At 63.3% G+C, this 57,671-nt stretch carries 46 protein-coding genes and 2 pseudogenes (1 of these 48 running past the window's edge); 20 read left to right on the top strand and 28 right to left on the bottom strand.

The annotated features are described in order from the left end of the window. Positions 1–431 carry the 5' end (the start) of an acyltransferase gene (locus HWV67_RS26505; RefSeq protein ID WP_175653413.1) on the bottom strand. Its footprint begins 457 nt before the window's first position, so the window shows 431 of its 888 coding nt (coding positions 1–431); it begins with the start codon at positions 429–431; the stop codon falls past the left edge of the window. 180 nt (positions 432–611) lie between these two features. On the opposite strand from HWV67_RS26505, the gene rloA2 reads away from it, so the two are divergent. From rloA2 to creD, 4 genes are all read left to right on the top strand, one after another. Beyond that, positions 612–1,109 carry a retropepsin-like aspartic peptidase RloA2 gene (rloA2, locus tag HWV67_RS26500; protein ID WP_175653597.1) on the top strand — a complete coding sequence of 166 codons (498 nt, stop codon included), beginning with the start codon at positions 612–614 and terminating at the stop codon, positions 1,107–1,109. Positions 1,110–1,179: 70 nt separating this feature from the next. Next, positions 1,180–1,866, top strand: a complete 687-nt coding sequence (gene creB / locus HWV67_RS26495; protein WP_175653412.1) for a two-component system response regulator CreB — start codon at positions 1,180–1,182, stop codon at positions 1,864–1,866. Beyond that, positions 1,866–3,299: a two-component system sensor histidine kinase CreC gene (creC, locus tag HWV67_RS26490; protein WP_175653411.1), complete on the top strand. Its 1,434-nt coding sequence runs from the start codon at positions 1,866–1,868 to the stop codon at positions 3,297–3,299. Before creB ends, creC begins: the two co-directional genes overlap by 1 nt. A gap of 84 nt (positions 3,300–3,383) precedes the next feature. After that, on the top strand, positions 3,384–4,718 hold the full coding sequence (creD, locus tag HWV67_RS26485) for a cell envelope integrity protein CreD (protein ID WP_175653410.1): 1,335 nt from the start codon (positions 3,384–3,386) through the stop codon (positions 4,716–4,718). Between the two features lie 262 nt (positions 4,719–4,980). Here creD and HWV67_RS26480 read toward each other — a convergent pair whose 3' ends face one another. The 5 genes from HWV67_RS26480 to aceE form a co-directional block, all read right to left on the bottom strand. After that, a complete protein-coding gene (locus HWV67_RS26480) occupies positions 4,981–5,613 on the bottom strand; it encodes a glutathione S-transferase N-terminal domain-containing protein (protein ID WP_110972444.1) in 633 nt (210 codons plus the stop codon). Positions 5,614–5,622: 9 nt separating this feature from the next. After that, positions 5,623–6,288, bottom strand: a complete 666-nt coding sequence (msrA, locus tag HWV67_RS26475; RefSeq protein WP_175653409.1) for a peptide-methionine (S)-S-oxide reductase MsrA — start codon at positions 6,286–6,288, stop codon at positions 5,623–5,625. A 90-nt stretch (positions 6,289–6,378) separates the two neighbouring features. Continuing rightward, positions 6,379–9,069 (bottom strand): putative bifunctional diguanylate cyclase/phosphodiesterase, encoded by a 2,691-nt coding sequence (locus HWV67_RS26470; protein WP_175653408.1) that lies wholly within the window; start codon positions 9,067–9,069, stop codon positions 6,379–6,381. A gap of 301 nt (positions 9,070–9,370) precedes the next feature. Continuing rightward, complete coding sequence (aceF, locus tag HWV67_RS26465) at positions 9,371–11,005, bottom strand: dihydrolipoyllysine-residue acetyltransferase (protein ID WP_175653407.1); 1,635 nt, start codon at positions 11,003–11,005, stop codon at positions 9,371–9,373. Between the two features lie 13 nt (positions 11,006–11,018). Then, complete coding sequence (gene aceE / locus HWV67_RS26460) at positions 11,019–13,664, bottom strand: pyruvate dehydrogenase (acetyl-transferring), homodimeric type (protein WP_095156217.1); 2,646 nt, start codon at positions 13,662–13,664, stop codon at positions 11,019–11,021. A gap of 383 nt (positions 13,665–14,047) precedes the next feature. Here aceE and glnE point away from each other — a divergent pair, with 383 nt between their 5' ends. From glnE to HWV67_RS26420, 8 genes are all read left to right on the top strand, one after another. After that, the gene (glnE, locus tag HWV67_RS26455) at positions 14,048–16,981 is read left to right on the top strand and encodes a bifunctional [glutamate--ammonia ligase]-adenylyl-L-tyrosine phosphorylase/[glutamate--ammonia-ligase] adenylyltransferase (RefSeq protein ID WP_175653406.1); all 2,934 of its coding nucleotides are present in this window, start codon (positions 14,048–14,050) and stop codon (positions 16,979–16,981) included. A gap of 133 nt (positions 16,982–17,114) precedes the next feature. Next, positions 17,115–18,164, top strand: a complete 1,050-nt coding sequence (gene waaF / locus HWV67_RS26450; RefSeq protein ID WP_110972449.1) for a lipopolysaccharide heptosyltransferase II — start codon at positions 17,115–17,117, stop codon at positions 18,162–18,164. Beyond that, complete coding sequence (waaC, locus tag HWV67_RS26445; RefSeq protein ID WP_110972450.1) at positions 18,165–19,226, top strand: lipopolysaccharide heptosyltransferase I; 1,062 nt, start codon at positions 18,165–18,167, stop codon at positions 19,224–19,226. Next, the gene (locus HWV67_RS26440; RefSeq protein WP_175653405.1) at positions 19,226–20,350 is read left to right on the top strand and encodes a glycosyltransferase family 4 protein; all 1,125 of its coding nucleotides are present in this window, start codon (positions 19,226–19,228) and stop codon (positions 20,348–20,350) included. Before waaC ends, HWV67_RS26440 begins: the two co-directional genes overlap by 1 nt. Then, positions 20,347–21,153 carry a lipopolysaccharide core heptose(I) kinase RfaP gene (rfaP, locus tag HWV67_RS26435; RefSeq protein WP_175653404.1) on the top strand — a complete coding sequence of 269 codons (807 nt, stop codon included), beginning with the start codon at positions 20,347–20,349 and terminating at the stop codon, positions 21,151–21,153. Before HWV67_RS26440 ends, rfaP begins: the two co-directional genes overlap by 4 nt. After that, on the top strand, positions 21,153–21,887 hold the full coding sequence (locus tag HWV67_RS26430; protein ID WP_175653403.1) for a lipopolysaccharide kinase InaA family protein: 735 nt from the start codon (positions 21,153–21,155) through the stop codon (positions 21,885–21,887). The genes rfaP and HWV67_RS26430 overlap by 1 nt, the downstream gene beginning before the upstream one ends. Continuing rightward, on the top strand, positions 21,884–22,636 hold the full coding sequence (locus HWV67_RS26425) for a lipopolysaccharide kinase InaA family protein (protein ID WP_175653402.1): 753 nt from the start codon (positions 21,884–21,886) through the stop codon (positions 22,634–22,636). Before HWV67_RS26430 ends, HWV67_RS26425 begins: the two co-directional genes overlap by 4 nt. Continuing rightward, positions 22,636–24,078, top strand: a complete 1,443-nt coding sequence (locus HWV67_RS26420; RefSeq protein WP_175653401.1) for a lipopolysaccharide kinase InaA family protein — start codon at positions 22,636–22,638, stop codon at positions 24,076–24,078. The genes HWV67_RS26425 and HWV67_RS26420 overlap by 1 nt, the downstream gene beginning before the upstream one ends. Positions 24,079–24,285: 207 nt before the next feature. Here the strand turns inward: HWV67_RS26420 and fdhA are convergent, their stop codons facing one another. The 7 genes from fdhA to glyA all read right to left on the bottom strand — a co-directional run bounded on the left by fdhA (position 24,286) and on the right by glyA (position 33,302). Beyond that, positions 24,286–25,485, bottom strand: coding sequence for a formaldehyde dehydrogenase, glutathione-independent (gene fdhA / locus HWV67_RS26415; RefSeq protein ID WP_095156226.1), 1,200 nt, complete (start codon positions 25,483–25,485; stop codon positions 24,286–24,288). A 306-nt stretch (positions 25,486–25,791) separates the two neighbouring features. Continuing rightward, positions 25,792–26,649: a formyltetrahydrofolate deformylase gene (purU, locus tag HWV67_RS26410; RefSeq protein WP_110972456.1), complete on the bottom strand. Its 858-nt coding sequence runs from the start codon at positions 26,647–26,649 to the stop codon at positions 25,792–25,794. 21 nt (positions 26,650–26,670) lie between these two features. Further along, positions 26,671–27,303 (bottom strand): sarcosine oxidase subunit gamma, encoded by a 633-nt coding sequence (locus HWV67_RS26405; RefSeq protein ID WP_110972457.1) that lies wholly within the window; start codon positions 27,301–27,303, stop codon positions 26,671–26,673. Between the two features lie 121 nt (positions 27,304–27,424). Continuing rightward, positions 27,425–30,442 carry a sarcosine oxidase subunit alpha gene (locus tag HWV67_RS26400; RefSeq protein ID WP_175653400.1) on the bottom strand — a complete coding sequence of 1,006 codons (3,018 nt, stop codon included), beginning with the start codon at positions 30,440–30,442 and terminating at the stop codon, positions 27,425–27,427. After that, entirely contained in the window at positions 30,439–30,768 is a 330-nt protein-coding gene (locus tag HWV67_RS26395) for a sarcosine oxidase subunit delta (RefSeq protein WP_095156230.1), read from the bottom strand. Before HWV67_RS26395 ends, HWV67_RS26400 begins: the two co-directional genes overlap by 4 nt. A 14-nt stretch (positions 30,769–30,782) precedes the next feature. Further along, complete coding sequence (locus HWV67_RS26390; RefSeq protein ID WP_110972459.1) at positions 30,783–32,033, bottom strand: sarcosine oxidase subunit beta family protein; 1,251 nt, start codon at positions 32,031–32,033, stop codon at positions 30,783–30,785. 15 nt (positions 32,034–32,048) lie between these two features. Next, a complete protein-coding gene (gene glyA / locus HWV67_RS26385; RefSeq protein ID WP_110972460.1) occupies positions 32,049–33,302 on the bottom strand; it encodes a serine hydroxymethyltransferase in 1,254 nt (417 codons plus the stop codon). A gap of 270 nt (positions 33,303–33,572) precedes the next feature. Between glyA and HWV67_RS26380 the strand changes: the two genes are divergently transcribed. Further along, positions 33,573–34,613, top strand: coding sequence for a threonine aldolase family protein (locus HWV67_RS26380; RefSeq protein ID WP_175653399.1), 1,041 nt, complete (start codon positions 33,573–33,575; stop codon positions 34,611–34,613). An 88-nt stretch (positions 34,614–34,701) separates the two neighbouring features. Here HWV67_RS26380 and HWV67_RS32310 read toward each other — a convergent pair whose 3' ends face one another. The 4 genes and pseudogenes from HWV67_RS32310 to HWV67_RS26365 all read right to left on the bottom strand — a co-directional run bounded on the left by HWV67_RS32310 (position 34,702) and on the right by HWV67_RS26365 (position 37,346). Further along, positions 34,702–35,430 (bottom strand): methyl-accepting chemotaxis protein, encoded by a 729-nt coding sequence (locus HWV67_RS32310; protein WP_371929349.1) that lies wholly within the window; start codon positions 35,428–35,430, stop codon positions 34,702–34,704. Positions 35,431–35,568: 138 nt separating this feature from the next. Further along, positions 35,569–36,594, bottom strand: a pseudogene (locus HWV67_RS32305) (HAMP domain-containing protein); the annotation flags it as partial. Between the two features lie 222 nt (positions 36,595–36,816). Next, a complete protein-coding gene (locus tag HWV67_RS26370; protein WP_095156235.1) occupies positions 36,817–37,119 on the bottom strand; it encodes a cell division protein ZapA in 303 nt (100 codons plus the stop codon). Then, entirely contained in the window at positions 37,116–37,346 is a 231-nt protein-coding gene (locus tag HWV67_RS26365; protein ID WP_095156236.1) for a hypothetical protein, read from the bottom strand. The genes HWV67_RS26370 and HWV67_RS26365 overlap by 4 nt, the downstream gene beginning before the upstream one ends. Positions 37,347–37,627: 281 nt before the next feature. Here HWV67_RS26365 and HWV67_RS32300 point away from each other — a divergent pair. The 3 genes and pseudogenes from HWV67_RS32300 to HWV67_RS26355 form a co-directional block, all read left to right on the top strand. Further along, positions 37,628–38,398: pseudogene (locus tag HWV67_RS32300) on the top strand (MCP four helix bundle domain-containing protein); the annotation flags it as partial. Further along, the gene (locus HWV67_RS32295; RefSeq protein WP_371864292.1) at positions 38,390–39,253 is read left to right on the top strand and encodes a methyl-accepting chemotaxis protein; all 864 of its coding nucleotides are present in this window, start codon (positions 38,390–38,392) and stop codon (positions 39,251–39,253) included. The pseudogene HWV67_RS32300 and the gene HWV67_RS32295, both read left to right, overlap by 9 nt. 324 nt (positions 39,254–39,577) lie before the next feature. After that, on the top strand, positions 39,578–40,453 hold the full coding sequence (locus HWV67_RS26355; protein ID WP_175653396.1) for a hypothetical protein: 876 nt from the start codon (positions 39,578–39,580) through the stop codon (positions 40,451–40,453). Between the two features lie 9 nt (positions 40,454–40,462). Here the strand turns inward: HWV67_RS26355 and gbcB are convergent, their stop codons facing one another. After that, positions 40,463–41,566, bottom strand: a complete 1,104-nt coding sequence (gene gbcB / locus HWV67_RS26350) for a glycine-betaine demethylase subunit GbcB (protein ID WP_175653395.1) — start codon at positions 41,564–41,566, stop codon at positions 40,463–40,465. 282 nt (positions 41,567–41,848) lie between these two features. On the opposite strand from gbcB, the gene gbcA reads away from it, so the two are divergent. Next, positions 41,849–43,138 carry a glycine-betaine demethylase subunit GbcA gene (gene gbcA / locus HWV67_RS26345; protein ID WP_110972466.1) on the top strand — a complete coding sequence of 430 codons (1,290 nt, stop codon included), beginning with the start codon at positions 41,849–41,851 and terminating at the stop codon, positions 43,136–43,138. 86 nt (positions 43,139–43,224) lie between these two features. On the opposite strand, the gene HWV67_RS26340 is transcribed toward gbcA, so the two are convergent. From HWV67_RS26340 to HWV67_RS26305, 8 genes are all read right to left on the bottom strand, one after another. Continuing rightward, positions 43,225–44,193 carry an RHS repeat-associated core domain-containing protein gene (locus HWV67_RS26340; protein WP_175653394.1) on the bottom strand — a complete coding sequence of 323 codons (969 nt, stop codon included), beginning with the start codon at positions 44,191–44,193 and terminating at the stop codon, positions 43,225–43,227. A 127-nt stretch (positions 44,194–44,320) separates the two neighbouring features. After that, positions 44,321–45,238 (bottom strand): RHS repeat-associated core domain-containing protein, encoded by a 918-nt coding sequence (locus HWV67_RS26335; RefSeq protein ID WP_175653393.1) that lies wholly within the window; start codon positions 45,236–45,238, stop codon positions 44,321–44,323. 830 nt (positions 45,239–46,068) lie between these two features. Further along, positions 46,069–46,839, bottom strand: a complete 771-nt coding sequence (gene etfB / locus HWV67_RS26330) for an electron transfer flavoprotein subunit beta (protein ID WP_175653392.1) — start codon at positions 46,837–46,839, stop codon at positions 46,069–46,071. A gap of 15 nt (positions 46,840–46,854) precedes the next feature. Next, complete coding sequence (gene etfA / locus HWV67_RS26325) at positions 46,855–48,078, bottom strand: electron transfer flavoprotein subunit alpha (RefSeq protein ID WP_175653391.1); 1,224 nt, start codon at positions 48,076–48,078, stop codon at positions 46,855–46,857. After that, the gene (gene dgcB / locus HWV67_RS26320) at positions 48,078–50,024 is read right to left on the bottom strand and encodes a dimethylglycine demethylation protein DgcB (RefSeq protein WP_175653390.1); all 1,947 of its coding nucleotides are present in this window, start codon (positions 50,022–50,024) and stop codon (positions 48,078–48,080) included. The genes etfA and dgcB overlap by 1 nt, the downstream gene beginning before the upstream one ends. Before the next feature lie 153 nt (positions 50,025–50,177). Then, positions 50,178–52,238, bottom strand: a complete 2,061-nt coding sequence (dgcA, locus tag HWV67_RS26315) for a dimethylglycine demethylation protein DgcA (protein ID WP_175653389.1) — start codon at positions 52,236–52,238, stop codon at positions 50,178–50,180. Positions 52,239–52,255: 17 nt separating this feature from the next. Then, on the bottom strand, positions 52,256–52,786 hold the full coding sequence (locus tag HWV67_RS26310; RefSeq protein ID WP_065760209.1) for a DUF5943 domain-containing protein: 531 nt from the start codon (positions 52,784–52,786) through the stop codon (positions 52,256–52,258). Positions 52,787–52,860: 74 nt separating this feature from the next. Then, positions 52,861–53,838 carry a dipeptidase gene (locus HWV67_RS26305; protein WP_175653388.1) on the bottom strand — a complete coding sequence of 326 codons (978 nt, stop codon included), beginning with the start codon at positions 53,836–53,838 and terminating at the stop codon, positions 52,861–52,863. Positions 53,839–54,085: 247 nt separating this feature from the next. Here HWV67_RS26305 and HWV67_RS26300 point away from each other — a divergent pair, with 247 nt between their 5' ends. The 3 genes from HWV67_RS26300 to HWV67_RS26290 all read left to right on the top strand — a co-directional run bounded on the left by HWV67_RS26300 (position 54,086) and on the right by HWV67_RS26290 (position 55,846). Beyond that, positions 54,086–54,835, top strand: coding sequence for a hypothetical protein (locus tag HWV67_RS26300; RefSeq protein WP_175653387.1), 750 nt, complete (start codon positions 54,086–54,088; stop codon positions 54,833–54,835). Positions 54,836–55,011: 176 nt separating this feature from the next. Continuing rightward, positions 55,012–55,419 (top strand): lysozyme inhibitor LprI family protein, encoded by a 408-nt coding sequence (locus tag HWV67_RS26295; protein WP_110972476.1) that lies wholly within the window; start codon positions 55,012–55,014, stop codon positions 55,417–55,419. Positions 55,420–55,426: 7 nt separating this feature from the next. Then, positions 55,427–55,846: a DUF3010 family protein gene (locus HWV67_RS26290; RefSeq protein ID WP_175653386.1), complete on the top strand. Its 420-nt coding sequence runs from the start codon at positions 55,427–55,429 to the stop codon at positions 55,844–55,846. Between the two features lie 61 nt (positions 55,847–55,907). Here the strand turns inward: HWV67_RS26290 and HWV67_RS26285 are convergent, their stop codons facing one another. Next, a complete protein-coding gene (locus HWV67_RS26285) occupies positions 55,908–57,098 on the bottom strand; it encodes a DUF6708 domain-containing protein (protein ID WP_175653385.1) in 1,191 nt (396 codons plus the stop codon). Next, on the bottom strand, positions 57,099–57,533 hold the full coding sequence (locus HWV67_RS26280; RefSeq protein ID WP_175653384.1) for a hypothetical protein: 435 nt from the start codon (positions 57,531–57,533) through the stop codon (positions 57,099–57,101). Positions 57,534–57,671: the final 138 nt, after the last annotated feature.

The following is a 57,671-nucleotide window of genomic DNA, read 5'->3' as shown; positions in this document are numbered from 1 at the left end:
AGAAAGGCCTTGCTGTAGCGCTTCATGAACGGGTAATCCAGCGCCCACCAGGCCAGGCCCAGCAACGGCACCCAGATCAGCTCCTTTTTCAGGAAGAACTTGAAGAACGGGATCTTGCGGTTCAGCACCTGGATCAGCGCCGGGATATCGACCCAGGTCTGGTGGTTGCTGACGCAGAGGTAAGAAGTGTCCAACCGCAGGTTGGCATTGCCGCGCACATTCCAGCGGGTGGGGATGCACAGGGCGAAGATCAGCTTGTCGACTTCGGCCCAGGTCTCGGCAAACCACATCACCGCCCGCGAGGCGCGATCACGGTAATGGCCAGGCAGGACCAGCTTGAGCAGCGCGCAAAACAGCAGCGGCCCGATCATGATCAGGGTGTTGAGCAACAGCAACAGGGTGACGAAACTGCCGGTAAGCAGGCGACGCATAAATCCACTCTTATTGTGGGAAAGACGGCCCGTCATGATAAGCAGCCTCGCCATGAACGCCAAACGCTGCCCGGCGAGTGTCGTGAACAAATGTTTCACGTTGTGTTCATTACCGTAGCTTGCCGAACCTAAAGCACAACGGCAGTCTAACTGTCGTCTCGTCCCAAGGAAGTCATGCCATTGAAACCACTGATCGCCCTGCTTGGCCTGCTGTCGCTGCCGGTGATGGCCGCCGAGCCGACCCTCTACGGTCGCTACGAATACATCGGCCTGCCGGAAATCGGCCAGACCCTCAAAGCCAAGATGGACACCGGCGCCCTCACTGCCTCGCTGTCCGCCAAGGACATCGAACAGTTCAGCCGTAACGGCGAGGACTGGGTGCGCTTCCGCCTGGCCACCAAGGATGCCGACAGCAAGGTCTTCGAACACAAGCTGGCGCGCATCAGCAAGATCAAGAACCGCGCCGACGAAGAAGACGAAGAAGGCACCGAGATCGCCCACCGTCCGGTCATCGACCTGGAGCTGTGCCTGGGTGATGTGAAGCGCACCGTTGAGGTCAACCTGACCGACCGCAGCAGCTTCAACTACCCGCTGCTGATCGGCGCCAAGGCCCTGCGCGAATTCGGCGCTGCGGTAAACCCGGCCCGCCGCTTCACCGCTGACAAGCCGGACTGCTGACGCAAAGCGGCAAAGTGGTGAGCCGCGCTTTACACTTGCCGCTTCCCACTTGCCGCCTGCAGTTGCCTCCATGCCCCACATCCTGATCGTTGAAGACGAAGCGGCCATCGCCGACACCCTGATCTACGCCTTGCAGGGCGAAGGCCACAGCACCGAGTGGGTGACCCTCGGCCAGGCCGCGCTGGAGCGACAGCGCCAGCAGCCGGCCGATCTGGTCATCCTCGATATCGGCCTGCCGGACATCAGCGGTTTCGAGACCTGCAAGCAACTGCGCCGCTTCAGTGAAGTGCCGGTCATGTTCCTAAGCGCCCGCGACGGCGAAATCGACCGGGTGGTGGGCCTGGAAATCGGCGCCGACGATTATGTGGTCAAGCCGTTCAGCCCGCGGGAAGTCGCCGCCCGGGTACGCGCCATCCTCAAGCGCATTACTCCCGTGGCCAGCACCGTCCCCGCCAGCGGTACCACGCCGTTCAACATCGACACCGTGCGCATGCAGATCCACTACCGCGAGCAACCGCTCAGCCTGACCCGCCACGAATTCCGCCTGTTGCAGTGCCTGCTGGAGCAGCCGCAGCGGGTCTTCAGCCGCGAGCAGTTGCTGGACGCCGTGGGCGTGGCAGCCGATGTCGGTTACGAGCGCACCATCGACAGCCATATCAAGAGCCTGCGCGCCAAGCTGCGCCTGGTCGCCGCCGAGGCCGAGCCAATCCAGACCCACCGCGGCCTGGGCTACAGCTACAACCCGGACCAAAGCTGATGCGCCTCGGTATTCGCATCTTCCTGGTGTATTTCCTGTTCGTCGGGCTGACCGCGTATTTCGTCCTCAACACGGTGCGCGAGCAGGTGCGCCCCGCTGTGCGTCAATCCTCCGAGGAAACTCTGGTGGACACCGCCAACCTGCTGGCGGAAATCCTCCGCGACCAGGTCAAGGCCGGCACCCTCGGCCAGAGCGCGCTGCCGCAGTTGCTCAAGGCCTACGGCCAGCGCCGCCCCAACGCGCAGATCTGGGGCCTGGCCAAGAACGAGGTGAACCACCGCATCTACGTCACCGACGCCAAGGGCATCGTTCTGCTGGATTCCAGCGGCGAGGCGCTGGGCCAGGATTACTCGCGCTGGAACGACGTCTACCTGACCCTGCGCGGCCAGTACGGCGCCCGCTCGACCCGCAGCGACCCGAACGATCCAGACTCCTCGGTGATGCACGTCGCCGCGCCGATCCTCGACAACGGCACGCTGATCGGCGTGGTCACCGTGGCCAAGCCCAACCGCTCGCTGCAACCCTACGTCGACCGCTCGGAACAGCACCTGATCACCCTCGGTATCGGCCTGATCGTGCTCGGCCTGCTGGTGGGCGCGGCGCTGTCGTGGTGGCTGACCCGCTCGCTGCGCCGGCTGACCCGCTACGCCCAGGCCGTCAGCGCCGGCGAGCGCGTGGCGCTGCCGCACTACCGGGGCGGCGAGCTGGCGCAACTGGCGGACGCGGTCGAGCGCATGCGCACCCAGCTCGAAGGCAAGGCCTACGTCGAGCGCTACGTGCACACCTTGACCCACGAACTGAAAAGCCCGCTGGCGGCGATCCGCGGCGCCAGCGAGCTGTTGCAGGGACCGATGCCGGAGGAGCAGCGCCAGCGCTTCAGCCAGAACATCGAGAGCGAAAGCGCGCGCATGCAGCAATTGATCGAGCGCCTGCTGGACCTGGCCCAGGTCGAGCAGCGTCAAGGCCTGGAGGACCAACAGCAAGTGGCGCTGGCAGAGATGGTCGACGCCCTGCTGCTGGCCCGCAGTGCCCGCATCGAAAGCGCCGGCCTGCAAGTACGTCAGCAAGTGCCGGTGACGGCGCGGCTGTACTGCGAGCCGTTTCTGATGCGTCAGGCGATCGGCAACCTGCTGGAAAACGCCCTGGACTTCACCCCGCCTGGCGGCCGGTTGGTGTTCGAACTGGAACACGATGCACAGCGCGTGGCCCTGAGCCTGTACAACCAGGGCGAGGCGATTCCCGATTACGCCCTGGGCCGTCTCTGCGAGCGCTTCTATTCACTGCCCCGGCCCGGCACCGGGCGCAAGAGCACCGGCCTTGGCCTGAACTTCGTCGAGGAAGTCATGCAACTGCACGGCGGCTCGCTGGAGATCGCCAACGTCGAAGACGGCGTGCGCGTGCGGTTGTGGCTGCCCGCCAATCGCCTGGGCTGAATCTCCACACAAACTCCACATTCACTCCCGCGTCGCTCCACACAGCGCTCGCAGACTGGGCTCCTTCTCAAGCGGAGCCCTTCCATGAACAAAACCCTGAGTATCAAACTCGGCATCATCGCCTTGCTGGTGATCGGACTGCTGATTCCCCTTCTGATGATCGGCGGCCTGATCAGCGAGCGGCAGTCCCTGCGCGACAGCGTGGTCGAGGACATCGGCCAGAGTTCAAGCCATGCCCAGCAAATCAGCGGTCCGATCCTCGTGGTGCCGTACCGCAAGACCGAGCGGATATGGAAAACCCAGGACGGCCGGACCTTCCAGGAAACCCGCGTGCGCACCCGCCACCTGGCCTTTTTGCCAGAGACCTTCGTCCTCGATGCCGATGCCAACACCGAGCTGCGCTCGCGGGGCATCTACGAGGCGCGGCTGTACCACGCCAACAGCCACGTCAGCGGCCAGTTCAAGGTGCCGGCCAACTGGGGCATCAAGGACGACCTCGACGACTACCGCTTCGAAACACCGTTTATCGCGGTGGGCATCAGCGATATCCGTGGCATCCAGAACGGCCTGCAACTGCAGCTCAACGGCCAGACCCTCGACTTCGCCGCCGGCAGTGGCGCGGACTGGCTCGGCAGCGGCGTGCGCGCCAGCGTGCCGGGGCTCGATAGCCAGAACGAAATGCGCCTGGACTACGCCTTCGACCTGAAGCTGCAAGGCACCGGGCAGTTGCATGTACTGCCAGTGGGCCGCAGCAGCAATGTGAGTCTGAGCGCCAACTGGCCCCACCCGGGCTTTATCGGCAATTACCTGCCCAACAGCCGCGAGATCACCGACAAGGGCTTCAACGCTCACTGGCAGACCTCGTTCTTCTCCACCAACATGGAAGACGCCCTCCAACGCTGCGTGACAACCGACCAGTGCACGGACTTCCAAAGCCGGCGTTTCGGCGTCAACTTTGTCGATCCGGTGGACCAGTACCTGAAAAGCGAGCGGGCGATCAAATACGCGCTGCTGTTCATCGCCCTGACCTTCGCCGGCTTCTTCCTCTTCGAAGTGCTGCGCAACCTCAGCGTCCACCCGATCCAGTACGCCTTGGTGGGCGTGGCCCTGGCGCTGTTCTACCTGTTGCTGCTGTCGTTGTCCGAGCACCTTGGCTTTGCCCTGGCGTATGGGTTGTCGGCGAGCGGCTGTGTGGCGTTGATCGGTTTCTATCTGTGCCATGTGCTGCACAGCCGGGCGCGCGGGATGGGCTTCGGCGCGGGGTTGGCGGTGCTGTACGCGATGCTTTACGGGCTGCTCAGCGCCGAGGATTACGCGCTATTGATGGGGGCGTTGCTGCTGTTCGCCTTGCTGGGTGTGTTCATGGTGCTGACGCGCCGGCTGGACTGGTATCGCGCGGGTCAGGGGGTGGCAGCATGAGTGGGTTGCGCGAGGAGCGGGTGTTCGCGAACGAATTAGCCAAGGGGATTGGCCACGTGTGGGTAGCGGAGGTGAAGGCCGGCTGGAGGAAGGTCGAGGACGGTAGCGAAATACTGATCGCGGTGGTGCCCGGATTGCGACCGCTTCGCGGTCGTTCGCGAGCAAGCTCGCTCCCACAATGACTTAAATCAATATCAAAGCCCTGTGGGAGCGAGCTTGTCGGGGCGTCGAACTGCCGCAAAGCGGCCCCGAAAATGCCGGATCAGGCCGCCGGCGGTGCCGTCAGCTTCATCGAAGGGCGCTGACTGACCTGCGCATACCACGCCGCCAGCTTCGGCTGCTGCTCACGCCAGCCGAAGTTCGGCATGCGCAAGTCGATATAGCCCAGCGCACAGGCCGCACCAATCGCCGCGACGTCGAACACCGAAGCCAGTTCAGCAATATGCTCGGCCTCGAAATCCGCCAGACCGCGGCGAATCTTCTCCTGCTGCGCCGTGAGCCACTCGTCCCACTGTTTCTCAGCAGGCCGCAGGAACTGCTCATAACGCGCCAGCACCGAGGCGTCCATGATCGCATCCGCCTGCGAAGCCAGGCTCAGGCGGCGCCAACGAGCGTCGCCCTCACGCGGGATCAGCGGGTTGCCGACGTGTTGCAGGTCGAGGTATTCAAGAATCACCCGGCTGTCATGCAGCACGGTGCCGTTGCCCAGCACCAGCGCCGGGATCTTGCCGACCGGGTTGTCGCGGTTCAAGCCGGCATCCGGGTTCACCGGGCTCATGTTGATGGTGTTCAGCGCGACCCGGTCGAACTGCCCGGTCTCGTGCAGGAACACCGTGACCTTGCGCACGAAGGGCGACAGCGGCGAGTGGTACAACGTCATGCTCGGCGTGGTCATGGCGTGTCCTCAGTTGCCTTGCAGGCTGGGCGGCAGGCAGACACCGGTACCGCCGATGCCGCAATAGCCCTCGGGGTTCTTCGCCAGGTACTGCTGGTGGTAAGCCTCGGCGAAATACACGGTCGGCGCCTGGGCAATCTCCGTGCTGATCTCGCCGTAACCGGCCTTGCTCAGCTCGGCCTGGTACTGCGCCTTGCTCGCCTCGGCTTCCGCCAGGTGCTGCGGGCTGGTGCAGTAGATCGCCGAGCGGTATTGGGTGCCGATATCGTTGCCCTGGCGCATGCCCTGGGTCGGGTTGTGCAGTTCCCAGAACATCTTCAGCAACTCGCCGTAACTGAGCTTGTCCTTGTCGAACACCACCAGCACCACTTCGGTGTGCCCGGTCAGGCCCGAGCAGACTTCTTCGTAGGTCGGGTTCGGTGTAAAGCCACCGGCATAACCGACCACGGTGCTGACCACGCCATCGCGCTGCCAGAAGCGACGCTCGGCACCCCAGAAGCAGCCCAGGCCGAAAATCGCGAAGTCGACATTCTCGAAGAACGGGCCGAGCAACGGCGTCTCTTTGAACACGAAATGCCGCTCAGGCAGGGACATCGGGGTTTCGCGGCCAGGCAGCGCCTGTTCAGCGGTAGGCAGGACGTTTTTGTTCACCAGGATTTCCGAACGCAGGACCATGGACCCATTCCTCTTGTCAGGTAGGAGACATCGCCGAGCGATGTCGTCTATTGGGATAGACCCGTAGTGTGCCCGAGTGTTGCGTGACTGTCAGGCCACCGGGCCACGCGGATAGCGCCTGAGCTTTTCAACCAGCTCATCGCCGGGGATCGGCTTGTCGAACAGGTAGCCCTGGCCGACATCGCAACGGTGACGACGCAGGAACGCCAGTTGCTCGGCGGTCTCGATACCTTCAGCGACCACCTTGAGCTTGAGGTTGTGGGCCATGGCCACCACCGCCGAGGTGATTTCCATGTCGTCCTGGTTGTCGGGGATTTCGTTGATGAAGCTGCGATCGATCTTGATGATGTCGATCGGGAATTTCTTCAGGTAGCTGAGCGAGGAATAACCGGTGCCGAAGTCGTCCATCGCCAGGGTCAGGCCCAGTTGCTTGAGCTGGTCGAGTTGGCGGCGGGTGTCTTCGGTGGCTTCCAGCAGCAGCCCTTCGGTCAGTTCCAGCTCCAGCAGGTGCGGCGGCAGCGCTTCTTCCTGGAGGATGTTGGCGATCGAGGCGACCAGATCCGGGTCGGAGAACTGCTTGGGCGACAGGTTGATCGCCACCTGCAAGTTGGGCATGCCCTCGGCGGCCAGTTGCTGGCTCATGCGGCACGACTGGCGCGCCACCCATTTGCCGATGGGGATGATCAGGCCGGTTTCCTCGGCCACGCTGATGAACTGGTCCGGGCGGATCATGCCCTTTTCCGGGTGGTTCCAGCGCAGCAGCGCTTCCAGGCCGAGCAGGCGGCCGGTACTCAGGCACAGCTTGGGCTGGTAGAACACCTGCAATTCGTTCTGCGCCAGGGCCCGGCGCAGGTTGTTCTCGACGAACAGCTTGTAGCTGGCCTCGGCATTCAGCGCTTCGGTGAACACCTGCACCTGATGCTTGCCGTTGGCCTTGGCCTTGTGCAGCGCGAGGCCGGCGTTCTTCATCAGGGTCTGCGGGTCGCGGCCGTGCAGCGGCGCGCACGCCAGGCCCACGGAGCCGGTGACGTTGATCAACTGGTTGTCGACGAACATCGGTTTGTCGAGGGTGTTGAGCAGCGATTGCGCGGTCTGCTGGCCGCTTTCCATGTCGGTGTTGTCCAGCAATACGGCGAACTCGTTACTGGCGAAACGCGCCAGGCTGCCACCGGGGCTGAGGCTGTTGCGCAGGCGCCGGGCGAGGCTCACCAGCAGCTTGTCGCCGGTCTGGTGACCGAGGCTGTCGTTGATCCGCTTGAAGTTGTCGATGTCCACCAGCAGCAGGCAGATCGGCGTGTCGCTGTCGCGGGCGAAACGCTCGTCGAGGCTGCGGATGAACGCTGGGCGATTGCCCAGGCCCGTCAGGTTGTCGGTGTAGGCCAGGCGCTCGATGCGCTGCTGGGCGAGCTTGTTCTGGGTGACGTCTTCGTAGATACCGATGTAGTGGGTCAACTCGCGGTTGTCGCCATACACCTTGGAAATAGACAGTTGGCCCCAGTACGGCTCGAGGTTCTTGCGCCGGCTCTTGAACTCGCCCTGCCAGCTATTGCCCATGGCCAGGCTGGAGTCGTCGAACAGCAGTTCGCTGAGATTTTCCAGCGCCGACAGCTCGGACAGCCGATGCCCCTGGACCTCCTCGGAGCTGTACTGGGTGATCGCGGTAAAGCTCGGATTGACGTACTCGACCACGCCGTCGCGGTTGACCAGCAGAAAGGCGTTGGCGCTCTGCTCCACCGCGCGCTGGAACAGGTACAGGGCGTTGGTGGCGGTGCGTCGGTTGTGGTTGTTGATGACCTGGGCGAATTGGTCCGCCAACTCGCCGGCAAAGGCGATCTCGTCGGTCTGCCAGGCCCGCGGGCTGCCGCCGTGTTCGAGGCACAGCACGCCGACCACCTGGCCGTCGATGCGGATACTGGCATCGAGCATGGCGATGATGTCGCGCGGGCGCAGGCTCTCGGTGATGTCACGGGTGCGCGGGTCATGGCTGGCGTTGTGCGCATCGATGGCGCGGCTGGTGTGCAGCGCTTCCAGGTAATCCGGAAACAGGCCGGCGTCGATCGCCTCAGGCAGGCGGTACTCGCGGGTCTCACGGTAGAACGCGGAAATCGGCTCCAGGCGCTGGCCTTCCAGGTACCAGATGCTGGCGCAATCGATGTTGTAGATCTCGCACGCGCTGCGGGTGATCAGCTCGGCGGCTTCCTGCAGCGAATTGCTGGCGCTGTAGCGGTGCCGGGCCAGGTGCAGGATCAGGTCCTGCTGGGCGCGCACTCGCTCCAGGTGTTCAAGTTGTTCCTGCTGCGCCTGCTGGTTCAGCTTGAGGGCGATTTGCAGGCGGCTGTTGCGGGTTTCCAGGTCGTCGGCGCTGAGCTCGGTCATCTCGCCGGGCTGGTCGTCCAGCACCAGCAGGTAGCCGCGCAGCAGGTGGCGATTGTGCTGCCGGTAGGCTTCGCCCACTTCCAGCAGGTTCAGCGGGCCGTGACAGGTGTGCAGGGTGTAGCGGGTCAGGTAGTGATTGCCGAGCGCCAACTGCGCTTCGATGGCGTCATGCAGCTTGTAGCGCGCCTCGGGGGCCATGAGGCTGGCGTAAGGCGAACCGACCAGGGCACACAGCTCCACCGCCGGCAGCCCGAACTGCCGTTCGCAGCCCGGATCGAGGTAAAGCATCGCCCAGCTAGCTTCGTTCAGCCGCTCGAAACGCAGCATGCCGAGCCGTGATGGCACCGGTAACTGCGTCACTACCTCGGCCGCCGGACGGCTGGCAGCATCGGTTTGGCTTTTCATGGGAAGCTCGCTCGAAAAAGACTGATGGCACGGGCTTGGCACATTGCTGCTATGCACGATTGGGCAAGGTTGCATCATGCGCCAGAGGCTGACAAGTAATAGGTTGGCTGGCGTCTTGATCTATGTCGGCATGGCGGCGCTTTTCTTCAGCCCCGCTACCGGTAAACGCCAGGCGGGCCGGGGCGCTGAACCGTTTTTTCGCAGACAAAAAAAGCCCCGTCAGAGACGGGGTTGAGGTACGAGCGTGGCAGCTCGAAAGCGGGCCTGTCTCCCCCGGCAGAGGGAGACAGGTGAACAACGGTTACAGCAGGATGGTGCGGATGTCGCCCAGCAGGTCGCTCAGACGCTTGGTGAAGCGCGCGGCGGCTGCGCCGTTGATCACACGGTGATCGTAGGACAGCGACAGTGGCAGCATCAGCTTCGGCTGGAAGGCTTTGCCGTCCCAGACTGGCTGGATGGTGGCCTTGGAAACACCGAGGATCGCCACTTCCGGCGCGTTGACGATCGGCGTGAAGCCGGTGCCGCCAATGTGACCGAGGCTGGAGATGGTGAAGCAAGCACCTTGCATGTCGTCGGCAGACAGCTTTTTGGTCCGGGCTTTTTCGGCCAGGGCCGCAGCTTCGGCAGCCAGTTGCAGCAGGCTCTTTTGATCGACGTTCTTGATCACAGGGACCAGCAGGCCATCCGGGGTGTCCACGGCGAAGCCGATGTTCACGTACTTCTTGCGGATGATCGCTTTGCCGCTTGGCGCCAGCGAACTGTTGAAGTCCGGCAGTTCCTTGAGCAGGTGAGCAGAGGCCTTGAGCAGCAGCGGCAGAACGGTCAGCTTGACGCCAGCCTTCTCGGCCACGGCTTTCTGCGCGATACGGAACGCTTCCAGCTCGGTGATATCGGCCGAGTCGAATTGCGTCACGTGCGGCACGTTCAGCCAGCTGCGGTGCAGGTTGGCAGCGCCGACCTGCATCAGGCGGGTCATTGCCACTTCTTCGACTTCACCGAACTTGCTGAAGTCCACGACCGGGATCGGCGGGATGCCCGCGCCACCGGTTGCGCCACCTGCGGCCGGTGCTTCCTTGGCCTTCTGCATCATGGCTTTGACGTAAACCTGCACGTCTTCTTTCAGCACACGGCCATGCGGGCCGGTGGCTGCGACGGCGTTCAGCTCGACGCCGAACTCGCGGGCCAGTTGACGCACGGCTGGGCCGGCGTGAACTTTGGCGCCGCTGGCAACCACAGGCGCGGCAGCAGGTGCTGCGGCAGCCGGTGCCGGAGCAGCAGCGGCAGCCGGAGCGGCCTCAGCCTTGGCAGCCGGCGCAGGTGCTGCGGCCGGAGCCGGAGCAGCGGCAGGCGCGGCGCCAGCGATTTTCAGCTTGAGGATCAGGTCGCCGGTACCGACTTCGTCGTCCAGCTTGGCGATCACGGCTTCGACCACGCCAGCGGCAGGAGACGGGATCTCCATGCTGGCCTTGTCCGATTCCAGGGTGATCAGCGACTGGTCGGCGCTGACGGTATCGCCAGCCTTGACCAGCACTTCGATGATCTTGGCCTTGCCCGACGAACCGATATCCGGAACGTGGATGTCCTGAACGGTGGCGGTTGCCGGAGCGGCAGCCGCGGCCGGAGCAGCTTCAGCAGCCGGTGCAGCGGCAGGCGCGGCAGCCGGAGCAGCAGCGGCCGGAGCCTCAGGCGCCGCGGCAGCGGCACCCTCGACTTCCAGTTCCAGCAACTCGTCGCCTTCTTTCAGGCGGTCGCCCAGCTTGACCTTCAGCGACTTGACCACACCGGCCTTCGGCGCGGGGATCTCCATGGAGGCCTTGTCGGACTCCAGGGTCAGCAGGCTCTGGTCGGCCTCGATACGGTCACCGACCTTGACGAACAGCTCGATGATTTCACCTTCACCGCTGCCGATGTCAGGTACGCGAATGAGTTCGCTCACTTAAAAATACTCCTCAGCAGTCCAGTGGGTTGCGCTTGTCCGGGTCGATGCCGAACTTGACGATGGCGTCAGCCACCACCTTGGGTTCGATCTCGCCACGGTCAGCCAGGGCTTCCAGTGCAGCCAGCACAACGAAGTTGCGGTCGACTTCGAAGAAGTGACGCAGTTTCTTGCGGCTGTCGCTGCGGCCGTAGCCATCAGTACCCAGGACTTTGAACTCTTTGCTCGGTACCCACTGACGAATCTGCTCGGCGAACAGCTTCATGTAGTCGGTTGACGCGATGACCGGACCTTTACGGCCGCTCAGGCATTCTTCGACGTAGGTGACCTGTGGTTTCTGACCTGGCTTGAGACGGTTGCTGCGCTCTACTGCCAGACCGTCGCGACGCAGTTCGTTGAAGCTGGTAACGCTCCACACGTCAGCGCCGATGTTGAACTCTTCACGCAGGATCTTCGCCGCTTCACGGACTTCGCGCAGGATGGTGCCCGAGCCCAGCAGTTGAACGTGATGCGCCGCGTCGCGGGTATCTTCTTCGAGCAGGTACATGCCCTTGATGATGCCTTCCTCGACACCGGCCGGAATGGCTGGCTGAGTGTAGGCTTCGTTCATCACGGTGATGTAGTAGAAGACGTCCTGTTGCTCTTCGGTCATCTTCTTCATGCCGTCCTGGATGATCACCGCCAGCTCGTAGCCGTAGGTCGGATCATAGGTGCGGCAGTTCGGGATGGTCGCGGCCAGCATGTGGCTATGACCGTCTTCGTGCTGCAGGCCTTCACCGTTGAGGGTGGTACGGCCGGCGGTACCGCCGATCAGGAAGCCACGGGTGCGGCTGTCGCCGGCTGCCCATGCCAGGTCACCGATACGCTGGAAGCCGAACATCGAGTAGAAGATGTAGAACGGCAGCATCGGCTGGTTGTGGGTGCTGTACGAAGTACCGGCAGCGATGAAGGAGGACATGGCGCCCGCTTCGTTGATGCCTTCTTCGAGGATCTGGCCCTTCTTGTCCTCGCGGTAGAACATCACCTGGTCTTTATCGACTGGCTCGTAGAGCTGGCCGACGGACGAGTAGATGCCCAGTTGGCGGAACATGCCTTCCATACCGAAGGTACGGGCTTCGTCCGGGATGATCGGAACGATGCGCTGACCGATTTCCTTGTCCTTGACCAGTTGCGCGAGGATCCGCACGAAGGCCATGGTGGTGGAGATTTCGCGGTCGCCCGAACCGTCCAGGATCGCCTTCAGGGTTTCCAGTGGTGGAGTCGGGATGCTGATGCTCTTGGCGCGACGCTGAGGCACGAAGCCACCCAGTGCGGAGCGACGCTCGGCCAGGTAACGGGCTTCGGCGCTGCCTTCTTCAGGTTTGAAGAACGGCAGGTTTTCCAGGTCTTCGTCCTTGACCGGGATGTCGAAGCGGTCACGGAAGTGACGCAGGCTGTCGACGTCGACCTTCTTGGTGTTGTGCGCGGTGTTCTTGGCTTCGCCAGCACCGGTACCGTAACCCTTGATGGTCTTGGCCAGGATGACGGTAGGCTGGTCTTTGTGGTTGACCGCCTGGTGGTAGGCCGCATAGACCTTGTACGGGTCGTGACCACCACGGTTGAGCTTCCAGATTTCGTCGTCGGACAGGTCAGCGACCATGGCCTTGAGTTCTGGAGTGTTGAAGAAGTGCTCACGGACGAACGCGCCGTCCTTGGCCTTGTAGTTCTGGTACTCGCCGTCGATGACTTCGTCCATGCGGCGCTGCAGGATACCGTCGGTGTCCTTGGCCAGCAGTGGGTCCCAGAAACGGCCCCAGACAACTTTGTTGACGTTCCAGCCACCGCCACGGAACACGCCTTCGAGTTCCTGGATGATCTTGCCGTTGCCGCGAACCGGGCCGTCGAGGCGCTGCAGGTTGCAGTTGATGACGAAGATCAGGTTGTCCAGCTTCTCGCGGCCAGCCAGGGAGATTGCGCCCAGGGATTCCGGCTCGTCGCACTCGCCGTCGCCCATGTAGCACCAGACTTTCTGCTTGCCGGCAGGGATGTAGCCGCGGGCTTCCAGGTACTTCATGAAGCGCGCCTGGTAGATCGCCTGGATCGGACCCAGACCCATGGAAACGGTCGGGAACTGCCAGAAATCAGGCATCAGCCATGGGTGCGGGTAGGACGACAGACCGTTGCCATCGACTTCCTGACGGAAGTTGTTCATCTGGTCTTCGCTGATGCGGCCTTCCATGAAGGCACGAGCGTAGACGCCAGGCGAGGCGTGGCCCTGGAAGAAGATCAGGTCGCCGCCGTGCTCTTCGGTCGGAGCCTGGAAGAAGTAGTTGAAGCCGATGTCATACAGCGTGGCGCTGGAAGCGAAGCTGGAGATGTGGCCACCCAGATCCGAGTCTTTCAGGTTGGTGCGCATTACCATCGCCAAGGCGTTCCAGCGTACCAGCGAGCGAATGCGGCGTTCCATGAACAGGTCGCCAGGCATGCGTGCTTCGTGGGTAACTGGAATGGTGTTGCGGTATGGCGTGGTGATTGCGTACGGGAGCTGCGAACCGCTACGGGTTGCCAGCTCGCCCATACGGGTCATCAGGTAGTGAGCGCGGTCTTCGCCTTCTTTGTCGAGAACCGACTCCAAGGCGTCCAGCCATTCCTGGGTTTCGACGGGATCGAGGTCTTGCATGGCTTGCTCCAGGGCGGAAAGGCTACCAGAATCGGTTGCCTGAAGTTTGCGACTGGCCTTTTGGGCAGACGACATGAATTCTTGGATTACCGGAGGTAGTCCCGGCGGCGTGTAGTTTTACTACAAATCGTTCGTCATTACATGCCTTCAACTGAAAAAAGCAGTAGTAAAACTACATTTGCCCCATCAGCCGAACGCATTCGGCTTGTGAGATAAAACGATACCGGCGACGAAAAACCGGTTGAGAAAAGGCTTGCCGTGATGGTTTCTGCCAATAAATACGCAATTACCGCTATTTCAAACTTTTGTACGACAGTCATACCCGGGGCGTACGACTTCTGCCCCGCCACTGCCTGCGTTTTCCCGCCGATCAAGGATAGACCATGAGCCTGCCGTCGCTGGTCGAACTGCCCGAAACCCTCAAACACCTGTCCCTCAGCAACGAACAGGCGCTGCGCAGCGCCGTGGCCGCCCATGACGGCCTGAGCCTGGACAGTTGGACCGCCGAACGCTGGGCCGGGTTCGCCCGGGTCGCCGCAGCCAGCGAATTCGTCCTTGAACACAGCCAGCGCGACCCGGCCATGCTCCTCGACCTCGCCGCCAGCGGCGAGCTTGATCGCCCCTTCGCCCCCGGCGAGCTGTGCGCGCAACTGGCCGCCGCCGCCCAGGCCGCGACCACCGAAGACGAACTGGCGCGCACCCTACGCCGCCAGCGCACCCGTCATCAGGTGCGGATCATCTGGCGCGACCTGACCCGCCAGGCCGATCTGGTGCAGACCTGCCGCGATTTGTCCGACATGGCCGACGCCGCCATCGACCAGGCCTACCAGTGGCTCTACCCGCGCCTGTGCCAGCAATTCGGCACGCCCACCGGCCACCGCAGCGGCCAGCCGCAACAGATGGTGGTGTTGGGCATGGGCAAGCTGGGCGCGGTGGAGCTGAACCTGTCCTCCGACATCGACCTGATCTTCGCCTACCCCGAGGGCGGCGAGACCGAAGGCGTGAAGCGCTCGCTGGATAACCAGGAATTCTTCACCCGCCTCGGCCAGCGCCTGATCAAGGCGCTGGACCCGATCACCGTCGACGGCTTCGTGTTCCGCGTCGACATGCGCCTGCGGCCTTACGGATCGTCCGGGGCACTGGTGCTCAGCTTCAATGCGCTGGAGCAGTACTACCAGGACCAGGGCCGCGACTGGGAACGCTACGCGATGATCAAGGCGCGGGTGGTGGCGGGCGACCAGGTCGCCGGCAACCAGTTGCAGGAAATGCTGCGGCCCTTCGTCTATAGGCGCTACCTGGACTTCTCGGCGATCGAAGCACTGCGCACCATGAAGCAGTTGATCCAGCAGGAAGTCCGGCGCAAGGGCATGTCCGAGAACATCAAGCTGGGGGCCGGCGGTATCCGCGAGGTGGAGTTCATCGCCCAGGCTTTCCAGTTGATCCACGGTGGCCGCGACCTGAGCCTGCAACAGCGCCCGCTGCTCAAGGTGCTGGCGACCCTCGAAGGCCAGGGTTACCTGCCGCCGGCGGTGGTGAGCGAGTTGCGCGACGGTTACGAATTCCTGCGTTATACCGAACACGCCATCCAGGCCATCGCCGACCGCCAGACCCAGATGCTGCCCGACGGCGACCTGGACCGCGCGCGGATCGCGTTCATGCTCGGTTTCCCTGACTGGGACGCCTTCCACGCCCAACTGATGCACTGGCGCGGGCGTATCGACTGGCATTTCCGCCAGGTCATTGCCGACCCGGACGACGAAGACGGCGAAGGCGAAGTGGTAGTCGGCGGCGAATGGCTGCCGCTCTGGGAAGAAGCCCAGGACGAAGAAGCCGCCTGCCGCCAGTTGCAGGACGCCGGGTTCCGCGACGCCGCCAAGGCCCTGAAACAACTCGCCGGCCTGCGCGCCAGCCCCAATCTGCGCTCCATGCAGCGCCTGAGCCGCGAGCGGCTGGACTCCTTTATTCCGCGCCTGCTCGCCCAGGCAGTTGAACACGACGATCCGGACCTGGTGCTGGAACGGGTGCTGCCACTGGTAGAAGCCGTGGCCCGGCGCTCGGCCTATCTGGTGCTGCTCACCGAAAACCCCGGCGCCCTGCGCCGCCTGCTGACCCTGTGCGCGGCCAGCCCGTGGATCGCAGAGCAGATTGCCCGCTTCCCGCTGCTGCTGGACGAACTGCTTAATGAAGGCCGCCTGTTCAGCCCGCCCAAGGCGCCGGAACTTGCCGCCGAGCTGCGCGAGCGCCTGACCCGCATTCCCGAGGACGATCTCGAACAACAGATGGAAGCGCTGCGGCACTTCAAGCTGGCCCACAGCCTGCGCGTCGCCGCCTCGGAAATCGCCGGCAACCTGCCATTGATGAAAGTCAGCGACTACCTGACCTGGCTGGCCGAAGCCATCCTCAATCAAGTGCTGGCCCTGGCCTGGCGCCAGACCGTCGCCCGCCACGGCCGGCCCCAGCGCAGCGACGGCAGCCCGTGCGATCCGGGCTTCATCATCGTCGGCTACGGCAAGATGGGCGGCCTTGAACTGGGCCATGGTTCGGACCTGGACCTAGTGTTCATCCACGACGGCGACCCGCAGGCGGAAACCGACGGCGACAAGCCAATCGACAGCGCGCAGTTCTTCACCCGCCTGGGCCAGCGCATCATTCACCTGCTGACCACCCAGACCAACTCCGGGCAACTGTACGACGTCGACATGCGCCTGCGGCCGTCCGGGGCCTCGGGCTTGCTGGTCAGTTCGGTCGGCGCCTTCGAGCGCTACCAGCAGAACGAAGCCTGGACCTGGGAACACCAGGCCCTGGTCCGCGCCCGCGTGCTGGTCGGCTGCCCGCAAGTGGGCGCGGCCTTCGAAGACGTGCGGGCGCGGGTGCTGGGCAAGCAGCGCGACCTGGCCGGGCTGCGTACCGAAGTCAGCGAGATGCGCGCCAAGATGCGCGACAACCTGGGGACCAAATCCACCGCTGCCGGCACCGCGGCCAATGCCTATGACCCCGGCGTTCCCTGCGATATCAAGCAGGATGCCGGTGGTATCGTGGATATTGAATTTATGGTGCAATACGCCGCGCTCGCCTGGTCCCACAGCCATCCCGCCTTGCTGCGCTACACCGACAACATCCGCATTCTCGAAGGCCTCGAGGAAGCCGGGCTGATGCCCGCCAGCGATGCGGTGCTGCTGCGCGAGGTGTACAAGGCGTTCCGCTCGGCAGCCCACCGCCAGGCCTTGCAGAAACAGGCCGGGGTGATCGACGCGGGGCAATTCGTCAACGAACGCCAGGAAGTACGGCGGATCTGGGGCGAACTGGGACTCAGTTGAACAGGCAGATCCGGCTGGCAGGAGGCCAGCCCCGGATCAGTGGCGTACACTGATGGACCGAGCCTGAATATAAAGAAGGGAGGCCAGGCTGTTAAAACAGACTGATGCCTCCCTGATCGTTTCTGGAATTTGCATGAGAATTTTGATAATCGGGCCCAGTTGGGTGGGCGACATGGTGATGGCGCAAACGCTGTTCCAGGTCCTGAAGCAGCGTCACGCCGATTGCGTGATCGATGTGCTGGCCCCCGAATGGAGCCGGCCGATCCTCGAGCGCATGCCCGAAGTCCGCCAGGCCTTGAGCTTCCCGCTCGGTCACGGCGCACTGGAACTGGCTACGCGCCGGCGCATCGGCAAATCCCTGGTCGGCCAGTACGATCAGGCGATCCTGCTGCCCAACTCGCTGAAGTCGGCGCTGGTGCCGTTTTTCGCCGGCATCCCGCAGCGCACCGGCTGGCGCGGCGAATTTCGCTATGGCCTGCTCAATGACGTGCGGCGCCTGGACAAGGCCCGCTACCCGTTGATGATCGAGCGCTTCATGGCCCTCGCCTTCCCCGACGGCAGTGACCTGCCGAAACCTTACCCACGTCCGAGCCTGAGTATCGAGGCCGCCAGCCGCGATGCCGCGCTGGCCAAGTTCGGCCTGGAGCTGGACCGCCCGGTGCTGGCGCTGTGTCCGGGTGCCGAGTTCGGCGAAGCCAAGAAGTGGCCGGCGGAACACTACGCCAAGGTCGCCGAACTGAAGGTCCGCGAGGGCTGGCAGGTCTGGCTGTTCGGTTCGAAGAACGACCACCCGGTGGGCGAGCAGATCCGCGACCGGTTGATTCCGGGCTTGCGTGAAGAATCCTTCAACCTCGCTGGCGAAACCTCGCTGGCCGAGGCTATTGACCTGCTCTCCTGCGCCGACGCGGTGGTCTCCAACGACTCCGGCCTGATGCACGTCGCCGCGGCGCTGAACCGCCCGCTGGTGGCGGTCTACGGTTCCACGTCCCCCGGCTTCACGCCACCGCTGGCCGATCAGGTCGAAGTGGTGCGCCTGGGCCTGGAATGCAGCCCCTGTTTCGACCGCACCTGCCGCTTCGGCCATTACAACTGCCTGCGCCAGTTGGAGCCCGATGCGGTGTCCGCGGCGCTGCAGCGGCTCGATGGCCCGTCGCTGGTCGACGTCAGCGCAGAGGTCGACTAAGTGCGGGTCCTGCTGATCAAGACATCCTCCCTGGGCGACGTGATCCACGCCCTGCCGGCGCTCACCGACGCGGCCCACGCCATTCCCGGCATCACCTTCGACTGGGTGGTGGAAGAAGGCTTCGCCGAGATTCCCACCTGGCACCCGGCAGTGGACCAGGTGATTCCGGTGGCCATCCGCCGCTGGCGCAAGAACCTCTGGCAAACCTTCAAGAGCGGCGAATGGCGCCAGTTCAAGAAGCGTATTCGCGAGCGCAAGTACGACCTGGTGATCGACGCCCAAGGGCTCGTCAAGAGCGCCTGGCTGACCCGCTATGTGAAGAAGACGCCGGTGGCCGGCCTGGACCGCTATTCGGCGCGCGAGGGCTTTTCCAGCCGTTTCTATGACCGCCGTCTGTCGGTTGCCACCGGTCAGCACGCCGTTGAACGGGTGCGCCAGTTGTTCGCCCTTGCCCTGGGCTACGACCTGCCCGAAGGCATCGGTGACTACGGCCTGGACCGCAGCCGCCTGGAGCAAGTGGGCGTCGCGCCTTACGTGGTGTTCCTGCACGGCACCACCTGGGACACCAAGCACTGGCCCGAGCTGTACTGGCGCCAATTGGCCGAGCGGCTGGGCCGCGCCGGCCTGCAAATCTGCCTGCCGTGGGGCAACCCGGCGGAGAAGGCCCGCGCCGAGCGGATCGCCCAGGGCTTGAAGAACGCCCAGGTACTGCCCAAATTGAACCTTGTCGGGGTGGGTCGTGTGCTGGCCTCGGCCAAGGCCTGCGTGGCGGTCGATACCGGCCTTGGCCACCTCGCGGCGGCGCTGGACGTGCCGACCCTGTCGCTGTTCGGCCCGACCAACCCGGGCCTGACCGGGGCCTACGGGAAATCCCAGGTCCATGTCGCCAGCGACTTCCCTTGCGCACCCTGCCTGCGCAAGAAGTGCACCTACAAGCCGAGCGCCGAAGAACAGCGCCGGTTCGATCTCAAACGTGAGTGGCCGCTGTGCTTCACTCGCCTGAATCCCGAACGTGTGGCACGCCAGTTGGGCGAGCTGCTGCGGGTTGAGGATGTTCGTTGATGCAACTGGCTTTCGTGCTCTACAAGTATTTCCCCTTCGGTGGCCTGCAGCGTGACTTCATGCGCATCGCCCTGGAGTGCCAGCAGCGCGGGCATCAGATCCGCGTCTACACCCTGATCTGGGAAGGCGACGTGCCGCCCGGCTTCGAGGTGCTGGTGGCGCCGGTCAAGGCGCTGTTCAACCATCGGCGCAACGAGAAACTCAGCGCCTGGATGGAAGCGGACCTGGCCAAGCGCCCGGTGGACCGCCTGATCGGCTTCAACAAGATGCCCGGCCTGGACGTCTACTACGCCGCCGACGGCTGCTTCGAGGACAAGGCCCAGACCCTGCGCGGCAGCCTGTACCGGCGCTGGGGCCGCTACCGGCACTTCGCCGAATACGAGCGCGCAGTGTTCGACAAGAACGCCCGCACCGAAATCCTGATGATTTCCGAAGTCCAGCAGCCGCTGTTCGTGAAGCACTACGGCACCCAGGCCGAGCGCTTCCACTTGCTGCCGCCGGGTATTTCCCAGGACCGCCGGGCGCCGGCCAACGCCGCCGAAATCCGCGCAGAGTTCCGCCGCGAATTCGACCTGAAAGACGACGAATTGCTGCTGGTGCAGATCGGTTCCGGTTTCAAGACCAAGGGCGTGGACCGCAGCCTCAAGGCCCTCGCCGCCCTGCCCTCGGCCCTGCGCAAGCGCACCCGGCTGATGGTCATCGGCCAGGACGATCCCAAGGTCTTCCAGTTGCAGAGCACTGCCTTGGGCCTCAATGACCAGGTGCAGTTCCTCAAGGGCCGCAGCGACATCCCGCGTTTCCTGCTCGGCGCCGACCTGCTGATCCACCCCGCCTACAACGAGAACACCGGCACGGTGCTGCTCGAAGCGCTGGTGGCTGGCCTGCCGGTGCTGGTCACGGCCGTTTGCGGCTACGCCCACTACATCGCCGAGGCCGACAGCGGCCTTGTGCTCGACGAGCCCTTCGAACAGGAGCAGCTCAACAGCTACCTGCAACGTGTGCTCGAAGACGACGCCGCCCGTGCCGACTGGGGTCGCAACGGCCTGGCCTTCGCCGACACCGCCGATCTGTACAGCATGCCGCAGCATGCCGCCGACGTGATCCTCGCGCAGGAGCGCGCATGAAACTTGTACTGAACGAGACCTTCAAACGGCTCTGGGCCGGACGCGATGCCTTCGACGCCGTCGAGGCGCTGCAAGGCGAGGTCTACCGCGAGCTGGAAGGCCGCCGCACCCTGCGCACCGAAATCGAGGGCCGTGGCTACTTCGTCAAGATCCACCGCGGCATCGGCTGGGGCGAGATCGTCAAGAACCTGCTCACCGCCAAGCTCCCGGTGCTCGGCGCCGGCCAGGAATGGAAAGCCATCCAGCGCCTGCACGAAGTGGGCGTACCGACCATGACCGCCGTGGCCTACGGCGAGCGCGGCAGCAACCCGGCGAGCCAGCATTCGTTCATCGTCACCGAGGAACTGGCGCCCACCGTCAGCCTGGAAGACTTCAGCATCGACTGGGTCAAGCAGCCGCCCGAGCCGCGCCTGAAACGCGCGCTGATCGCCGAAGTGGCGAAGATGACCGGCAACATGCACCGCGCCGGGGTCAACCACCGCGACTGCTATATCTGCCACTTCCTGCTGCACACCGACCGTCCGGTGACGGCTGACGACTTCCACCTATCGGTGATCGACCTGCACCGCGCCCAGACCCGCGAGCACATCAGCCGCCGCTGGCGCGACAAGGACCTTGCAGCGCTGTACTTCTCGGCGCTGGACATCGGTCTGACGCGGCGCGACAAGCTGCGCTTCCTGCAAGGCTATTTCCGCCAGCCGCTGCGCGACATCCTGCGTCAGCAGGAAAGCCTGCTGGGCTGGCTCGAAGGCAAGGCCGAGAAGCTCTACGAGCGTAAGCAACGGTATGGGGACGCGCTCTGATGGCGGGTTGGACACTGGAGCCGAAATACTCGGCCCTGGCGCATGATTTCGGCAGTATCGACGCGGTGTTCGCCCTTCAGGGCGAGCGCCTGACCCGCGACCCGCTGAGCGAAGTGATTCGCGTGCAGCGTGACGGGGTCAACTACTACGTCAAACGCTACACCGGCGCCGGCAAGGGCCTGCGCCGCTACCTCGGGCGGCCGCGAATCAAGGCCGAATGGCAGAACCTCAAGCAGTTCGCCAAATGGCAGATTCCCACCGCCGAAGTGGTCGCCTGCGGCCTGGAGCGCAACGGCCTGAGCTTTGGCCGCGGCGCGATGATCACCCGCGAACTGCCGCGCACCGAAGACCTCTCGGTGCTCGCCGAACGCAATGACCCGCGCCTGGCCGACCGCCGCTGGGTCGACAACATCAGCCAGCAACTGGCCCGCCACACGCGGATCATGCATGACCACCACTTTACCCATAACGACCTGAAGTGGCGCAACCTGCTGGTGGATGACCAGGGCACGCTATTCTTCATCGACTGCCCCACCGGCGACTTCTGGTGGGGCTTCATGCTGCGCTACCGGATCACCAAAGACCTGGCGTGCCTGGACAAAGTGGCCAAATACCACCTGTCGGCGACCCAGCGCCTGCGTTTCTACCTGCTGTACCGCAACCGCAACCGGTTGAATGCATCGGACAAGAAACGCGTCCGGCATATCGTGAAGTTTTTCGAGGGACGCGAATGAGTGATTTCCTGGCCAGTGCCGACACGGCGCTGCTCGAACGTCATGGCCTGAACGGCTTCGACCCGCTCTGGGCAGTGCAACTGGACGCCGTGGACGAGCCCAACACCGGCCGCGGCGGCTGGAGCAGCGTGTTCCGCCTGGAGCTGGAGGGCAAGGGCTACTACCTCAAGCGCCAGAGCGATTACCTGACCCACACCCTGCACAGCCCGTTCGGCGAACCGACTTTCGCCCGCGAATTCCGCAACATCAGCCGTTACCAGAAACTGCACATCCCGGCCCTGCAGGCGGTGTACTACGGCGAGCGTAAGGTGAACGGCGAACGCCGGGCGATCCTGATGACCCGCGCGCTGGACGACTGGAGCGACCTCGACAGCCTGCTCGGCCAATGGCCGCAACTGCCGCTCCCGCAGCGCCAAGGCATCCTCCGTGCCTGCGGCCAGTTGGCCCGCACGCTGCACGGTGCCCGCCAGGTGCACGGCTGCTTCTACCCCAAACACATCTTCCTGCGCGAACGCGGCGAGGGGTGGCAGGCGCAACTGATCGACCTGGAGAAAACCCGCCCGCTGCTGTTCGGCCAGCGTGACCGGATCAAGGACCTGGAGCCGCTGCTGCGCCGCGCGCCAGTGTGGAGCGAGGCCGACATCCGCCTGCTGCTCTCGGCGTACCTGGATCAACCGGGCGAAAGCCCACTGGTACACACCTGGCTGCAACGCCTGGTGAGTCGTCGTCGTCACAAAGAGGCCCGCTGATGCGTTTGTCCGAACTCAAGGATGCCGGGCGCAGCCCGCAACTGCCGTTGAGCATCACCCTGGCCGATGCCGCGGGCAGCGCCGAACTGCAACTGCTCACCCTGCTGCGCGTACTGCCGGGCCAGCGTTATGTCGGTGCTGGCGTGTGGCGCGGCAAGCCAGTGCTGGCCAAGCTGCTGGTGGGCGGCAATGCGGCCCGCCACTTCCAGCGCGAGCTGTCTGGCGTGCGCCTGCTGGCGGACAACGGCGTGACCACCCCGCTGCTGCTCGCGGATGGCCTGCGCGAAGGTGAAGGCGGCTGGCTGCTGTTCGAATACCTGGAAGGGTCCACCAGCCTCGGCGACGCGTGGGCCGACGTCGAAGGGCAAACGCCGCTGAGCGACGAGCAAAGCCTGGTCCTCGGCGAAGCCTTGGCCGCCGTGGCGCACCTGCACGCCAAAGGGCTCTGGCAGGACGACCTGCACCTCGACAACCTGCTGCGCCACAACGGCCAACTGCACGTGATCGACGGCGGCGGCATCAAGGCACAAACCCCGGGCCAGCCGCTGTCGCGCGAGCAAGTGCTACAGAACCTCGGCGTGTTCTTCGCCCAGTTGCCCAAGCGCCTGGAACCGTTTATCGAAGAACTGCTGGTGCATTACCTGCTGGCCAACAGCGAGCACGCCCTGCCGCTGGAAGCGTTGCAAAAGCAGATCGACAAGGTGCGCCACTGGCGCCTGAAAGACTACCTGGACAAAGCCGGCCGCGACTGCACGCTGTTCAGCGTCGAGCGCGGCGCCTCCGGCCTGCGCGCCATCGTCCGTGGTGAGCAGGCGGCGATGCTGCCGGTGCTCGAGAACGCCGACGCGCTGATCGACGCCGGCCACCTGTACAAGACCGGCGGTGCTGCCAGCGTGGCGCGGGTTGAAGTGCAAGGTCGGCCGCTGGTGATCAAGCGCTACAACATCAAGGACACCGCCCACTGGTTCAAGCGCTTCTGGCGCCCGAGCCGGGCCTGGCATTCGTGGATAGAAGGGCACCGCCTGGAATTCCTCGGCTTCGCCACGCCCAAGCCGCTGGCGGTGCTGGAAACCCGCTGGCTGGGGCTTCGCGGCAAGGCGTATCTGGTGACCGAATTACTCGACGGCCCGGACCTGATGACCGCCTTCGCGCCTTATGTGGAAAGCGGCGACGTGCCAGCCGAGCAGTTGGACGCGCTGCAACGGCTGCTGGCGCAACTGATCCACGAACGCATCAGCCACGGCGACCTCAAGGCCTACAACCTGTTCTGGAAAGACGGGGACTGGGCGCTGATCGACCTGGACGCCATGAGCCAGCACGTGACCCAGATGAGCTTCGCCCCGGCCTTCGCCAAGGACCGCGCGCGGTTGCTGCGCAACTGGCCGGTGGAGAGTGCGTTGTACAAGCGGCTGGATGAGTGTTTGCCGAAGCTACCGAACTGATGGACGGCTCAGGACATTGTAGGAGCGGCTTTAGCCGCGAACGGGCGCGAAGCGGCCGTAAAACCTGCCTCCTCAGTGTGTCAGGCAAATCAGGGGCTTCGGATTACGACGGCTTCGCCGCCGATCGCGGCTAAAGCCGCTCCTACAGGTTTGGCGGTGAAGCACTAAAGAAGAAGGGGCCAATCACGGCCCCTTCTTCATTTCCGCTTACGCCGCACTGAACATCTTGTGCGGATCGATCACAAACTTCTTCGGCACACCGGCATCGAACTCGCCGTAGCCTTCCGGCGCCTGGTCGAGGCTGATGACCTGCACGCCCACCACTTCAGCGATGTTGATGCGGTCCCACATGATGGCCTGCATCAGCGCACGGTTGTATTTCATCACCGGAGTCTGGCCGGTGTGGAAGCTGTGGGATTTGGCCCAGCCCAGACCAAAGCGGATGCTCAGGCTGCCGATCTTCGCCGCCGCGTCAATCGCGCCCGGGTCTTCAGTGACGTACAGGCCGGGAATACCGATCTTGCCTGCCACGCGAACAACCTGCATCAGCGAGTTGAGCACGGTCGCCGGCGCTTCGGCCTTGGCGCCAGCATGGCCGTGACCGCGGGCTTCGAAGCCCACTGCATCCACCGCGCAATCCACTTCCGGCTCGCCGAGGATGTCGACGATCTGTTCGTGCAACGGGGTGTCCTTGGACAAATCGACGACTTCGAAGCCCTGGGCCTTGGCATGCACCAGACGCACCGGGTTGACGTCACCAACGATCACCACCGCCGCACCCAGCAGGCGCGCCGACGCGGCAGCCGCGAGGCCCACCGGACCGGCACCGGCCACGTACACCGTGCTGCCCGGACCAACGCCCGCAGTGACCGCGCCGTGGTAGCCGGTCGGCAGGATGTCGGAGAGGCAGGTCAGGTCGCGGATCTTCTCCATGGCCTTGTCGCGATCGGGCAGTTTCAGCAGGTTGAAGTCGGCGTAAGGCACCAGCACGTACTCGGCCTGGCCGCCGGTCCAGTCGCCCATGTCGACGTAGCCGTAGGCACCACCGGCGCGGGCCGGGTTGACGGTCAGGCAGACGCCGGTGTGTTGCTCTTTGCAGGAGCGGCAGCGGCCGCAGGCCACGTTGAACGGGACGGAGACCAGATCGCCGATCTTCAGGTTCTCGACGTCACTGCCCTTCTCGACCACCTGGCCGGTGATTTCATGGCCCAGGACCAGGCCGACCTGGGCAGTGGTGCGGCCGCGGACCATGTGCTGGTCGGAGCCGCAAATATTGGTGGAGACCACTTTGAGGATGACGCCGTGTTCGATCTTGCGACCGCGCGGGTCTTGCATTTTCGGGTAGTCGATTTTCTGCACCTCGACCTTTCCGGAGCCGAGATACACCACTCCACGATTGCCAGACATGCTCTTACCTCGCTTGATTTGTAGTTATACAGCGTTGGTTGCAGCGCCACCGTCCATGGGCGGCATGTGTTACTGGAATGGGGGAATTGTGGGCCTGAGAGGCGGGATTGCGGTCACTGGATGCGACAGTGGTTTATCTCTTGGCGGCAGCCCGATGGTGGTACCCAAAACGCATTCGCGAGCAAGCTCGCTCTCACAGGGTTTCCTGCCTGACCGCAAAATCAGGCCTGGCAACAAAACACTGTGGGAGCGAGCTTGTCGGAGCGCCGAACCGTCGCGAAGGACCGCAAAGCGGTCCCAGAGGGTTCAGAGAACGACTGTTCTGTTGGCGTTCAGAAACACCCGCCGCTCAATGTGATAACCAACCGCCCGCGCCAAAGTCAGGCACTCGATATCCCGCCCCTTGGCAATCAGGTCTTCGGGGTAATGGCTGTGATCCACCACCTCGACACCCTGGGCGATAATCGGGCCTTCATCGAGGTCGTTGTTGATGTAGTGCGCGGTGGCACCGACCATCTTCACGCCCTTGTTGTAGGCCTGGTGATACGGCTTGGCGCCCTTGAAGCCAGGCAGCAGCGAGTGGTGGATGTTGATCGCCCAGCCATCCAGGCGCCGGCACAGCTCCGGCGACAGCACCTGCATGTAGCGGGCGAGGATCACCAGCTCGGCGCCGGACTCTTCGATCACCTGCACCACCTTGCGCTCCTGCGCCGGCTTGTCATGGGGATCGAGCGGGAAATGGTGGTACGGAATGTGGTGCCACTCGGCCAGCGGTTCCAGGTCGGGGTGGTTGGAAATCACCGCGACCACGTCCATCGACAACTGTCCGATGCGCTGGCGATAAAGCAGGTCGTTCAGGCAGTGGTCGGCCTTGGAGACCATGATCACCACCTTGGGCCGGTGATTCGGCGCGGTCAGCTCGAACAGCATGCCGAACGCTTCGCCGCGCTCGGCGAGGCCGGCGCGAAAGCCCGCCTCGTCGAAGTCGTCTGGCTGGCGGAACTCCACGCGGATGAAGAAGCGGCCGGAGAGCCGGTCATCGAACGAGTGGTGCTCGGTGACGTAGCAGCGCTGCTCATAGAGGAAGCGGGTGACCGCATCCACCGTGCCGAGCAGGCTCGGGCAGTCGGCGGTGAGGATCCAGGTGTCCGGGGCACGGCTCATGACGACTCTCCTGTGCGGGGCTCAGGCCTGGATGGCCAGGCCGTATTCGGCGGAAGCGTCCTGCAACCACAGCCACCAGTAGTCGGAGAAGCTGCGACGGATCAGCAGTTCCCAGGTTTCCTCGCCGGTACGGCGGATCACCAGTTGCGACTTGGCGAAGACGGTCCCGACCGCCTTGCCCACCGGGAAGTTGTTCGGGTGCACGTCGTAGCTGGTGGACTTCATCAGCACGTCGCGCACGTTAGGACCGCTCAGTTCCAGCAGGGTCTGGCCGCCGCTGACGTTGACGATCTGGATGTGCTGGTCGGCCAGCGCTTCGCGCAGGGCGTTTTCCACCGGGACTTCCTGGCCGCCGGGAACGATCAGCAGCCACTCGTCCGGGCCGAGCCATTGCAGCGACATCTCGCCGTTGGCGACCACGGTCAGGGCGACCGGCAGTTCCAGGCCGATGGCCTTGAACACGCCGCCGGCGAAGGCCGGGTCGTGGCCGTTGCCACGCAGGGTCAGGTGACCGAGGAATTGTTTCTCACGCAGGGTGACCCCGGCGTTCTTGCGACCCTTGCCGACCAGGCTGGACAGGTCGGCGTGGTGCAGCGGCGACTCGGCCTTGGCGTCGTTGCCGGGGCGTTGCTCGTAGACGTTGATGGCGCTCATCTTTTTATACCTGCCTGAATTCTGGAAACCGGTTTGGGGCTGCTGTGCAGCCCATCGCGAGCAAGCTCGCTCCTACAGAGGAACGAGCCGCTCTTGTAGGAGCGAACTTGCTCGCGAAGCCTCAAACGTTCTGCCGCTCACCCTTCGGATCGAAGAACACCGAGGAGCAGATTTCCGCCTCGATCACGCTGCCATCCGCCTGGGGCGAATACACCCGCTCGCCGATGCGCTTGAGGCCACCCTTGACCACACCCATGGCGAAGGAATAACCCAGCGAGTTGGCGGCGTAACTGGAGGTGACGTGGCCGACCATCGCCACCGGGATCGACTGTTTCGGGTCGAACACCAGTTGCGCGCCTTCCGGCAGCCATTTGGTCGGGTCGACCGGCTTGAGGCCCACCAGTTGCTTGCGGTTCTCGCGCACGCAGTCTTCGCGGTTCATGCCACGCAGGCCGATCCACGAGTACGGCTTGTTGCGGCCCACGCACCAGCTCATGTTCAGGTCGTCCGGGGTCATCGAGCCGTCAGTGTCCTGACCGACGATGATGAAGCCCTTCTCGGCCCGCAGGACGTGCATGGTCTCGGTGCCATACGGGGTCAGGTTGTACTTCTTGCCGGCCTCGACGATTTTTTCCAGGACGCCCATGGCGTAGTTGGCCTGGATGTTCACTTCGTACGACAGCTCGCCGGTGAAGGAGATACGGAACACCCGCGCCGGCACGCCGCCGACCTGGCCTTCCTTCCAGCTCATGAACGGGAAGGCGTCCTTGTCCAGGTCGATGTCGCTGACCTCGGCCAGCAGCTTGCGGCTGTTCGGGCCGGACAGGGTCAGGGTCGCCCAGTGGTCGGTGACCGAGGTGAAGTACACCTTCAGGTCCGGCCATTCGGTCTGCTGGTAGATCTCCAGCCACTGCAGCACGCGGGCCGCGCCGCCGGTGGTGGTGGTCATGATGAAGTGGTTGTCGCCGACGCAGGCGGTCACGCCGTCGTCGAAGACCATGCCGTCTTCCTTGCACATCAGGCCGTAGCGGGCCTTGCCCACGTCGAGCTTGGTCCAGGCGTTGGTGTAGATGCGGTTGAGGAACTCGCGGGCATCCGGGCCCTGGATGTCGATCTTGCCCAGGGTCGAGGCGTCCAGCAGGCCCACGCTGTCGCGCACGGCCTTGCATTCACGGGCGACGGCGGCGTGGATGTCTTCGCCGGCACGCGGGAAGTACCACGGCCGTTTCCATTGGCCGACGTCTTCGAACTCGGCGCCGTTCTTTACATGCCAGGCATGCAGCGCGGTGAAGCGCACAGGCTCGAACAGGTGACCGCAATGCCGGCCCGCCACGGCGCCGAAGGTGATCGGCGTGTAGTTGGGGCGGAACATGGTGGTGCCCATTTCCGGGATACCGATGCCCAGCGAACGGGCGGCGATGGCCAGGCCGTTGACGTTGCCCAGCTTGCCCTGGTCGGTACCGAAGCCCAGCGCGGTGTAGCGCTTGACGTGCTCGACCGACTCGAAGCCTTCGCGGGTTGCCAGTTCGATGGCGGCAGCGGTGACGTCGTTCTGCTGGTCGACGAATTGCTTCGGCGCCCGCGCGGTGTTCTTGTCATGCGGCACCTGGAACAGCGCCAGGGTCGCTTCTTCCTGGCGAACCAGGGCTTTTGGCAGGGTTGCCGTGCCAGCCTTGAAACCGGCTTCGGTCACGGCGCGGGCGCCGCCTGCGAAACCGTCGGCCAGGGCATCACCTAGGGCGAACACGCCGTTGATGCCGCCCACGCACACGCGCTTCTGCGGCGCTTCGCCCGGCACGAAGCCGAGGATGTCTTCGCGCCAGATCGGCTTGCCGCCCAGGTGCGAGGCCAGGTGAACCACCGGGCTGTAGCCGCCGGACGTGGCAACCAGATCGCACTCCAGCCATTCGCCGGGGCTGGTGACTTTATGCGCCTTGACGTCGATGGCCGCGACCCGCGCACCGGTGACGCGCTTGCTGCCACGGGACTCGACCACGGCGCTGGACGTCAGGATGCGGATGCCTTTGGCACGGGCTTCTTCCACCAGCGAGCCACGCGGGTTATGCCGCGCATCGGCGACGGCGACCACTTGCAGGCCGGCGTCGTGCCAGTCGAGGGCAACACGGTAGGCGTGATCGTTGTTGGTCGACAGCACCAGCTTGCGGCCCGGCGCTACGCCGTAGCGACGCACGTAGGTGGAGACGGCACCGGCGAGCATGTTGCCCGGCACGTCGTTGTTGCCGTACACCAGCGGACGCTCGTGAGCGCCGGTCGCCAGTACCACGCGCTTGGCGCGGACGCGGTGCATACGCTGGCGGACCTGGCCGATCGGCGCACGGTCACCGAGGTGATCGGTGAGGCGTTCGTGGATCGTCAGGAAGTTGTGGTCGTGGTAGCCGTTGACCGTGGAGCGTGGCAGCAGGGTGACTTCCGGCAGGCTCTTCAGCTCGGCGACCACCGCAGCGACCCAGTCGGTCGCCGGTTTGCCGTCGAGGCTTTCGCGGCTGTCCAGCAGGCTGCCGCCGAATTCTTCCTGCTCATCGGCGAGGATCACCCGCGCCCCGCTGCGCGCAGCAGCAAGGGCCGCGGCCAGGCCGGCAGGGCCGGCGCCCACCACCAGCACGTCGCAGTGCTGGTTCATGTAGTCGTAGGTATCCGGGTCGTTCTGCAGCGGCGCGCGGCCAAGGCCGGCGGCTTTACGGATGTACTTCTCGTAGGTCATCCAGAACGACTGCGGGTACATGAACGTCTTGTAGTAGAAGCCCGGCGGCATCAGCTTGCCGCCGACCTTGCCGAGAATCCCCATGACGTCGTTGTTCACGCTCGGCCAGCCGTTGGTGCTGGTCGCGACCAGGCCCGCATACAGCGCCTGCTGGGTAGCACGCACGTTGGGGATCTGGGTGGCTTCGCTGGCGCCGATCTGCAGGATGGCGTTCGGCTCTTCGGAACCGGCCGCGATGATCCCGCGGGGACGCGAATACTTGAAGCTGCGCCCGATGATGTCGACGCCGTTGGCCAGCAACGCCGCGGCCAGGCTGTCGCCGGCATAGCCCTGGTAGGTCTGGCCGTTGAAGGTGAAGCTCAACACGGTGCTGCGGTCGATGCGACCGCCGCTGGAAAGGCGATAAACCTGGCTCATACCTTTTCTCCCTGGCCGTTGGCGACCAACTGCGGGGCGGTGCCTTTACCGGTCACCTGTGGCTTGCTGCCGATCTTGTAGGTTTCAAGGATCTCGTAGGTCACGGTGTCGCGCGTGGCGTTGAAGTACTGGCGGCAGCCGGCGGCGTGGATCCACAGCTCGTGGTGCAGGCCGCGCGGGTTGTCGCGGAAGAACATGTAGTCGCCCCACTGTTCGTCGGTACAGGCGTTCGGGTCCAGCGGACGCGGGATGTGAGCCTGGCCGGCCGCGTGGAATTCTTCCTCGGAGCGCAGTTCGCCGCAGTGTGGACAGAAGATGTGCAACATGATGATTTCTCCTGTTAGTGGGCGACGGCGGCTGCGCCGTGTTCGTCGATCAGGGCGCCGTTGTGGAAACGGTCGATGGAAAACGGTTTGGCCAGCGGGTGCATTTCGCCCTTGGCCAGGCTCGCGGCGAAGACGTTGCCCGAACCCGGGGTCGCCTTGAAGCCGCCGGTGCCCCAGCCGCAGTTGAAGAACATGTTCTTGACCGGGGTCTTGGAGATGATCGGGCAGGCGTCGGGGGTGGTGTCGACGATGCCGCCCCACTGGCGGTTCATGCGCACGCGGGAGAGGATCGGGAACATCTCGACGATCGCCTGCAGGGTGTGTTCGATGACCGGGTACGAGCCGCGCTGGCCGTAGCCGACCCAGCCGTCGATACCGGCGCCGATGACCAGGTCGCCCTTGTCCGACTGGCTGATGTAGCCGTGCACGGCGTTGGACATGATCACGCTGTCGATGATCGGCTTGATCGGCTCGGACACCAGCGCTTGCAGCGGATGCGATTCGACCGGCAGGCGGAAGCCGGCCAGGCCCGCCATGTGCCCGGAGTTACCGGCGGTGACCACGCCGACGCGCTTGGCGCCGATGAAGCCCTTGTTGGTTTCGACACCGATGACGGCGCCGTTTTCCTTGCGGAAACCAATGACCTCGGTCTGCTGGATCAGGTCAACGCCCAGGGCGTCGGCGGCACGGGCGAAGCCCCAGGCCACGGCGTCGTGACGGGCCACGCCGCCGCGCCGTTGCACGGTGGCGCCGATGATCGGGTAGCGGGTGTTCTTGGTGCAGTCGAGGTACGGAATCTCGTCGCTCACCTGCTTGGCATTGAGCAGCTCGCCGTCCACGCCGTTGAGGCGGTTGGCGCTGACCCGACGCTCGGAGTCACGCATGTCCTGCAGGGTGTGGCACAGGTTGTAGACGCCGCGCTGGGAGAACATCACGTTGTAGTTGATGTCCTGCGACAGGCCTTCCCAGAGTTTCATCGCGTGCTCGTAGAGGTGCGCCGACTCATCCCACAGGTAGTTGGAGCGAACGATGGTGGTGTTGCGGGCGGTGTTGCCGCCGCCCAGCCAGCCCTTCTCGACCACTGCGACGTTGGTGATGCCGTGTTCCTTGGCCAGGTAGTAAGCCGTTGCCAGGCCATGGCCGCCACCGCCGACGATGACCACGTCGTAGACCTTTTTCGGGGTCGGCGTGCGCCACATGCGCTGCCAGTTTTCGTGGTGGCTGAGGGAGTGTTTGAAAAGGCCGAAGCCCGAATAGCGTTGCATGGTCTGTTACTCCACTCAGCGGTAAACCGGGAAGTCCGCACACAGTGCCGACACGTTGCGCGCCACATCGGCTTCCACATCGGCATCGCCGAGGTTGTCGAGGATGTCGCAGATCCAGCCAGCCAGCTCCACACACTGGGCGACCTTGAAGCCGCGGGTGGTGACGGCCGGGGTGCCGATACGCAGGCCCGAGGTCACGAACGGCGATTGCGGGTCGTTCGGCACGGCGTTCTTGTTGACGGTGATATGAGCGCGGCCAAGGGCGGCATCGGCCTCTTTGCCGGTCAGGCCCTGACGGATCAGGCTGACCAGGAACAGGTGGTTGTCGGTGCCGCCGGACACTACATCGTAGCCACGCTTGATGAACACGCCAGCCATGGCCTGGGCGTTATCGATAACCTGCTGCTGGTAAGTCTTGAAACCAGGCTCCTGAGCTTCCTTGAAGCACACGGCCTTGCCGGCGATGACGTGCATCAGCGGGCCGCCTTGCGCGCCGGGGAACACCGCGGCGTTGAGCTTTTTCTCGATCTCTTCGTTGGCCTTGGCCAGGATCAGGCCGCCACGCGGACCGCGCAGGGTCTTGTGGGTGGTGGTGGTGACCACGTCGGCGAACGGCAGCGGGTTCGGGTAGAGACCTGCGGCAACCAGGCCGGCGACGTGGGCCATGTCGACGAACAGCAGCGCACCGACCTTGTCGGCGATGGCGCGGAAGCGCGGGAAATCGAGGGTCTTGGAGTAAGCGGAGAAGCCGGCAACGATCATCTTCGGCTTGTGCTCGACGGCCAGGCGCTCGACTTCGTCGTAATCGATCAGGCCGGTGTTGGTGTCGATGCCGTATTGAACGGCGTTGTACAGCTTGCCCGAGGACGACACTTTGGCGCCGTGGGTCAGGTGGCCGCCGTGGGCCAGGCTCATGCCGAGGATGGTGTCGCCGGCTTGTAGCAGGGCCAGGTAGACAGCGCTGTTGGCGGAAGAACCGGAGTGCGGCTGGACGTTGGCGTAGTCGGCGCCGAACAGTTGCTTGGCGCGCTCGATGGCCAGCGCCTCGACCTTGTCGACGTGCTCGCAACCGCCGTAGTAGCGCTTGCCCGGATAGCCTTCGGCGTACTTGTTGGTCAGGCCGCTGCCCTGGGCCTGCATCACCCGCTTGCTGGTGTAGTTTTCGGAAGCGATCAGCTCGATGTGATCTTCCTGACGTTGCTCTTCGGCATTCATCGCCGCCAGCAGTGCATCGTCATAACCTTGAATCTGGTCTTGCTTGCTGAACATCGCATCTCTCCCGGCAGCGGCATAGGTCTTGTAGGCGGGCGCCGTGGCATTGACGGCATCCTTTGCAGCGATGGTATGGCCGGGCCCCTCAGGCCAGATGCCTGCGCACGCCACGGAAAGGTGCGTTTACGACATTGTTTTGTCTTGTTTGCGATAGTCGCCCCCGATGAGGCCTGTACTCCTGTGGCTGCTGGTTGATCTTGCTTGTATAGGCAACTGCTTAATCGATGCATTAGAGTGCTCCCCTGCCTCGCTCACAGGACTCGCGCCATGACAGAACAAAGCCAACAATTCGCCAGCGACAACTATTCCGGCATCTGCCCCGAGGCCTGGGCCGCCATGGAAAAGGCCAATCACGGCCATGAACGCGCCTACGGCGACGACCAGTGGACCGCCCGCGCTTCCGACCATTTCCGCCAGTTGTTCGAAACCGACTGCGAGGTGTTCTTCGCCTTCAACGGCACCGCGGCCAACTCGCTGGCGCTGTCGTCGTTGTGCCAGAGCTACCACAGCGTGATCTGCTCCGAGACCGCCCACGTCGAGACCGACGAATGCGGCGCGCCGGAGTTCTTCTCCAACGGCTCCAAGCTGCTCACCGCCCGCAGCGAGAACGGCAAGCTGACCCCGGAATCGATCCGCGAAGTCGCGCTCAAGCGCCAGGACATCCACTACCCCAAGCCGCGCGTGGTCACCATCACCCAGGCCACTGAAGTCGGCAGCGTGTACCGCCCCGAAGAACTCAAGGCGATCAGCGAAACCTGCAAGGAGCTGGGCCTGAACCTGCACATGGACGGCGCGCGCTTCGCCAACGCCTGCGCCTTCCTCGGCTGCTCGCCGGCCGAGCTGACCTGGAAAGCCGGGATCGACGTGCTGTGCTTCGGCGGCACCAAGAACGGCATGGCGGTCGGTGAGGCGATCCTGTTCTTCAACCACAAGCTGGCCGAAGACTTCGACTACCGCTGCAAACAGGCCGGGCAACTGGCGTCGAAAATGCGCTTCCTGTCGGCGCCATGGGTCGGCCTGCTGGAGAACGGCGCCTGGCTGCGCCACGGCATCCATGCCAACCACTGCGCGCAATTGCTCAGCAGCCTGGTGGCGGACGTGCAGGGGGTGGAACTGATGTTCCCGGTGGAAGCCAACGGCGTGTTCCTGCAGATGCCGGAGCCGGCGCTGGAAAAGCTGCGTAATAAAGGCTGGCGGTTCTATACCTTCATCGGCAGCGGCGGAGCACGGTTCATGTGCTCGTGGGATACCGAAGAGGCGCGGGTGCGGGAGTTGGCGGTGGATATTCGGGCGGTGATGGGCGTCTGATGATGTGCGGCTCTTCGCGAGCAAGCTCGCTCCTACAGGATCGGCGCAATCTGTAGGAGCGAGCTCGCTCGCGAAGGGCCCCTGCAACCTAGAGCTTGAACCCACCCATCTGCTTGGCCAGATCATCGGCCAACCGCTGCAACGCCTCGCAATCCTTCCGGCACGCCTCCACTTCCGTCGCCGTCGTCCGCGCCAGATCGGAAATCCCCTGCACGTTGCGGTTGATCTCCTCGGTCACCGCCGACTGTTCTTCGGTCGCCGTCGCCACCTGCAGGTTCATGTCGCTGATGCGCTCTACCTGCCCGGTGATGGTGGTCAATGAATCACCGGTGAGCTGACTCGACTCGACTCCCGTTCCCGTCGCCGTCTGCCCGGCATGCATCGAGGCCACCGCAGTGCCGGTGCCTTGCTTGAGGCGCTGGATCATCTGCTGGATTTCCCCGGTCGAGACCTGGGTGCGCTGCGCCAGGGTGCGGACTTCATCCGCCACCACGGCAAAGCCACGGCCCATTTCCCCGGCCCGCGCCGCCTCGATGGCGGCATTGAGCGCCAGCAGGTTGGTCTGTTCGGAAATGCTGCGGATCACCGCCAGCACCTTGTCGATGGACGCCACTTCCTCGGCCAGTTCACTCACCGCGTCCGCCGCCGTACCGATCTCGCCGGACATCCCTTCGATATGCGCAATCGAGCGCTGCACCACGTCCCGCGCCTGCAAGGCTTCGTCGCGGGCGGTCTGCGAGGCGTGCGCCGCGTCGCCGGCGTTCTGCGCGATTTCCTGCACGGTGAGGCCCATCTGGTGCACGGCGGTGGCGACCATCTCGGTCATTTCCTGCTGCTTGAGCGAGCGATCAGCGGTGCTGACCACCACATGGATCACCTGCCCGACCGCCTTGCGCAACTGCTCGCTGGTGCGCAGGACTTCGCCGATCAGGTTGCGCTGGCCATCGAGGAAGCGGTTGAAGCCCCGGGCCAGATCACCCAGTTCGTCGCGGCGGCTTTCGTCGAGACGGTGGCTGAGGTCGCCGCCGCCATCGCCAATGGCGATCAGCGCGTCGGTCACCTGGCGAATCGGCCGCGCGATGCCCCGCGCCAGCAACACCACCAACAGCAGCGAAAGCAAGGCCACGGCGCCGCCGATCAATGAGGTCAGCCAGACCGCGTCATGCATCTGTCCGTAAATCTGCGACTCCGGCACCTCGGCCACCAGGCGCCAGTTCAGGTCGCGCAGCGGCAGGCTCAAGGCCAGGTAGCGCTCGCCGTCACGCTCGAAGCGGCTGCTCTGCAAGCCATCGGTTTTCGCCAGGATCGCCTGCGCCGCGGCCTCGCCGATCTGTTCGGACAACTGCCGCTTGCCGCCATGCTCGTTCTGCGGATGCACCTGGATCAGGCCGTCGCCGCGTACCAGCATCACCCGCCCGCGCTCGCCGAAGCTGAAGTTGTGGATCAGCTCGGACATCTCGGTCATGCGCAGGCCAAGCCCGCCGATGCCCACCAGCTTGCCGGCCTTCTCGATCCGGTAGTCGATGAACAGCGCCAGCTCGCCGGTGGCTCCGTCGGTATCGATGTTGAGCATGCGATTGTTGCCACTGTCGACGAATCCGAAGAACCATTTATCCGCCGGATTGTTGCGACTCAGGGTCCGGTCCAGGCCCTTCTCGTTGTAGTAGTGGTTGGTGTCGGTGGAGACGAACACCGACGTGAAGGCCTGGTTCTTCTCGCGCATGATTTCCAGGTACTCGACCACTGCCGGCGCCCCGGCAGGTTCCTCGCCAGCGGCGAGCCAGTCGCGCAGATAGGTATTGTGGGCAATATCGGCGGCCGCGGTCAGGGGCCGGCTGAGCATCCGCTCGATGTCGTTACGAATCGCCTCAATGCTGGCCGGCAATGCCGTGTCGACCAGGTAACGCTCGGTCAACCGATTGACCGCCACCGTGTAGATACCGACCACGATCAGAATGCTCACCAACAGGGCTGCGCCCATGCTTGTGATCAGTTGCCACTGGATACTGCGCCGCCAGAAGTGCATGGAGTTCCCTCGGAGAAATAAGACCTGTACTGCAAATGACAGGCCAATTGTATACACATTGGTATCCAATAATTCCATACGAGCAGCACAATGCCCCTCACGAATGTAAGGTCGGGCTGAAAAACACGAGGGAAAGGGATGTAGGTGTGGGAGCCGGAACGCTCCCACACAAGGCGATCAACTGTTGACGATGGCCTGGGAGATGGCGTCGACCGTGGCGCTGACTTGCTCTTGATAACGGTCGAGGGCCTGCTGGTGCGACTGCTGCAGTTCGATCTGTCGCGAGCACAGGTTCAGGGCCGCGAGAACCAGCAACTTGTCACCGATCAGCGACGGGTAATTGCGCTTGGTATCGGCCAGGGAAGCCTTGAGCATCCGGACCGCCTCGTGGAGCACGTGCTCCTGGCCTTCGGGGGCCTTGATCGAGTAGTCGTTGCCCATGATCGAGACGACATTGATCGTCTGCGCGGTCTCGTTCATGCGCTAACAGCACCCGCGCTGGCACGCTCGATCAGCGCCTGCAGGCGTGCGGTGGTGGCGCCGTTCTTGTCTTCCTGTTCCATCAGGCTCAGTTGCAGACTTTCGTTCTCGTCCTTGGCCTGGCTCAGCTCGGTGTCCAGTTGTGCATTGCGCTCGGCCAGTTGCTGATTCTTTTGCAGCAGCTCGCCGACCAGTTGTTCCAGTTGACTCAGAGTGGTGTCCAACATGATTGCCTTCTCGGGGGTGGTTGCGGGGGGCGCACACGATAAAGAAATCTCGACATGCCCGCCAGAGATATCGGGGCCAGAGCCCCGCGTTGGTGCACATTGACCTGATATAGGTCATCCGGTTCCCGCATTTGGTCGGACAACGCCTGCATGAAAGTCGATAGGCGGCTCATATTTTGTCGGACAAAGCCTAAAGTCCCGCCTGCGTTTACCGATAGGCAAGGTAATACCTCTCCAAATCGGCGCATGGATCGCGTCCCTTTCTGACTCGGATCCGACCCATGTCCCTACGCAACATGAATATTGCCCCGCGTGCACTGCTGGGGTTCGCGCTGATCGGCGCGCTGATGCTGACCCTGGGCATCTTTGCCCTCAACCAGATGAGCAAGATCCGCGAGGCCGGCGCGAACATCGAAAGCGTCACGGTGCCGAGCATCAAGAGCCTGGACCAGATCAGCCTGATGACCCTGCGCCTGCGCACGCTGTCCTACCGCCTGATGATCAACCGCGAACCGGAGCAACTGCAGACCACCCTCACCCAACTCGACCAGCGCAACGAGCAGATCGACGTGCAGCGCAAGATCTACGAGCCGCTGATCGCCGCCGATGAAGAGCGCGCCACGTACAACCAGTACGTGCAGGTGCTCGGCCAGTACCGCCAGCTCGAAACCCGCATGCGCCAGTTGTCGCAGAGCGGCGACCTGCCGGCCCTGCGCGACATGATCAACCGCGATTTGCTGCAGAACATGGAGCAGGTCACCGCGCTCCTGGACAAGCTGATCAAGATCAACACCGAGCAGACCCGCGACTTCAACCAGGCCGCCACCAACGAGTACGAATCCGCGTTCAGCCTGGTGATCGCCCTGCTGGTCGCCGCGACGGCGCTGACCTTCCTCTGCGCCGTGCTGCTGACCCGCAGCATCGTCAAGCCGATCGAAGACGTGCTGGGCGTGGCCGAGAAGATCGCCGAAGGCAACCTGACCCACGTCATCCACCCCGAAGGCAACGACGAAGCCGCACGCCTGCAACGCGCCATCGCGCAGATGCAGGAGCAGTTGCGTGACACCCTGCAGCAGATTTCCGGCTCGGCCACGCAACTGGCGTCGGCGGCTGAAGAGCTGAACAGCGTCACCGAGGAAAGCGCCCGCGGCCTGCAACAGCAGAACAACGAAATCGAGCAGGCGGCCACCGCCGTGACCGAGATGACCAGCGCCGTCGAGGAAGTGGCGCGCAACGCGGTGAGCACCTCCGAAGCGTCGCAGGAAGCCACCCGCTCCGCCGGCGACGGCCGTGACCTGGTCATGGAAACCGTCAGCGCCATCGAGCGCATGAGCAACGATGTGCAGAGCACCTCGGTGCTGGTGGGCAACCTGGCCGAACAGTCCCGCGACATCGGCAAGGTGCTGGACGTGATCCGCGGCCTGGCCGACCAGACCAACCTGCTGGCCCTCAACGCGGCGATCGAAGCGGCGCGTGCCGGTGAGGCCGGCCGTGGTTTCGCGGTGGTTGCCGATGAAGTCCGCGCCCTCGCCCACCGCACCCAGCAGTCGACCGCCGAGATCGAGCGGATGATCGGCAGCATCCAGGGCGGCACCGAACAGGCCGTCAGCTCGATGCGCAACAGCACCGAGCGCGCCGAGTCGACCTTGAGCATCGCCCGTGGCGCCGGCATGGCGCTGGAAACCATCACTGGCGCGGTGGCGCAGATCAACGAGCGCAACCTGGTGATCGCCAGCGCCGCCGAGGAGCAGGCCCAGGTCGCCCGCGAAGTGGACCGCAATCTGGTGAACATCAACGACCTGTCGGTGCAATCGGCCACGGGTGCACACCAGACCAGCGCAGCCAGCGCCGAGCTGTCGCGCCTGGCGGTGGACCTGAACAACCTGGTGGGTCGCTTCAGGATCTGATTCTGGACTTCAGGGGCGGTACGCCGCCCCTGAAGGCTTCGCACATCCCTGTGGAACCACGCCACCCGCAATCTGGACAGCACCACCAAGAATCCACCTACAACATTCCGCCCTGACCTACTTCACCTACACCCAACAACGCCACCACCCCACCGCCACAATCCCCCTTCCTACAAACCCCGCCTAAATCCCCCGGAAACCGCTGATTCCGCCGTCATCCGCCCCTTCTCCCCTCGCATGATTTGATGCAATTTCCCCCTGTGAACATTCCGACCAGTCCCTAACCTCTCGGCGTCCAGACCTCCTCCGAACGCCGGATCGCCCATGAACAAGGCTCAAGCCAGCCTGCTCCAAGAAACTTCCGACAGCACGCATCGCACGCCCCGTCAGACCATCGCCTTCTGGTTCGCCAGCCATTTTCTGCCCGTGCCTCTCGCGATCGGCTTTCTCGGCCCGCTGCAAGGCCTGTCGCTCTGGCAATCGCTGCTGGCGATCATCCCCGCCGTATTGTTCGGCACCCTTGTTCCCGTGCTGTGCCGATCCCTGCGCTGCGCAATCCTGCTGCTGCCGATCGCTCTGCTGCTCCATGTCCTGAATCTGGAAACACTCTTTCGCGTGGCGATTCACCTGCTGCCCGGCACGCCGATCAACTGGCAAGCCCTGGCGCTGATGCTGGCGGCGCTGATCGCGTTTGTCGGCCCAGGGTTGCTGTACCGCGTACAGGCCGTCCTCGCGCCGTTGCTGGCGTTGGTGTTCGGCCTGCTGACGATGGGCGCGGTGTTGTTGCTGGAAACGGACACGGCGCAGCGCCAGTTGCAGTTCTCTTGGTCGGCGTTCGTGCTTCAGGCGGTAGCAGCGGCACTCTGGCAGATCAGCCTTGCGCCGCTCGCCAGCAAAGGCACGCCGCATTACCTCGGCATCGCGCTGCCCGGGCTCTGGCTGATGTCGTTGGGCGCACTGATGGCCTCGGCCATTCCGGCGGTGGATACCGTCGTCAGCCTGCGCCTGGTGGGCGAGCGGTTCTATCCGGGGCTGGGCAGCCTCGCGGTGCTGCTGGGCGCGCTGGCGATAGTCGCTTCCATGGCAACCCATTCCTACGCGGTGCTGGCGGGGTGGCGCTTGAATGAAAAAGCCCGCGGGCTGGCACTCGCGGGCTTTGCATTGCTGGCGCTGTGGATTGAGCGCCAGCTCCATTCGTGACGGCGGACCTCAGTACTCGATCCGCACATCCCCTTTCGGCACGCTGCAGCACGACAGGATATAGCCCTCTGCCACGTCCTCATCGGTGATGCCGCCGTTGTGCTCCATCTCCACTTCGCCGCCCAGCTTGAGCACCTTGCAGGTGCCGCAGATGCCCATGCCGCAGGCCTTGGGAATCATCAGCCCGACCTTCGCCGCGGCGGCGTGCACCGTCTCGCCGGGGGCGATGCGGCTGCTCTTGCCGGTGGCGGTGAACTCCACCAGGTGCAGGTCGCTGGCTTCCACTTCTTCCGCTGCTTCGGCCGCCTGTTCGGCATGCTCCACCGCGTCGGCCTTGGCTTCCGGCGGGGTCGCACCGAAGGATTCCTCGTGATAGCGGCGCATGTCGTAGCCGGCGGCTTCGAGCAGGCGCTTGACCGCGGTCATGTACGGCGTCGGGCCGCAGCAGAAGATCTCGCGCTCCATGAAATCAGGGGAGATCAGTTCCAGCAGCTTGTGGTTCAGGTAGCCGCGATAGCCGGCCCAGGGCTCGCCCAGGCCGTGCTTCTCGCAAATGATGTGCAGGCTGAAGTTGTCGATCCGCGACGCCATGTGCTCCAGCTCGCGGTGGTAAATGATGTCTTTCGGCGAGCGGGCGCTGTGGACGAAGACCATGTCGACATTGGCGTTGGTGTCGTAGAACCAGCGGGCCATGGACATCACCGGAGTGATGCCGACGCCACCGCTGAGGTAGAGCACTTTCGGGCTGGGGAAGTCGATGGCGTTGAACAGCCCGACCGGCCCGTGCACCGCCAGTTCCTGGCCTTCGTGCAGGGTGTCGTGCAGGTAGTTGGAGACCTTGCCGCCGGGCACGCGCTTGATGGTGACCGAGAAGCTGTAGGGCACCGACGGAGAGCTGGAGATGGTGTAGGAGCGCATCACCGGCTGGCCTTCGATTTCCAGCTCCAGGGTGACGAACTGGCCCGGCTTGAAGAAGAACATGATCGGCTGGTCGGCCATGAAGCAGAAGGTGCGAACGTCCCAGGTCTCCTGGATCACTTTGACACAACGCACGATATGGCGACCGTTGGCCCAGGTCTGGGTGGTCACCGGATTCAGAAAGGGATTGGACATGCTCTTCGTCTCCACGGCCGACTGCGGCTCTATGGCCACGATAATGCGCAAGCCGCGAGCGTCCCACTTACCCATTCACGACATCGGCGTGCTTATCGCGACCAGCCCCCGGCAGCAAGGGCTTGCTCGTCGGAAACGGATTCGGCCATGTCGCCCATGGATATGGTTCGTGGCGTGCCCGGACGCACACTCCGTCGCAAATGATCCCGCAGTCATTGCCTTGCGTCGCACAACAACGATTAGCCACTTTCGCCGGCCGGACAGGCCATGAGGACCGACACGATGGACGCTACCACCACCCTGAGCCTGGGCGACCCGCTGGAACCTGCACGCAAGGCCACCGCCGAGATGCTGCAGAAACGCGAGCGCACCTACTCTCTGCCACAACCGTTCTATACCGATGAGCGCCTGTTCGAAATCGACATGCAGGAGATCTTCCACAAGGAATGGCTGATCGCCGGCATGACCTGCGAGATCCCGGCCAAGGGCAACTTCCTCACGCTGGAAATCGGCAAGAACCCGATCATGGTGGTGCGCGGTGCCGAGGGTCAGGTCCACGCGTTCCATAACGTCTGCCGCCACCGCGGCTCGCGCCTGTGCACCAGCGACAAGGGCAAGGTGGCGAAGCTGGTCTGCCCGTACCACCAGTGGACCTACGAACTGGACGGCCGCCTGCTGTTCGCCGGCACCGAGATGGGCGCCGATTTCGACATGAAGCAGTACGGGCTCAAGCCTGTGCATGTGAAGGTCGCGGGCGGCTACATCTTCATCAGCCTGGCGAAGAACCCGCCGGCCATCGACGAGTTCCTCGCCACACTGGCGCACTACATGGAACCGTACGACATGGAGAACACCAAGGTGGCGGTGCAGACCACCCTGATGGAAAAGGCCAACTGGAAGCTGGTGCTGGAAAACAACCGCGAGTGCTACCACTGCAGTGGTTCGCACCCGGAACTGCTCAACACCCTGCTGGAGTGGGACGACACCAACGACCCGCGTGCCACCCAGTCGTTCAAGGACCATGTGGCCGCGTCTGCCGCCGCCTGGGACGCCGAGAAGATTCCGTACCTGCACAAGAGTCATGGCCTGCGTAACCGCATCGTGCGCATGCCGCTGCTCAAGGGCACCGTGTCGATGACCATGGACGGCAAGCAGGCGTGCCAGAAACTCATGGGCCGCATCCAGAACCCCGACCTCGGCTCGATGCGCATCCTGCACCTGCCGCACTCGTGGAACCACTGCATGGGCGATCACATGATCGTCTTCACCGTGTGGCCGATCAGCGCCCAGGAAACCAAGGTCACCACCAAATGGCTGGTGCACAAGGACGCCGTCGAAGGTGTGGACTACGACCCGCAGCGCATGCGCGAAGTGTGGGACGCGACCAACGACCAGGACCGTCGCCTGGCCGAAGAAAACCAGCGCGGCATCAACTCCACCGCGTACCAGCCGGGGCCGTATTCGAAGACCTATGAGTTTGGCGTGGTGAACTTCATCGACTGGTACAGCCAGCGCGTGCTGGCGAACCTGGGGGCGGAGCCGGCGCCTTATTTGAAGGATGTTTCGGTGTAGTGAGACAGGCGCGCGGGGTACGCCCCGCGCACGCTTCAATCACCCTTGGGGAGCGCGCGTCCTCACAGCCATGTATTTTCTACATCTTAGTTGTTACCGCGCCTGGCTCTTCGAATAGTGATGTTTCGGTTGAATAGTGTGTGCCGGGGCACCTCAGGGACCGGTGATGGCGAAGGATGCCGACTGTTGTATGGCGGAACAGGAAGTCGTTCAAGAGTACCTCGGCTCGCATCGCCGCCAAGGTGAGCATCCGCCAAGTCCTCTCTCAAGACCCCTTTGTTTGCAGCCTCTATTTTGTGCCGGCCATGGATCCACCGGGCCCCGCGCGCAAGGCGCTCTGACTTGGGAAGGACCGGATAGAGCTGCACAATCGCCCGCCCGACAATCTGTTGTGCGCCCAGGACAAGACCGGCAGTCATCAACGTTGTCGAGAGCGCTTTCATGCCCTCCGAAGGTTGTTCATTCGAACCGAGACCGACCCCGGCGAAGCCCAAAGGGGCACCTCCAATCCCGATCAAAGCATTGATGCGGTCAAGGCCGCCCAAGGCCGAACCGAGAATCGGCGGCTTGCCAGCGAAGTAATCCGTCAACCAGACAATGCTTTTCTTCTTCGCCATCTTGGCGAGCATGGGCAGCATCAGCGATTTGACCCCCAACACCAACCCTATCCCGATGGTCACTCCAGTCATGATGTGCTCCCAACTCGGCGCACGGCCGGTCGGGTCGACGTAATTCAGTGGATCGCCAAGGCAATAGGCATAGGGATTGAGCCCGCCCTCGGCAAACGGGCTGAGTCGGTCCGGGCTGTGGAAGCGCATCAGCACCGGGTTGAAGACGCGGTGGCCATTGCCCAGGTGATACCAGCCTTGTGGTCGTTCCCTGAACTCGCCGTTGAAGCCCAGGTGCGACTGCGGCGGACGGTTGGCAGTCGGGCTGCCGTAGGGGCTGTAGCCGATTCGATTGATCGCCCCGGGCGTGCTCTCGGCCAATACGCTGCGACTGCGGTCAGTGGCCAAGAGTACGGTCTTGCCCGATGCAAGGCCCAAGCTGCTCATGAGTTTCTCCTTGGAACATTCGGCAGATTCGTTTTCGAAAATAGCGTCATGTGCATGCGGGTACTACTGGTGCTTCTAACAGTTACGGGCCTGATAAACAGTTGCCTGGGAGGGCGAGCAACTTGCACTAAATACCCAGCTCGAACCACCTTTCGTATTTACCAGACTGGCCTTTTCCTCTCAGAACATCCGGGGCACTCAATCGCGTGGCGAACTTGGCTTTACTGATGAGTGTCCCGGATACAGGCGCGTTTAAAGTAGGCAAACTGGCGGAGCGAGTAAGCCCACCTGCAGCACGTAAATTCACCACGTTAGCTACCGGATCAATGGGAGGGGCAAACGTAGGTAAAGTCTGGAGGGAAACATCGGGGCTAGCTGGCACCTTGGGCGGCCCCAGGAACAGTTGTCTCATACCCGTGAAAGCTTTCTCTTTTAAGATCGCGCGGTTCTGGTAAAGCGTCTGAATTCCAAGCCCCGTTCTCATACTGACGCCTGCCAGCGATCCGATGGTGCCGGCAATCGAGACCGCTTTTCCCGCCTGAACTCCGCCGATCTGCATACTGGCTCCCGCAATGCCCAACGTAGCCCCGACCAGGCTCATACGTGCAGAAAACAAAGCGACACCAACTGGCGGCGAGCCAATAAACGTCACGAGGTTGGCCATCAGCAAAGCGATATTCAGGCCAAGACTGTGAAGCGGGTTGCGGCCCAGCCACTCCACGAACTGCCCCGTCGGATCGGTATGGTTGACCGGATCTCCCTGGCAATAGGCATAAGGGTTGATGCCCCCCTTGCCGAACGGACTGATACGGTCCGGACTGTGGAACCGCTTCAGCACCGGGTTGAACACCCGATACCCATGGCCCAGGCAATACCAGCCCTGCGACTCCCTGAACTGACCGTTGAACCCCATACGGATCGCCAAGGGTGCGTCCGAACTCTGCACTCCGTAGGGCGTATGCAACACCGGGTTCAGCGCTGAGCGGCCAACTTCGGCCAAGGGCGTGTTGTGTACATCAGGGGCTATGAGCAAAGTCTTTGGCATGGGGACAATCTCCAGATTCCGGCGATCGGCAACCTACACGCTAGCCTGACCGCACACCGCGCCTCTACTGGCATTTTTATCAGGTGGCAAGGTGACATGCCCCGACCTGTATGTTTTCTGATCAATTACCGCAAACCCCCGTGTTCATTGGGCCATCAAGAGATGGCGAACACTTTATCCACAGGACAACCCACAGCAATTGTGGGCAACCGCTGTGGAAAACTGCTTTTGCGCTGGATTTTGTTCACAAGCGTGATTTGGTTGTTTTTTGATCAAAACGCTACAAGCCTTTGAATTAAAGGCGTGTAGCGGTTGGCGAACACCTTATCCACAAGCAGGCCAACAGAGAATGTGTGGAACTTTTCCCGCCTGATGAGCAGGAGTGGATAACTCGCCAACGCTGCGGTTTTTGGGGCTTTAGCGGGGATTAGGGGAGAGAAAGGCGGAGTTTGGTTGTTTTTTGATCAAAAACGACAAGCTATTGTATTTAAAGGATTTATCCTGAGACAGAACAGTTTATCCACAGAGGCGCTAACAAGGATTGTGGGCAAGTCCTGGTTTTTGTCTGCGAGGGGATTCAACAAGGCCGAGACGTACCACCCACGTATTTTTTGGGGGGCCTTATCGCGACGGTTCGGCGCCCCGACGAGCTCGCTCCTACAAAAAACTCCCCTGTAGGAGCGAGCTTGCTCGCGATCGCGCACCGCCTGCCCGCAGCAGAAAACTGATCAAAATTCGATCAAACCTCTGAAAGCCCCGCCCCGCAAGGCCTCCAGCCGACAGCAAACACTTTATCCACAGTCAGGCCAACAGCCTCTGTGCACAACCGTTCAGCGCAGCACGCCCTCTTCCACCAGCAACTTGATGATGGCCTCGGCGCCCGCCTGCGGGCTGACATCCTTGAGCACCTGCCCACCGCCGCCGCTGGCCTTGGCCGTCGCGGCTTTCATGCGGTCGGCACCGCTCTTCGCCTTGATCACCTTGAGCCGCTTGGGCCGGGGTTTGGCCGGTTGCAGCTCGGCACTGGCGAGCAGTTCGTCCTCGACAATCGCCACTTCCCGCGCCGCCAGCACACCCCGCCGTGCCGGACCGAATGCAGTCTGCCGGGGTTTGGGCGCAGCGTTATCCACAGACGCAAGAAACGGCAGGCGCACTTTGAGCCGGCGCCGCTGACCACGCGGCAGCGCCTGCAGCACCTGGGCGGTGCCGTTGTCGATGGATTCCACCTCGGCCAGGCCCACCACCAGCGGCCAGCCCAGGCGCTCGGCCAACAGGTACGGGAGCATGCCCGAACCTTCGCCGGTTTCCGCCTGGCTGCCGGTCAACACCAGTTGTGCGCCAGCATCGCGCAAGTAATCGCCCAACACGCCGAGCACATCGGTGCCGGCCGGCTGTTCGAGCACATCCAGGTGCGCCAGGCCCATGCCCAGATAGGCGCGCAAAGCGTCTTCGTGCGGGTCGCCGGCATGCAGCACCTGCAACCCTTCGCCTGCCAGTTGCAGGCCCAATTCGACGGCGCGGGCGTCCTGTTCGGCGCGGCGGCTGCGTCCCGAGAGGGGATGGGCGCCGACCGAAACCAGGCTGATGACCTTCGTGTTCATAACTGTCCCCTGCCCTTATGCCGCGTCGCGTCGGGCGCCGTTGCGGAAGTTTTCCACAGCCTCGATCAGCGCCTGGAGGATTGCCGCGCTGTCGCCGATCACTGACAGGTCGGCCCGTTTGATCATGTCGCAGCCCGGGTCCATGTTGATGGCCACCACCTTGTCGCAGGCGCCAATGCCTTGCAGGTGCTGGATCGCCCCGGAAATGCCCACCGCCATGTACACCCGTGCGGTGACCCAGGTGCCGGTTGCACCAACCTGGCGGTTGCGCGGCATGAAGCCGTCGTCCACCGCCACCCGCGAGGCGCCTTCGGTGGCGCCGAGCGCGGCGGTGGTGCGGTGGAACAGGTCCCAGTCCTTGACGCCGTTGCCGCCGGGAACAATGAAATCGGCCTCGGCCATGGCAATCGCCGCCGGGTCCACGGCCACCGGCCCAAGATCTTCGATCCGCGACAGGCCACGGGCCACGCCTGTGGACAACTCCACCGGCAGGGCTTCGTGACGGGTTTCGCTGACCGGCTCGGCGCATTCGGCCGACGCCAGGATCAGCCGCGGCAACGCACGCACCAAGTCCTGCTGGCCGGCACCGGCGCGGCCGCTGCTCACGCCATCCTTGACCTGCCAGACGCGTGTGGCCGGGCGTTCGCCCAGAGCCGCGGCAAAGCGCCGGCCCAGTTCGCCGCCGCCGGTACGGCTGTCCGGCAGCAACCAATGGCGTGGACCGAGCTGGTTATCCACAGCCCGCAGGCCCTGAATACGTTGCTCCGGTGCATAACCCTGGAATTCGTCGCCATCGATCACCAACAGGCGATCGACGCCGTTGCCGCCGAAGTTGCTTTCCTTGTGCTCGCCGAACACCACTGCCAGCACCGCGCCGTCGCTGCCGGCCAGGCTGTGGGCCAGGCCGAGCAGGTCGCGGTCGTGGCTGCTCAGGCGGCCGCCGACCATGTCCGGGACCACTGCGATGTAGAACGCCGGCGCCGGCACCTGATGCAGCGGCAACTGCACTTCGGCCGCAGCGCTGCGCTTGACGCTGGCACCGCCCTGCTGGGCGCCGCTGCGGTCGATGCGCTTGATCCCGTTGGGGCCGATGAAACCCACCGCATGGGGGTTCTTGCGGATGACGCCGTTGGGTCCCATCCACATGGCCTGTTGCACCTGCATGGCCGCGTGCAGCGGGTGCAGGCGGTTACGGGCGATCCATTCGGCGCGGGGGTCGCGGCGGATAATGTCGCTCATCAGTGCACCTCCGCAGGTTCACGTTTGTTCACGGCCGGCTTGCTCGGCGCTTCGGTTTCCGCCAAGGCGTCGGCCACCAGTTCGGCCAGGTCCTTGATCAGCGGACGGGGTTCGACCACGCCTTCGAGCATCGCGGTGCATTGTGGACAACCCACGGCCACCACTTCGGCCCCGGTCTGGCGGATATCGTCCATGCGCATGTCGGGGATCCGCTGCTTGCCGGGAATATCGGTGATCGGCGCACCGCCACCACCGCCACAGCAGCGCGAGCGGAAGCCGGAGCGCTCCATTTCCTTGACCTCGATGCCGAGGGCGCGCAGTACCTGACGCGGCGCCTCGTATTCGCCGTTGTAGCGGCCGAGGTAGCACGGATCGTGGTACGTCACGCTGCCGCCTTTGTGGGCGTCGAGGTTGAGTTTGCCGGCGTCGAGCAGTTCGGCGATGTAGGTACTGTGGTGCTGCACCTGATAGTCGCCGCCGAAGGCGCCGTATTCGTTTTTCAGCACATGGAAGCTGTGCGGATCGCTAGTGACGATGCGCTGGAAGCGGTACTTGCTCATCGTCTGGATATTACGTTTGGCTAGTTGCTGGAAGGTCGCCTCGTCACCCAGGCGGCGCGCCACGTCACCGCTGTCGCGCTCCTCCAGGCCGAGCACAGCGAAGTCCACGTTGGCGGCCTTGAGCACTTTGACCAGTGCGCGCAGGGTGCGCTGGTTGCGCATGTCGAAGGCGCCGTCGCCGACCCAGAACAGCACGTCGGTGCTCTTCACCTCGGACAGCAGCTTGAGGTTGAGGTCGGCGGCCCAGTTCATCCGCCCGCCCGGGTTGAAGCCGCCGGGGTTGTCGGTGGCGATCAGGTTGTCCAGCACTTCGGCGCCCTTGTTCGGCGTGGCGCCTTTTTCCAGGGTCAGGTAACGGCGCATGTCGACGATGGCATCGACGTGCTCGATCATCATCGGGCATTCCTCGACGCAGGCGCGGCAGGTGGTGCAGGACCACAGCGTCTCGGCATCCACCAGGCCGTTGACGATCGGCTGGTGCGGGTTGCCGCCGTGTTCGCCGATAGCTTTGCCAGGATACGGGCTGCCGGCGAACTGCGCGTCGGTGCCGCCGGCCAGGCCGATGACCATGTCCTGAATCAGCTTTTTCGGGTTCAGTGGCTGGCCGGCGGCGAAGGCCGGGCACATGGCCTCGCATTTACCGCATTGCACGCAGGCGTCGAAGCCGAGCAACTGGTTCCAGGTGAAGTCCTTGGGTTTTTCCACGCCGAGCGGCGCGCTGCGGTCTTCCAGGTCCAGCGGCTTGAGGCCGGTGGAACGGCCGCCGCCGAAGCGTTCGGCGCGGCGGTGCCCGGCCCGATGCAGAGCGCCGGCGAAGGCGGGCCTCATCGGACCGCCCCAGGGCATGCCGAAGAACAGCTCGGACACACCCCAGACAACGCCCAGCCCAAGCAGGGCAACCACGAACCAGCCGCCGAAACCTTCCGGCAGGATCCCGGCCACCGGCAAGGTAGCAATGAAGAATGAGACGGAAAACACCAGCAGGCTTTTCGGCAGGCGCATCCACGGGCCTTTCGACAGGCGCGCGGGCGGGTTGAGCCGGCGTTTGAAGACAAACAGCGCGCCGCAGAACATCACGACGGTGGCGGCCAGCAGCGCGTAGCCGAGGATCTGGTTATGCAGGCCGAAACCGTGCACGACGATGGCCAGCACAGCGGACAGGACGAAGCCGCCAGCGGTGGCCACGTGGGTTTTCGACATGTACTTGTCGCGCTCCACCACATGGTGGAGATCGACCAGATAACGCCGCGGCATGGCCAGCAGGCCGGCCAGCAGGTTGACCTTCGACGGTCGCCCCTGGCGCCACATGCGCACCCGCCGCACGGCGCCAAGCACGGCCAGGCCGAGCGCGGCGAACAGCAGGATGGGAAGAAGAACGTTCAGCATGGGAAGCTCCCATCAGAATGATTCGGTTGCCTTTGTTGGGGCCGCTTTGCGGCCCTTCGCGAGCAAGCTCGCTCCCACCGGGATAGTGCAAAAACTGTGGGAGCGAGCTTGCTCGCGAAGGACCGCAAAGCGGTCCCAATTGTCCCGGTCCGATCAGAAGTCCTTGCAGAGCCGCAAGGCGTCATAGATCGCCGCATGGGTATTGCGCTGGGCCACACAGTCGCCGATGCGGTACAGCAGGTAACCCGAACCTGGCTGGCTGAGGATCGGCTGCGGCTGGATGGCGAACAGGGCTTCGACGTCGATCTGGCCCTTGTTGCGCGAGTCCTCCTTGAGCGCGTAATACAGCGCCTCGTCAGGCCGCACGCCGTTCTCGATCACCACCTGGTCCACCACCCGCTCTTCCTTGGCGCCGGTGTATTCGTTCTCCAGCACTGCCACCAGCTTGTCGCCCTCGCGGTAGACCTTTTCCAGCATCAGGTCGCCGGTCATGATCACTTCCTTGGGGTACATGCTGCGGTAGTACGTGGGGAACGAGGTCCCGCCAATCGCGACCCCAGGCTTGATGTCGTCGGTGACGATTTCAACCTGGCTGCCTTTGTCGGCGAGGAAGTCGGCCACGGACATGCCGGTGAATTCGCAAATGGTGTCGTAGACCAGCACGTTCTTGCCCGGCGCCACCTTGCCGTCGAGCACGTCCCAACTGCTGACCACCAGCCCTTCGGCGGCGCCCCAGTGTTCGTTCTGTTCGACGAAGGGATGGCCGCCCACCGCCAGCACCACGATGTCCGGGCGCAGGTCCATGATGGTGTCGGCATCGGCTGCGGTGCCCAGGCGCAGGTCGACTTTCAGCCGCGCCAGCTCCAGTTGATACCAGCGGGTGATGCCGGCGATCTGGTCACGTTGCGGCGCCTTGGAGGCAGTGGTGATCTGCCCGCCGATCTGGTCTTTTTTCTCGAACAGGGTCACGTCGTGGCCCCGCTCGGCGGCAACCCGCGCCGCTTCCATGCCGGCCGGGCCGGCACCGACGATCACCACCTTGCGTTTGGCCCCGGTGGATTTCTCGATGATGTGTGGCACGCCCATGTATTCACGGGAGGTCGCGGCGTTCTGGATGCACAGCACATCCAGGCCCTGGTACTGGCGATCGATGCAGTAGTTGGCACCGACGCACTGTTTGATCTGGTCGATCTGGCCCATCTTGATCTTGGCGATCAGGTGCGGGTCGGCGATGTGCGCGCGGGTCATGCCGACCATGTCGACGTAGCCGCCTTCGAGGATGCGCGTAGCCTGGTTCGGGTCCTTGATGTTCTGCGCGTGCAGCACCGGAACCTTCACCACCTCCTTGATGCCTGCCGCCAGGTGCAGGAACGGCTCCGGCGGATAGCTCATGTTCGGGATGACGTTGGCCAGGGTGTTGTGGGTGTCGCAGCCCGAACCGATCACGCCGAAGAAGTCCACCATGCCGGTGGCGTCGTAGTACTGGGCGATCTGCTTCATGTCCTCGTGGCTGAGGCCATCGGGGTGGAATTCGTCACCGCAGATACGCATGCCGACGCAGAAGTCCGGGCCGACTTCGGCGCGGACCGCCTTGAGCACTTCCAGGCCAAACTTCATCCGGCCTTCGAAGCTGCCGCCCCATTCGTCGGTACGCTTGTTGACGCGCGGGCTCCAGAACTGGTCGATCATGTGCTGGTGCACTGCCGACAGCTCCACGCCGTCCAGGCCACCGGCCTTCGCGCGGCGTGCCGCTTGCGCGTAGTTGCCGATCACCCGCCAGATCTCTTCCGGCTCGATGGTCTTGCAGGTGGCGCGGTGTACGGGTTCACGGATGCCCGACGGCGACATCAGGGTCGGCCAGTTGAAGCCGTCCCAACGCGAGCGCCGGCCCATGTGGGTAATCTGGATCATGATCTTGGCGCCGTGCTTGTGCATGGCGTCAGCGAGGTTCTGGAAGTGCGGGATGATCCGGTCGGTGGACAGGTTCACCGACGCCCACCACTCCTGCGGGCTGTCGATGGCGACCACCGACGAGCCGCCGCAGATGGCCATGCCGATGCCGCCCTTGGCCTTCTCTTCGTAGTACTTCACGTAGCGGTCGGTGGTCATGCCGCCGTCGGTGGCATACACCTCGGCGTGCGCGGTACTGAGCACGCGGTTACGGATGGTCAGTTTGCCGATCTGGATCGGCTGGAACATAGCTTCGAACGCCATGGCGCGGGCTCCTCGGCTTACAACGGCTTGACGATGAACAGGCCGTCGTCGTGGCCTTCTTCAGAACCGCCGTAGACCTGCTCGGCGACCGTGCGGATCGAACTGCCGCGGGCGGCGAGGATCTGGTCCATGGCCCCGGCGAACCAGCCGGTGAACATGTAGTCGACCTTGCGCCCGACCTTGCCGTAGACGTAGACGAACGCGGAGTGTTCGAGCTTGACGCTGGCGGTGCCTTTTTCCAGGTCGATGTCCTGAATCTTGAACAGGCCCCAACCGCGCTGGGACAGGCGCTTCATGTAGTGCTCGAACACTGCCACGCCTTCCAGGCCGTGGCATTCAGCTTCTTTCTCGCACCAGTGCCAGGCGGACTTGTAGCCGGCCTTGTAGAGGATCTCGGCGTAGGCGTCAGCGCCCAGTACTTCCTCGATGCCCATGTGGTTGTTGACGAAGAAATGCCGTGGCACGTAGAGCATCGGCAGGGCGTCGCTGGTCCAGACACCGGTCTCGCTGTCGACTTCGATTGGCAATTGCGGGGCGATCTTGGCCATGGAAACTCAACTCCAGAAAATTTGGTTGGCTGCCCCCGTCCTGATGCGGGGGTTAGAAGAAGTGCTTCGGAGGCTTATTCGCCCCAGACATCACGCAGGACGTTGACCCAGTTCTCGCCCATGATCTTGCGCACCACGCGCTCGGAATGGCCGCGCTTGAGCAGGGTCTCGGTGAGGTTGGGGAACTCGCCCACGGTGCGGATGCCCAGCGGGTTGATGATCTTGCCGAAACTGGTCAGGCGACGGGCGTAGCCCTTGTCGTGGGTCAAGTACTCGAAGAAGTCCTGGCCGTGACCCTGGGTGAAGTCGGTACCGATACCGATGGCGTCTTCACCGACGATGTTCATGGTGTATTCGATGGCTTCGGCGTAGTCGTCGATGGTCGAGTCGATGCCCTTGGCCAGGAACGGCGCGAACATGGTCACGCCGACGAAACCGCCGTGGTCGGCGATGAACTTCAGTTCGGCATCGGACTTGTTGCGCGGGTGTTCCTTGAGGCCGGAAGGCAGGCAGTGGGAGTAGCAGACCGGTTTTTTCGATTCGAGGATGACTTCCTCGGAGGTCTTGGAGCCGACGTGGGACAGGTCGCACATGATGCCGACGCGGTTCATCTCGGCGACGATCTCGCGACCGAAGCCCGACAGCCCGCCGTCACGCTCGTAGCAGCCGGTGCCGACCAGATTCTGGGTGTTGTAGCACATCTGCACGATGCCCACGCCGAGCTGCTTGAACACGTCGACGTAAGCGATCTGGTCTTCGAACGCATGGGCGTTCTGGAAGCCGAAGAGGATGCCGGTCTTGCCCAGTTCCTTGGCCTTGCGGATGTCGGCGGTGGTGCGCACCGGCATCACTAGGTCGCCGTTCTCGCGGATCAGCTTCTGGCTGGCGGCGATCTGGTCGACCGTGGCCTTGAAGCCTTCCCATACCGACACGGTGCAGTTGGCCGCGGTCAGGCCACCTTTGCGCATGTCCTCGAACAATTCGCGGTTCCATTTGGCGATGATCAGCCCGTCGATAACGATGCTGTCTGCGTGTAATTCGGCTGGGCTCATCAGGCAGTCCCCTTTTTTGGTATTCCCGCGCCGAATCGTCTGCCGGCGCTATTGGGGCCAGCATATGCCTCGGGGGATTGTCGCCCCGGTGCAAAAACGACAGGGGAATTGCCGAAAGCGTCAAAGCGCGACAAAGCGTCGCGAGCAGGCCGGGAAAGACACGCCGGGCGTGAAGGGTGTCCATCTGCCAGCAAGGGGCGGGCCGCCGCCAGTATCGGCGGCGCTGACCACTTCAAAGGAGTTCGTGATGCCCCACCCAACCGAAACACTCGATTTCATCGCCGGACTGTCGCTGCCGGATGCCGGCGCCCCACTGCTGCAAAGCCCGGCCGTGCCTGCCACCGACAGTGCGGAAACCGACAGCGCCAGCATCGCCGGGCACAGCGTGGTGTCCTTTGTCTCCGGCTTGAGCCAGCAGAACCGCGAAGATGTGCTCAACAGCACGCTGCTCATGCAACTGGCGGCGAGCAAAGCCTTCGACAAGGCGCAGCAGCGCGAAGAGTGGTTCCGCTTCTATACCGAAGGGCTGGGCAAACTGGGCTGGACCGTCTCCAACAGCTCGATCGAACGCTATGTGCCCAGGCGCGAGACCTTCACCATGGATCAGGTGGCCCTGGACATCATCGAGGCCACCATGGGCGGCGGCGGCTTCGAGCCGGTAATGAAGAAGACCTTCGCGGCGCTGAAGAAACAGCCGCAGGCCCTGGCGCTCTTCGAACGCCACAGCGATCACGGCTGGCTGGGCATGTTCCAGATCCTGCCGTGCTCGCAGACGGCCGAAGGCAACGTGTCGATGTTGCTCAACTGCATGCAGTTCATCCACAACGCGCTGCGCTACAAGATCCTGTTTTTCACCTACCGACAGCACGACGTGCAGGTTTACCGCTCGGCGCAACTGGCCGTACTCGATAGCGGTGTCTACAGTCAGGTGCGCGAAGCGGTGCTGGACAAGCTCGGCGGCAACGCCGGCCAGTTCGTTGCGCGATTGGCGCTCTGATCGATAGCGCACAACTGGAACGGTTTAGCTGAGCCGTCGCCGGCCTGTTCGCCGGCGATGCACGCGACAACCGATAATCACTATCAACAACTGCAAACCTTCATGGACAGGCGCTGTTCTTTGCCGTGGCGCTGAGCGAGAATCGCTGCCCATGTTCCCCTGGGAGGATGCCGCAGATGAAATCTTTGCTCTGGCTGATGCTGGCCACCCTTGCCGTTGGCGCCCACGCCAGCGAAGAAGAAAGCACACCGTGCGACAACGTCGAGACTGATCAGCAGAACTACGAGTGCGCGCACTTCAGCCGCACCAGTTCCGAGCGTGAACTCGAGGCGGCCTTCGCCGACCTGCAGGACCGCATCAAGGAGCAATACTCGGGCAAGGCCACCAAAATCGCCGAGCTGAGCAAGCGCCTCAACGATGCCGAAGCAATCTGGAAGCAACTGCGCGATGCCGACTGCCGTGTCGAGACCTACGACGTCCCTGCCGGCAAGGCCTTCGAGGCGGCACAAAACACCTGCATCGCCCAGCGCAACGACGACCGTTCCGAGTATCTGCAATCCCTCGGCCTGCCCACATCCGATTGAGCACGACATGAAAATCTGCGGTATCGAACTCAAGGGCAGCGAAGCCCTGCTGGCCGTCGCCAGCCTCGACGGCGGCCAACCGCTGCACCAGCCCACCACGATCAAGAAGATCGCCCTCGACGACGACGAAGACGCCACCCAGGTGAAAGCGTTCGCCGCTTGCGTCCAGGCCTTCATGAGCGAGCACGGCATCACTCACGTTGCGATCAAGAAGCGTGGCAAGAAAGGCGACTTCGCCGGCGGCCCGGTGACGTTCAAGATGGAAGGCCTGCTGCAATTGCTCGACGGCTGCGAGGTGCACCTGGTGTCACCGCAGACCATCACCGCGCAAGGCAAGAAGCACGACCTCCCCCCGCCTGCGGCACTCAACAAGTATCAGCATGAGGCGTGGAAAAGCGCAGGTGCGCTGATGTTTGGCCGGCGCTGAGTAGAGGCATCATCCGCGCCACCATGGCTACTGGTGTCGCCGAGAACAAAGAAAGGTCGGCTCATTTCAACTCCTGGCGATGAGCATCTGGCTGAAGGTCAGACACAGACTCTGGCGTGCTCTGCCCTGCCGCTTGTGACTCTTTTTCGCCCAATTGCGCATCGCTCTTCGCGGGTCTGCGGGCACGTCGTGATTTTTTCCTGGAAGGCTCCACTTTGGGCAGTGGTGGCCAGTCAGCGGCGGTGGAGAACGGCGGAACGGGCTTTCCGGGCAGGCCCGCTTCTCGGATGATGCGCGGCCAGCGGGGTTCCCAGCACAGCAGCAGCGATATCCAGTGACCCACGGCGTGTAGCGCCAAAGCCGGAGAGGCCAGTGCCACCCAGCAGGCAACCTGCCAGCGCAGCCCGGCGCGCCATAGCGGCCTGAAAAAACTCAAGGGCGCCATTACCGACAGCCACGGCCATGGCACCTTGCCCAGCAACTGCTTAGGTGCGGGTACCGATTGCGGCCCCTCTTCCATATAGCGGCGTATAAATTCCCAAAGGTTGACGATATCGCTGGTGCCATCGGCGCGTTTACCGACGAAAACAACATGCAAATGAGGCAGATCGGGCATGCTCGGGCCCCACAACAGGATGAGCTTTCTTTCTATGTTGGCTGATTCCTCTTCACCCACCACGGCCTCGGCAGATACCTGCTCCCAGTCAAAAACGGTCACGCCACCAGCGAATCGAGGTCGGTGCAGATAGACTTGGCGGGTTAAGCGATTGAAGCGGATCAGCATCCGGCGTTGAACAAAGTTTTCAAGGTTGATGAAAACGCGCACATACCTCATTACTACGTAAAATAACGCCCCTGTTAGAAGCGCCATGAAAATCCCAAAAATAAAATCTCCCGATGTTGCTGGGATTTTTAGTGAGGAATGAACGCCAGTAAACCAAACTGCATTGGCAAAAATGGTGAAACTTAAAAATCTAAAAAGAAAATAGCCAACAATAATTGAGATGTAGGTGACAACCCCTCTGCGCTCTTGTGACTCCCCAGCACTAAGCTCGATATACCTTTCATTAAACTCATAAATCGATCCATCCCCAGATGGAGCTTCGCTTACTCGACAGGAAATTCCGGGAGAATTATCTACTCCTTTTCCTATACGCTCAGCGGCTTGAATCTTTCTCAGTTTATCTTGCCATTGCTCACTTTCATGAGGCGATGTCTGTATGTGCCAAAGCATCCATTCGATCCAATACATTCAGGTCAATGCCTCCAGTGCTTCATACAGTTTTTGCAGCTCTGTCTCCTGATCTTTGAATGGTTTCAATAAGGCATCCGATTTCCATTTTTTAAGACAGCTATGCCAGCACCACTCTTCCATGTCATCAGGATATAGATAGATCATCGCCACGCTTATCCCGACGGTAACTAGGCTGCCAATACCAATCAGTCTCAGTATCATTGGCGCGTACCTGGAGCCGGCCAAACCTTCTATTGCTGATATTATTTTCAAATTGCTATTTTGGCCGAATATAAGGCGCAATAACGGCCCCGTAGAAGAAATTGATGCCACGCCCGCAAGTATCGAGATGCCTAGTGACACGACGCTTCTGGCAAAGTACGCGCCACTAAGGGCTTTGTAGTTCTTATCAAAAGCCTTGTTGCCATCTTCAAAGTCAATATAGGCAAGCATGGCTCCACCAACAGCTCCCAAACTCCCCCCCACCAACCGCAACCCCCCCACCGACACCCTACACCCCCCCCCCCATACACATCCCCGAGCCCCCCCGCCTAACGCGCACCTCCCACGCCCCCCTCTACCCCACCACAC

Source organism: Pseudomonas sp. Marseille-P9899 (assembly GCF_903166565.1).
In the GTDB taxonomy this organism is placed as follows: domain Bacteria; phylum Pseudomonadota; class Gammaproteobacteria; order Pseudomonadales; family Pseudomonadaceae; genus Aquipseudomonas; species Aquipseudomonas huaxiensis.
This window is presented reverse-complemented; position numbering and strand designations above follow the sequence as displayed.

Bases quoted from the DNA above. Each gene is read 5' to 3' on its own strand.
- creB (WP_175653412.1), top strand. From the start codon at position 1,180: ATGCCCCACATCCTGATCGTTGAAGACGAAGCGGCCATCGCCGACACC.
- creC (WP_175653411.1), top strand. From the start codon at position 1,866: ATGCGCCTCGGTATTCGCATCTTCCTGGTGTATTTCCTGTTCGTCGGG.
- creD (WP_175653410.1), top strand. From the start codon at position 3,384: ATGAACAAAACCCTGAGTATCAAACTCGGCATCATCGCCTTGCTGGTG.
- HWV67_RS26480 (WP_110972444.1), bottom strand. From the start codon at position 5,613: ATGACCACGCCGAGCATGACGTTGTACCACTCGCCGCTGTCGCCCTTC.
- msrA (WP_175653409.1), bottom strand. From the start codon at position 6,288: ATGGTCCTGCGTTCGGAAATCCTGGTGAACAAAAACGTCCTGCCTACC.
- HWV67_RS26470 (WP_175653408.1), bottom strand. From the start codon at position 9,069: ATGAAAAGCCAAACCGATGCTGCCAGCCGTCCGGCGGCCGAGGTAGTG.
- aceE (WP_095156217.1), bottom strand. From the start codon at position 13,664: ATGCAAGACCTCGATCCCGTCGAAACCCAGGAATGGCTGGACGCCTTG.
- glnE (WP_175653406.1), top strand. From the start codon at position 14,048: ATGAGCCTGCCGTCGCTGGTCGAACTGCCCGAAACCCTCAAACACCTG.
- waaF (WP_110972449.1), top strand. From the start codon at position 17,115: ATGAGAATTTTGATAATCGGGCCCAGTTGGGTGGGCGACATGGTGATG.
- HWV67_RS26440 (WP_175653405.1), top strand. From the start codon at position 19,226: ATGCAACTGGCTTTCGTGCTCTACAAGTATTTCCCCTTCGGTGGCCTG.
- rfaP (WP_175653404.1), top strand. From the start codon at position 20,347: ATGAAACTTGTACTGAACGAGACCTTCAAACGGCTCTGGGCCGGACGC.
- HWV67_RS26430 (WP_175653403.1), top strand. From the start codon at position 21,153: ATGGCGGGTTGGACACTGGAGCCGAAATACTCGGCCCTGGCGCATGAT.
- HWV67_RS26425 (WP_175653402.1), top strand. From the start codon at position 21,884: ATGAGTGATTTCCTGGCCAGTGCCGACACGGCGCTGCTCGAACGTCAT.
- HWV67_RS26420 (WP_175653401.1), top strand. From the start codon at position 22,636: ATGCGTTTGTCCGAACTCAAGGATGCCGGGCGCAGCCCGCAACTGCCG.
- fdhA (WP_095156226.1), bottom strand. From the start codon at position 25,485: ATGTCTGGCAATCGTGGAGTGGTGTATCTCGGCTCCGGAAAGGTCGAG.
- purU (WP_110972456.1), bottom strand. From the start codon at position 26,649: ATGAGCCGTGCCCCGGACACCTGGATCCTCACCGCCGACTGCCCGAGC.
- HWV67_RS26405 (WP_110972457.1), bottom strand. From the start codon at position 27,303: ATGAGCGCCATCAACGTCTACGAGCAACGCCCCGGCAACGACGCCAAG.
- HWV67_RS26400 (WP_175653400.1), bottom strand. From the start codon at position 30,442: ATGAGCCAGGTTTATCGCCTTTCCAGCGGCGGTCGCATCGACCGCAGC.
- HWV67_RS26395 (WP_095156230.1), bottom strand. From the start codon at position 30,768: ATGTTGCACATCTTCTGTCCACACTGCGGCGAACTGCGCTCCGAGGAA.
- HWV67_RS26390 (WP_110972459.1), bottom strand. From the start codon at position 32,033: ATGCAACGCTATTCGGGCTTCGGCCTTTTCAAACACTCCCTCAGCCAC.
- glyA (WP_110972460.1), bottom strand. From the start codon at position 33,302: ATGTTCAGCAAGCAAGACCAGATTCAAGGTTATGACGATGCACTGCTG.
- HWV67_RS26380 (WP_175653399.1), top strand. From the start codon at position 33,573: ATGACAGAACAAAGCCAACAATTCGCCAGCGACAACTATTCCGGCATC.
- HWV67_RS32310 (WP_371929349.1), bottom strand. From the start codon at position 35,430: ATGGTCGCCACCGCCGTGCACCAGATGGGCCTCACCGTGCAGGAAATC.
- HWV67_RS26370 (WP_095156235.1), bottom strand. From the start codon at position 37,119: ATGAACGAGACCGCGCAGACGATCAATGTCGTCTCGATCATGGGCAAC.
- HWV67_RS26365 (WP_095156236.1), bottom strand. From the start codon at position 37,346: ATGTTGGACACCACTCTGAGTCAACTGGAACAACTGGTCGGCGAGCTG.
- HWV67_RS32295 (WP_371864292.1), top strand. From the start codon at position 38,390: ATGCAGGAGCAGTTGCGTGACACCCTGCAGCAGATTTCCGGCTCGGCC.
- HWV67_RS26355 (WP_175653396.1), top strand. From the start codon at position 39,578: ATGAACAAGGCTCAAGCCAGCCTGCTCCAAGAAACTTCCGACAGCACG.
- gbcB (WP_175653395.1), bottom strand. From the start codon at position 41,566: ATGTCCAATCCCTTTCTGAATCCGGTGACCACCCAGACCTGGGCCAAC.
- gbcA (WP_110972466.1), top strand. From the start codon at position 41,849: ATGGACGCTACCACCACCCTGAGCCTGGGCGACCCGCTGGAACCTGCA.
- HWV67_RS26340 (WP_175653394.1), bottom strand. From the start codon at position 44,193: ATGAGCAGCTTGGGCCTTGCATCGGGCAAGACCGTACTCTTGGCCACT.
- HWV67_RS26335 (WP_175653393.1), bottom strand. From the start codon at position 45,238: ATGCCAAAGACTTTGCTCATAGCCCCTGATGTACACAACACGCCCTTG.
- etfB (WP_175653392.1), bottom strand. From the start codon at position 46,839: ATGAACACGAAGGTCATCAGCCTGGTTTCGGTCGGCGCCCATCCCCTC.
- etfA (WP_175653391.1), bottom strand. From the start codon at position 48,078: ATGAGCGACATTATCCGCCGCGACCCCCGCGCCGAATGGATCGCCCGT.
- dgcB (WP_175653390.1), bottom strand. From the start codon at position 50,024: ATGCTGAACGTTCTTCTTCCCATCCTGCTGTTCGCCGCGCTCGGCCTG.
- dgcA (WP_175653389.1), bottom strand. From the start codon at position 52,238: ATGGCGTTCGAAGCTATGTTCCAGCCGATCCAGATCGGCAAACTGACC.
- HWV67_RS26310 (WP_065760209.1), bottom strand. From the start codon at position 52,786: ATGGCCAAGATCGCCCCGCAATTGCCAATCGAAGTCGACAGCGAGACC.
- HWV67_RS26305 (WP_175653388.1), bottom strand. From the start codon at position 53,838: ATGAGCCCAGCCGAATTACACGCAGACAGCATCGTTATCGACGGGCTG.
- HWV67_RS26300 (WP_175653387.1), top strand. From the start codon at position 54,086: ATGCCCCACCCAACCGAAACACTCGATTTCATCGCCGGACTGTCGCTG.
- HWV67_RS26295 (WP_110972476.1), top strand. From the start codon at position 55,012: ATGAAATCTTTGCTCTGGCTGATGCTGGCCACCCTTGCCGTTGGCGCC.
- HWV67_RS26290 (WP_175653386.1), top strand. From the start codon at position 55,427: ATGAAAATCTGCGGTATCGAACTCAAGGGCAGCGAAGCCCTGCTGGCC.
- HWV67_RS26285 (WP_175653385.1), bottom strand. From the start codon at position 57,098: ATGTATTGGATCGAATGGATGCTTTGGCACATACAGACATCGCCTCAT.
- HWV67_RS26280 (WP_175653384.1), bottom strand. From the start codon at position 57,533: ATGCTTGCCTATATTGACTTTGAAGATGGCAACAAGGCTTTTGATAAG.